We start from the raw sequence: 57,671 nt of genomic DNA, 5'->3' as shown, positions 1-57,671 counted from the left end.
ACAGAGAGCGTTTATAGAAACCTGTAAACACAACGAAAAGCTTCTACCAGAAAATTACCTGCCGCAGTGTTTATCCTGCTCTTCGGATGATTTATTGATAAAGGAATTTGAATACGCCCGCCCTTGCTCAAAAAGCATATTCAACGATCATTTTACCTTTATTTCCCTATATTGCCAGCAATAGAAATGTCCCACATCTATTACCTGTTTACCACATCAATTTAATTTCTTTTTATGACAAGCCGCGTTTACGTATTCAGCTTCCTTTGCCTGTTCATCTGTTCTTGCAATAATGAGAACAGGGAAGAAAAGACAGAAGCAGAAACGCCTGAAGCTCTTCAGGATAATAAGACCTCTTATGAATTTATTAAAAGAGGTGGCAACCGGAATTTGCTGGAAGGCCTCTATGCTGAACTGGTTGAAAAGGACGAAAGATTGAAAGCGTTTGAAACCGGGCTAAAGACACTTAACACCAGCCGGTATGATTCTGCCGAACAAACAAGATCCTTCATCAGCAAGAATGAAGATTATTACCGTATTGCAGCTGAATACGGCGAAAAAATAAATGACACTGTATTCAAAAAGGAAATAAAACAGTTGATTGACGAAAGCCGTGCAGGCTATCATGCATCAATTTCAGCGCACACCAGATTACTGGCGTCTATTGATACAAACAGCAGCCATCTTAGCGATCTTCACCTTGCATTGAAAATAGTTAAAACCCTGCCGGCGATCAATCGTTTTCAGCAAACCAGCCTTCCTTCAGTTAAACCACTTCAGGGATACGAGACTGAACAAAAGAAGATCATTTCACTTGCCAGGCCAATGCTAAAAAAATAAAGGTCATCATTCAGATTGTCAAGTGAATTCCCGGAGGTCTGTTACACTGAGCGTCATCAGGAAATCTGTACGTCAAATGCCCTACCGAACTATTAACAGATATGAATGTTATAGTACCAGCCAGGAGCACACAAAAGTGCTGCTGATTCAATAAAAAAAAGGAAAACAATGGAGATCGGAATAGACAGTTTTGCTTCCGCAATGTATGGCAGCCAGTCACTAAGCAGTGTGGATGCTATGGATCAATTACTGGAACGTATGGTGCGTGCAGACCAGGTTGGCCTGGATGTATTTGGCATAGGCGAACATCATAAGAAACAGTTCCTTGATTCCGCAACGGCGGTAATCCTTGCGGCAGCAGCTGCGCGAACGACCCGCATCCGCCTCACCAGTGCGGTCAGTGTGCTAAGCACGGCTGACCCGGTACGTGTATACCAGGATTTCGCTACGCTCGACCTTGTGTCTAAAGGGAGGGCGGAGATCGTTGTGGGACGGGGCTCATCCGTGGAAGCTTACCCATTATTTGGTTTTGATCTAGACGACTACGATGCGCTGTTCAAAGAAAAGCTGGACCTGCTGTTAAAGATCCGCGATAATGAAGTGGTATCCTGGTCGGGACGGTTTCGCCCGGCGATCAACAATCTGCCGGTCTATCCAAGGGCTGTTCAGGCAAAACTTCCCGTGTGGCTTGGCGTCGGCGGCACACCTGAATCATTTATAAGAGCAGGGCAATTAGGCCTTCCGCTGATGGTTGCGATCATTGGAGGAAATACTTCACGATTCCGTCCCCTGGTCGATCTGTACCGCGAAGCAGGTGCCAAAGCAGGTTTCAGCGAAGACCAGCTCAAAGTTGGGCTCCACTCCCCCGGCTATGTATCTCTTACCAACGAACAGGCGGAAGAAGAATACTATCCCGGCTATGCAGAGCTTTGGACCAAACTGGGACGCGAACGCGGATGGCCGGCTGTTACGAGAGCACAGTTTGATCATCTGATCGGACCCGGCGGTGTACTGGTCGTTGGCGGTCCCGAACGAGTTGCAGAGAAATTGCTCCGCCATAGCGAAGCCCTCGGAGGCGTCGATCGCTTTACCTTTCAAATGGACAACGCAGGCCTTACCCATTCACAACTTCTGGCGTCCATCGAACTCATCGGAACGAAAGTGATGCCGTTGTTAAAAAAGTAATGGCGCATTCATAGGAGATTGCTAACAGAAGCCCCGGTTCATCGCCCGCCCCCAACGCCTACCGGCAATGTCGCACAAACATGATACGCCTGAAGGCAATGCTCTTTCAACCTTCTTCCGGAAAAAGAGCATTGCCCTCCGGCAGGCGATGGACGGGTCCCCGGGTAATAAACTCAAAAAAAGCCCTGCAGGCTTCCGGCAAACATTGTAACTTCCGGCGCTAAACCACTCCTCACTGTGCTCGCAAAACGCCTGACAACGCTCTTTAAAGCATTACTGCTGTTACTTCTCCCTGGCACAACGGTGTTTTCGCAGCAAAGGGCATATACAAGTCACCGGCACTTCGGGGTAGAAGATGGCCTTCCACAGGGATATATCAGCGGTATCACCCAGGATAAAGATGGCTTTCTTTGGTTTGGTACACTCGATGGCATCTGCCGCTATGATGGGCGCGGGTTCCGCATCTTCCGCTACAAACCCAATGACAGCACTAGCTTTTCCGCGAATACCATTCACGGCTTTGGGCCTAAACGCAATAATACAGTCACCTTACTTTATGAAGGTCATCACGAAGATGACTTTGACCTGGCCACGTTCAGGATCACCCGGAAGAATATCCGAAACAAGCTGCGCAGTGTACCCGGCGGCATCTGGCAACTGTATGGTACAAACTCGGAAGCGCCTAACTGGTCTTTTATAATGAACGGTTATAAAGGAGTGGGATGGCTTACGACCGTTGATGAAAAGATACATTATGCCAACAGGTCGAATGGATTATTATATCATGACAGTGTTACTTCCATGGTAGAATCTCCCGGTGGCAAACTGTTTCTTATCAGTAGCAAAGGGGTGCAGGTTAGTGATACGGCTAAAACGAAATTTGAGTTCTTTCAATTTGAGACGCATATCAGGAACCTGAAGGTGAATGAAGATGCGAATCTATATCACATGAACTATGCGACGGTTTACCTCACAGACACCACGCTGGCCGTCTTCATTGAAGATAAGCTGACCATGCTTGATCTCTCACAGCGTCGCTCAACCGTTTATACCCTTCCGGCTATTAAATTGCAGGAATTGAAAAACGTGCCAAAGCTTCCGCAGATCGATCTTCATGGAATGCTGTATTTTGCTCACGGGGAAAAAGTATACAGGCTGAATAAAGAAGGGCAGTTGACCGTCCTATGGGAGAATACCATCTATCCAGGATTGCGCATCAGCGCACTCTTCATCGACCGTTCGGAAGTTTTATGGGTAGGCGTGAATGCACAGGGCCTGTACAAGATCGATCTGCAGGCAAGACCTTTTAAATCGTATTACTATCAACAATTTTACCTGCTGGACCTGCTTGATTTCGCCGGTGCTGGTCGCGTTCGCCCGGCAAGCTGGTATAACGAGTCGTCTTATCAATTGCGTCAGGCGTATGATAGCAAGGGCAACCTCTACATTACTGCCAATTTTTTAGCCGGTCACGACGCGGAAATGCTCCGCATGGATAAGCAGGGTTTTCATTTGTTCTCAAAAGAGAAAAAGAACAGAAGCGATCAGGCCATGGTGATCATGCCCGGCGATGAAGTGTGGATCTATGATCAATGGGCTCCCTCCTGGAATATCTTTACGCAGAACGGCGGCGGCAAGCCCACAAACCTTCCACTTGTTACAGATATTGAAACAGGTGAAGTGGCAGACGCCCGCTATATCGGAGGCTATATATGGATGTCTACTTACACCGAAGGTTTGTTTCAGTTTCAGCGGGAGAAAAAGATCAATCGCTTTTTTGGTATTCAACCAAACGGCCTTATGCCGAAAAATCTGACGGAGATCTGCCCTGATCCAACAGATAAGAATAAATTCTGGATCGGATCAAGAGGCGGCGGAATGATCCGCTGGGATATCAACAGGGGTTTCGAGCGTGCGTTCACCATCGAAGACGGCTTACCAAACAACACCATCTACTGCATTATGGCAGATCGGTCCGGTAAGCTCTGGTGCAGCACCAATAAAGGCATTTTCCGCTTCGACCCCGTTACAAAAGAAGTACGTTCATTCGAAATGAACGATGGCCTGCCCGGCAACGAATTTAACCGGGCACACAAATTTCAGTTTCCCGATGGACGCATGATCTTTGGAGCGCTTGATGGCTTTGTGGTATTTGATCCGTCCGATTTTGAAAAAGAAGCCAGTAAAGGCAATGTACCCGTTCAGCTGACTGCGCTGCAGGTCAACAGCCAGCAACAGGATGTCAACATCCCGGGCAGCCTCATAAAGGAACCGTTGCCACAGTTATCCTCGATCGATCTGCCCTACAACAAAAACTATCTGCGTTTTGAATTCTCCGCGATGTTATTTAACCAGCCGCAGAAAACACGATACCGCTATCAGCTGCTTGGCGCTGACGCGGGCTGGATCGAGAATGGAACAAGTAACACCGCCTCCTATGCGGCGTTGAGACCTGGAAGGTACACCTTACGGCTCAATGCAACCGACGACAATGGCATCTGGAGCGATAACATTAAAGAGATCTCGATACATATTCATCCGCCATTCTGGTTCACCTGGTGGGCTTATCTATTGTATGCGCTGATCGCGCTGTTTATTCTGCGCACTTATTTTGTATTCAGGGAACGAAGGATCAAGGCCGAACAGAACCTTGCATTTGAAAAACGCGAAGCCCACCGTTTAAAAGAAGTGGATGAATTGAAAGACCGGTTCTTCAGCAATATCACCCACGAATTCAGAACACCACTTACATTGATCATTTCTCCACTGGAGAAATTATCAATGGACAGCACCCTCTCTCCCGCCGCACTCAATTCTGTAAAGATCGCGCAGCGCAACTCCCAGCAACTACTTCGCCTGATCAATGAATTCCTCGACTTCTCTAAACTGAACGAAGGACAATTGCAGCTGAGGTTATCGACCGGTGAACTCGACCTGTTCACTGCTGATCGTGTTCAATCATTTGAAGCAGCGGCTGCGGAAAAAAATATCGACCTGTCTTTCACTAACAATGGTGTATCGGGGTTCTATTTGTTTGATAAAGACAAATGGGAAAAGATCCTGGTCAATCTTGTTGGCAATGCATTGAAATTTACTCCGGCGGACGGAAAAGTGGCGGTCAGGCTGACCACAATAGAAGGAAACAAGATCCGGCTGGAAGTAGAAGATAACGGTCCGGGCATACCTCCTGACCAACAACAAAAGATCTTCGATCGCTTTTACCAGGTGGATAACTCATCGATCCGGGTGTCCGGAGGTACAGGGATCGGTCTTTCATTAGTGAAGGAACTGACAGGACTGATGGATGGAGAGATAGGATTGCATAGCAAAGCCGGCCATTCAACCGTCTTCAGCATAAGTGTTCCGCTTGTCAGACAGCAGGGAGTTCTGATGCACGCAGCCGCTGAGCAGCCTGTTGCTGTAATAACGACGAACGGCGAAGAAGAAGCTCCGTTACTACTCGTGACTGAAGACAATGATGAACTTCGGTCTTTCATTGTAGAAAGTATGCAGCCCTACTATCGTGTGATCCAAACAAACAATGGGAATTCTGCCGCTGAATTAGCGCTGCAGGAGCTGCCGGACATTATCATCAGCGATGTGATGATGCCCGGGCAGGACGGCTTTGATCTTTGCCGCGTTTGCAAAACAGATAACCGGACCGCGCATATCGGCTTCATCCTGCTCACTGCCAAAGCCGCCCACGACGCCCGCTTGAAAGGATTGGGAATGGGTGCCGATGATTATATCACAAAACCTTTTCACCTCGAAGAGCTTAGACTCCGCGTCACAAACCTGTTGCAGCTACAGCAAAAACAACGGATCTACCTGCAGGCAACCCTGATCAATGCATCTCCGGAAAAGGAATTGCCGGTTATTACTGATCCGTTCTTATCACAGCTTTACCAGGAGATGGATACAAAACTGGATGACCCTGAGCTTGGAGTGGACTATCTCTGCAAGGCAATGGGAATGAGCAGGAGCACGCTTAACAGGAAATTGAAGTCCCTGCTGGATCTTTCGACCAATCAATTGATCCGTCGATACAGATTGCAGAAAGCAGCAGCGTTCTTATCCGGTGGAATGGATATCGCATCTGTTGCCTATAAGGTCGGGTTCAGTACACCCTCTTATTTTAGCCAGAGTTTTAAAGAGCAGTATGGCATGACGCCGTCGGATTATGTCACGAATGGAGCAACCACAACAGGGTAGCGTCTAAACGCAAAACATGTTGCTGAGATGAACGCATGATAACGCTGTTTACATCCGGTGAACAGGCAGCTACTCTCCTGTCACGCGCATTTCTGCTGACCGTTCTCCACACAATTCACTACTCATTGCCCTCTCCTGCCACAGCTTGCCCGGAAAATGTCAAATATCCCGCAGAGATCAAATGGTACATACTTTGCTGGTATAAACACGGTGGTTTCAATACGATAACTTATTTAGTGTAGAAGTATTGAATACGATAGCGGAGAGGGGCTTTTGCCCTTTTCCTTTTTTATGCACTATACGTCTATGTAGTCCAGCTTCTGAACAACTGATGTTTTCCAAAAAAGCCGGTGAACATAAGCCCGATATCAGGGCGGTCATATACCCTGCTATTTCTTCCTGAATCGATAAAAACATAACACCTCCGATGATCGATTGCGTAGTCCTGAATCACATATACATTTCATGAAGGATCTGCTTCAAAAGGCCACTGCAAGACGGTTGACAATTCAAGGGGATATCTCTGATGATACAGGTAATTTCTTCTGAACCGAACACTTTATGTATCGAAACCGAACAATACAGAACCATGCACCTTTTTAAACAAATGAAATTCAATAAGATACACACAGGCATTTGCTTTGTTTACTTTAGGCACCAAAAATTCCCCGTTCGATGCTTAAGACTTATTTCAAAACCGCCTGGCGGCAGCTACGCAAGCATAAAGCTCATTCCTTCATAAATATTGCAGGCCTGTCCATAGGCATGGCCGTGGCTGTTTTGATCGGCCTCTGGATGAACGATGAACTGTCATTTAATAAAAGTTTCGAAAAATCAGACCGTCTGGCGCAGGTGATCCAAAATGTCAGCAATAACGGTGAAGTGCAAACATGGTGGAGTGTCCCCTTTCCGCTGGCTGATGAACTGAGAAAAAATTATGGAGAAGATTTCGTAAATCTCGCCCGCGTCGCAAACTGGGGCGAGCATATCATATCTGTCGGAACAGGAGAAAATAAACTGAAAGCGATCGGCGGATTCTTTGAACAGGCAATGCCTGAGATGTTTACCGCAGATATGATAAACGGCACACGCAGCGCATTACAGGATCCATCTTCCGTACTGATCTCAGCATCCGCAGCCAAAGCCTGGTTCGGAGAGGCAGATCCAACCGGCAAAACGATCAACATCGGCGACATGGAACCCGTCAAAGTAGCCGGGGTTTACAAAGATTTCCCTCTGAACTCTACACTTGCCAATCTGCAGTTCATGGCCTCATGGGACTTCTGGTTTCATGCCAACAATGGCCTGAAAGACATCCCTGATCCCTGGCGCCCGAATTTTATTTCCCTGTACGCCGAGATAAAACCGACGGTGGACTTCGCCGCCGTATCAACCCGAATCAAAGATTCGAAGCTTAAGAATGTTAACCCACAGTTACAGCAAAAAAAGCCGGCCGTTTTCCTGCAGCCATTAAACAGGATACATCTTTACGGAGAGTATAAAAATGGCATAAATACCGGCGGTGCGATAACTTATGTACGGCTATTCGGCATGACAGGTGCGTTTGTATTGTTGCTTGCATGCATCAATTTCATGAACCTGTCTACAGCCCGTTCCGAAAAACGAGCACGTGAAGTTGGGATCCGCAAAACAGTGGGCTCGCTTCGCAGTCAGTTGATCATGCAATTTTTTGGAGAATCACTGCTTACGGTGTTATTCGCATTTGTGATCTCACTGGTGGTGGTCGGCATAAGCCTTCCCTTTTTCAATGAAGTAGCAGATAAACAAATGCAACTTCCCTGGAAAAGTATTTTCTTCTGGGGCAGCATGGCTGGCTTTATTGTCTTTACGGCGCTTGTAGCGGGCAGTTATCCAGCTCTCTACTTATCTTCTTTTCAACCGGTGAAAGTGCTGAAAGGCACATTCAAGGCAGGCCGCTTTGCCGCACTTCCGAGACGGATACTGGTGGTATTGCAGTTCACCGTTTCTGTGATACTGATCATTGGCACTGTGTTCGTTTATCGCCAGGTACAATTTGCAAAAGACCGGCCCGTTGGTTATTCGCGTTCAAACCTGCTCACTGTACCGATCAGTGGTCCAGCCCATGAACACTGGCAGGCTGTTGAATCAGCGCTGATGCAATCGGGAACCGTTGAGGCAGTCGCTGAATCTGAAAGCCCGACAACCGGGATCTGGAATACAACAAGTGGTGTGAGCTGGCCGGGAAAAGATCCGGGACTCTCCACAGATTTCGGGGTGATCTCCGCTTCTTTTGCATACGGAAAAACAGTGCAATGGGAGATCGTCGGGGGACGAAACTTCTCAAAAGAACTGGCTACAGATTCTGCTTCGGTGATTTTGAATGAAGCAGCAGTAAAATACATGGGACTCAAAAATCCTTTGGATCAAAGTATCACGTGGTGGGATAGACCGATGCGCGTGATCGGGGTGGTGAAGAACATGCTGACAGATTCTCCTTATGAAGAAGCAAGGCCCGTGATCTACACGATCCTGGAGGAAAGCGGCAACCTCGCGATCATCCGCTTGAATCCTTCTGTCAGCGCATCTGCGGCAATAGATAAGATTGCACCGGTATTCAAACGGTTTAACCCGGACCAGCCATTCGAATACAAATTTGTTGATGAAGAATATGCGCGCAAGTTTGGCAATGAAGAGCGCGTCGGAACCTTATCCGGCATCTTTACGATCCTGGTGGTGATCATATCCTGCCTCGGACTCTTCGGACTCGCTTCTTTTGTAGCCGAACAGCGGACAAAGGAGATCGGTGTACGCAAGATTCTTGGAGCTTCTGTATTCAATCTCTGGAGTATGCTGTCCGGAGAGTTCGTTCGCTTAGTGATCATTTCATTCTGTATCGCTGCTCCGCTGGCCTGGTACTTTATGCAGAGCTGGCTGCAGAAGTTTACTTATCATACAAGTCTTTCCCTGTGGGTTTTCGCTGCTGCGGGATTAGCTGCATTGTTCATTACACTGATCACTGTAAGCTTTCAGTCGATCAAAGCAGCATTGGGAAGACCCGTTAAAAGTTTGCGTAGTGAGTAATGTACTATCACAATAAACGTATCATCCCGGTTCATGTTATCATCTTCACCAAACCGTTTCGCCATAACGAAACGGTTTGGTGAATTAAGTAAAGTCCGGGCATCGGTTAATACCGGCTCCGGGCTAAAGCATTTGTGCCAGCTGGATATTGTTACCACAGGTATCGTCGAGCACTGCGATCATTACCGGTCCCATTACAGTTGGCTCGATGCTGAATTCAACGCCGGCCGACCTTAATCGCTCAAACTCTTTCATTACATCATCTGTTGCGAAGGATGTATAAGGAATACCTGCATCCTTCAATGCTTTCTGGTACACTTTGGCGGGCTCAAAAGCCATAGGCTCCAGAACCAGTTCGACGCCATTCCGTTCGTCGGAGGAAACAACTGTCAGCCACTTGTGCTCCCCAAGCGGAACCTCGGTCTTCTTGATAAAACCTAATTTCTCTGTATAGAACTTCAGCGCTTTTTCCTGGTCATCCACCAGTAAACTCATTACATGGATCTTTATCATATCCCAAAAATTTTGTTGAGGCAAAATAATGCTCCCGCCTCTCCGCGGCTTATTCCGGATTGCTTTTATGCCATTGCTGATACCTGCCCGGAGACAGCCCCGTACCTCTTTTGAACGCGCTGGAAAATGTGGGAACACTATCGTATCCAACCTCATAACATACGGTGGTGACGTCCAGCCCTTTTTTAAGCAATGCCTTTGCTTTATTGATCCTGACGTCTTTCAGATATTGCCGTGGAGTAACTCCATAGATCATCTGGAAAACTCTCACAAAATGAAATCGCGACATACATGCCGCCATGGCGATCTGGTCCAGTTCGATCTTGTCAGCATAGTGTTTCTCCATAAAATGCCGGGACTGCCTTACCTGGATGTACTGGTATTCAGCCAGTCCGCTTTCGCGGCTGATCTTCGCGATCTGTTCCTGGTAATATGTTTTATCCGTACCCATCAATACAAATATAACAGAATCAGTCACACCTGCTCTCAACACATCCTCCGTGAAATCGGCTACAGGATCCACCTTTTTGAGTAATCCCGTTTGAAAACAACTTAAGACATTTGCAAGGGAACACGCGCATCGCCACCGCGTGTCAACTCTTTCCTGACCGCCCAGGCATTATATAAAAACAACACAAATGAAAATCAAAGCGCTTATCACCGAATGGATAGCCGCCGCCAATGCTTTTGACACAAAAAAATATCTCGGCTTCTATTCTTCCGACGCAATCCTTGAAGACCCCTCCGTTGGACGTTCATTCAATGGCCACAAAGGAATCCGGGAATATTTTGAAAGCTATTTTATCGGGTATAACACTCACACAAGGATCATAAAGCTTGATCTTACGGGTGACACCACCGCCCATCTTCAAGTCGCTTTTACCGGCAGTTTTCCGGAAGGACATATTCATGGGACATTTGACTTTCAATTTAAAAATGACAAGATCAGTTACGTAAAAGCAGCGCTGATACATTGATGTTTTTAAACTTAAGTTACGCTTTCGCATAAATTGATCCGGTGATCCGCCTTGCAGTAACTCACGTTAAAAAGTATACCCGACACTCACGTTCCCGGGAACCCCGATGTATTCGAGATGCCGATATCCTGTACGCTTTGACCGGGTCTGCCTTTGAATAAGGTTGTCATCTTGCAAGCCTGCGAACGCGGGCAACCATCAGCCTGAGAGCCGGGATCCTGCAGTCGTATAATTCTAACAGGCGTAGAAAGAAAGTAACAACTTGTTTGTTGACGCATTGGAATGCCGTGTTCATGTAAAAGCTTTCGGCTTTGACGCTATCGGGTTTGATAGAATTGGCCGGAAAATTGTAAAACCTACCATCAGCCTCATCATCCAACTGTTCTTAACCGATTCTAATCTCGAAACATTTATGACACCATCACCGACACCCACCAACAATTCCATTGCCAGGGAAGTCTCCTATCGCCTGTTCAATCTGCTCGCCATCGTTAGCATTCTTTACTTATTGCGGACGGTGATCGTCCCGCTGCTTTTTTCACTGATCCTTAGCATCTCCCTTTTCCCGATCGCAAGACGTATGGAAAAATGGAAGATGGGCAAAGCGCTGGCTGCCGCTATCGCCGTGATCCTCGGTTCGGTGATCGGGGGGCTGATCATCTGGCTGTTCTTCCGGCAAATGGTTTCCATCAGTGCAGATAACGGCGAGGCAATAACCGCGCGTGTGGTAGAAGGTATTGACGATATCATTCAATGGATCACTGCTCAATTCGGCGTGCAGCAAGGGGAACTGCTTGCGAAAGTACAGGCCGAAGCAGGGAAATTAGCTTCCGGCGCAGCGGCATACAGCGCCGGTCTGCTCGGATCACTGGGAGGTATTCTGGCAAACGCGGTACTCATCCCGATCTTCATTTTTTTCCAACTTTATTACCGCGATTTTTTTATCGAATTCTTCTTCAAAGCTTTCCGGCATGTATCGCACGAGAAAGTGCATGACACGTTACAGAAGATCTATCGCGTGGTACAGGATTACCTGCTGGGGCTGGTTACCGTAATGGGCATCGTAGCTGTGCTTAACACGATCGGATTACTGGTAATGGGAATCGAATATGCCTGGTTCTTCGGCATTCTCGCTTCACTCCTGCTGCTGATCCCGTATATCGGGATTGCGATCGGCTCTATACTTCCGGCCTTGTTCGCACTGGCTACCAAAGACAGTGCATGGTATGCACTCGGCATCATCGGCTGGTTCCAGGTGGTACAATTCCTGGAAGGAAATTTTATCACCCCTTATATTGTCGGAGGAAAAGTAAGTGTCAATCCACTACTTGCAATAATCGGATTGCTTCTGGGCGGACTGCTGTTCGGGCTTGCGGGCCTCATCCTTGCGATCCCCATGGTGGCAATCGTCAAAGTAGTCCTCGATGCCGGTGAAAAGACCGAGCCCTATGGTTTCCTGATCGGCGAACCTGAAAGCTATCACCTCAAAAAAACCAGCCGCCGTCTGCTCCTGATGAAATGGAAAAGGTCAGGGAACTGAGGGAGGTGTGTGTGCGTTCATTCCACGGAATAAGCTTAGCTGGGCGTAGCCCCCCTCTAAATCTCCCGTTCAGGCTACCGTGAACCCATAAGTATTTGAATGGCGTAGGGGAACGCGACGTACGCAACGAAAACAGCCATAGCAGACTTTGTATTCGCCGCGCACGTCGCGTATCGCCGCGCACGCCGCGTTCCCCTACGCCATCAAGCTATCAAGAAATTATTCGGTCATATAAAAGGAAAAATGTGAGTACACGGTAGCCCTTCAGGGGAGATTTAGAGGGGGCCCTATGCAAGACTACTAGCCATCCTGTTCTACCTCAACCAAGACCTCATAACCTGCGGGAACAAATGCCCTACCTGCCCCCAAATGGCATCTGCAAATTGTGCCGCTTTCCCTTAAAAAATAAGCCGGTAAAACTCCGCATCCCTGATAAGTCCTTTATCTTGCCTCCGTCGCAAACCCTTCGTCATGACCGAATTCCTTTACCTGTTGATCGTTCTCGGCTCACTACAGGGAGTCATTACTGCCCTGCTTCTCAGTATCCGCGGCAGATCCACCTATGCAGATCGTTTGCTTGCATTGATCATCCTTGTTACTGCCCTTCCCGGTTTCCACCTTTACCTCCACTATAAAGCTTTTTTTGAACTCTCCGGCAGCACGGCGATCATTCATGCCGTTATACCCTGGATCCTCGTTACAGCCCTCGGCCCGCTGATCCTCTTTTATGTGAAAGCCGTACTCGATCCGCATTTCCGCGTCCGCCGGAAAGAGGCTCTCTGGTTCCTGCCGGTGATCATAGACCTGTTTCCCAAAATGCTGGAACTGGGAACCTTTACCTCATTATTATCGGCAACAACCGCAGAGCTAGCGGAGTTTTCAGACCTGTATAACAAATATGCAGACATTCCCCGCTGGATCGTACTGGCTATAAGTATCAGCGTTGCAAGAAAACAACTTCGTGATCACAGGTCATCAGAAAACATCCTCAGTCAAAAACAAACAGGGTCGTTCAACTGGCTTTCGCAGTTCATCAATGTGTTCCGGATCTTTCTGTTGCTCTGGCTGGTCTTCCTTGTGCCGTATGTGCTGCCCTTCTCCGAACGGCTTCTGCAGACGGTCGGATGGTTCCCCGTCTATCTGCCGATGGCTGCAATGATCTACTGGCTGGGCATTCGCGGCTACCTCTCCACCCGCCCAGTCGCACTGGAAGAGGATGGAAAAAATAAACGCAAGACAGCCATGGAGGAAACAGAAATGACGCGGATCGTCAATGAACTCACCATACTCCTTCGTGATCAGAAGCTTTTCCTGGATCCCGCACTTGACCTGGCCGCCCTGTCCGCCGTCAGCAATATCCCTGCGCGCTCCATTTCTTCTTCGCTGAACCAGCACCTGGGTAAGACATTCAACCAGTTCCTGAATGAATTCCGCGTGGAAGAATTCAAACAACGATCGGCCAGCCTGCATGACCTGAGTATTGCCGGCCTCGCCTCCGAATGCGGATTTCCCTCGCTACCCACTTTTCAGCGGGTGTTTAAACAGGTCACCGGGCAAACGCCGTCCGAATACCTGCGCGGAGTAGCGACCTGAACAGGCGGAATACTCCTCAAAACATGATTTGAACATCGTTGCACTTGTTGTAACTACCCTGAAAAACGAGTTTTGCTAAAAAAATGAATATGCGGTTGATCACGATCATGCTTCTGTTAAGCGGATTTAATTGTTTCGCACAGGTTTCCAAAACTGATTCGCTGTTACCGGTGGACGGTATGCAGGAAGATTACCGGTATCTGCGCGGAAAACTGGAAACAACCCATCCTGGACTATATAAACGCCGGTCAAAAGAGGCCATGCAGCAATTGATGGACAGCCTGCAATCGACGATCAACACCCCCCTCCCGTTCCGCGACTTTTACAAAAAGATCGCTTTCCTGATCAGCGAAACGAGATGCGAGCATAGCTATGCCAATCCCGGCCAGCTGAGCTCGCTCATAAAACAATGGAAATTTCTTCCCTTCCAGCTTTTCTTCCCGTCCGGGAAACCCTTTGTCGTGATCAATGGCACATCCGACACCTCCATTGAACCGGGCGACGAGATCGTTTCGATCAATGACCGTGATATTGACAGCGTCAGGCGCGCCATCCATTCCTATATTCCGGCAGATGGATTTATCAGCAGTTCGCGCGACAACTTCCTTTCGTCCATGAACTTCAATATTGCGTATAACCAGTTCATCGAAGAGCCGGGATCCTATGCACTGACGGTCCGCAAAACAGATGGAACGATCATCACCAGGAAATTTGATACCGGGCTGGATTTCGCTTCCATTAACAGGAATGCCGTAGCCAATCCGGTCAATAAGATCGTACTGGAAGCGAGTAAACGGGGCGACAAACTCCGCAAGGAGCAGTTCCAGTTGCGTTTTGAAGAGAAAGCGCCCGTCGCCGTAATGACCGTCAGGAGTTTTGCTGTTGAAAAAAAGATGTTCCGGAAAAAGATCGATGGATTTTTCGCCGACATAAAGAAGCGCCAGCCAACAGACCTGATCATCGATCTTAGCCATAATGGTGGCGGAGAGGAAGAACTCGCCGCTTACCTGATGTCTTATCTCATTGATCAACCGACCCGTTTTGTCAATGAAGAATACCTGATCGATATCAGCGATTCAACGCTGGCAATGGCCAATATTCCTGATGAAGTACGCCGCAATAAATACGCATACGTAGATTCAATGAGAGAAGGCAAAAGCCTCGCGAAGATCTCTGAATTAGCCATGGAGCTGAAAACGATGGAACCGCAGACCAACGGATACAAAGGACGTGTATGGATCTATGCAAATGGAGGTACATCTTCCGCAGCTTCTACATTTTGCGCGGTAGCGCAATCAAATAAACGGGCAACGATCGTCGGCGATGAAACAGCGGGTTCATTCAGTGGAGGTGGCGCCGTCATCGGTATAGATCTCACCCTGCCAAATTCGAAGATCAAAACCCATACATCGATCCTCTATGTCGATTTCGCCACAAAAGGAAAAGACCCCGTCCGCGGCGTGATACCGGATGTAGTTTTTCAGCCAACCTTTAAGGAATTGATAGGTCAGAACAGGGAATGGATCGAACTGATACTGTCTTTACGTGAGCGCCCTGCCGGCGAACAAACAAACCGGTAATTCGATTAGAACGATCAGCTGTTTCTTCCTGCTGTTAGAAAAACGTGTAAGACCTTAAAAGCGGATTTCCACCAGTATTCCTATCTTTCCGTTTATTCAGCAAACACGCTTTACAGATGATGCCCGGACCGGACATCATCTGTGAGAGCAGACCGAAAAAGGCAGCGTATTGAAACTAATCAGCATGACAGTTCAGCGAAAACGAACAGTCAATTTTATATTACCGGTCAGGACCTGGTTTAAGAATTTCTACTTCCGGGAAGCCGTGATCTTTATTTCCATGTTCAGCTTAACAATGCTGCATGAGTGGATCACGATCGACAGCGCCATGAACCTGTTCAAAGGCATTGTTTTCTTTCTTTTGATATATGTCCAGGCCCAGATCCACCGTTATTATATCTTCCCTTTATTCTTCAAGAAAAACCTGTTCAAGTACTTTGCCTTACTGACCTGCTCCACGGTGGTCATCGGCGGATTGCTGCTGGCTGCAGATTATTTCTGGATCCAGCCCTGGCTGTACCAGGATGAGGATCTGGTATTATCCTTCGCCTATTATTGTGTTATCGGGATTATCAGTACATTCACTATCATGGCTTTCTCGCTGATGGCTGAATATTCTGTTGAAACGCAGAAACGCAACGAGGATCAGTTGCTGATGAATGAAATGAGCATCAAATTCCTTTCCGCACAGCTGAACCCGCATTTCTTTTTCAACATGCTGAATAACCTTTACGGCGTCAGTCTTACCGAGCCGGCACGCACACCAGAGCTAATCATCAAACTTTCCAACCTGATGCGCTACCAGATCGAGAATGCGAATAAAACGACCGTTAACCTCGCCGCCGAGATCCAGTTCATCGAGAACTATATCGACCTGGAAAAAGAACGTATCGGCAAAAGATGCGAAGTAACATTCAGCTATCTGGTCAGGAACCGCACGCTCGACCAGTATGAGATCGCGCCCCTGCTGCTGATCACGCTGGTGGAAAACGCATTCAAGCACAGCCTGACCAACGATAACTGGTTCGTTTCTACATCCATCACACTTGATCAGAACGAATTGACCATGATCGTGGAGAACTCCCTGCCCGACAATGAAAAAATACACTCTTCTACAGGCACAGGTTTAATGAACCTGCGTCAGCGGCTGGACTATCTTTATCACGGGAATTCAAGCCTTGTACAAAAGATCAACGACCAAAGCTTTCATACAACCCTGGCATTATCACTGAAAAAACAAACGAATGGACAAAATTAAGTGCATAGTTGTGGATGATGAAGAAGGTGCACATCTTGTCATTACACATTTTTTGAAAGACATCCGGACATTGTCGCTTGAAGGCTCTTTCTATAATGCGATAGATGCCCTGGACTACCTGTATAAGAACAAGGTTGACCTCGTGTTCCTTGATATCAATATGCCCGGCTTATCCGGCCTCGAAATGCTGGAAACATTAACGAACAGGCCATTCATCATCCTTACCACAGCTTACAAACAATACGCACTTGACGGCTACAAATATGAGGTGGTGGACTATCTCGTCAAACCCTTCGAATTCAAAAAATTCCTACAGGCGATCGATAAGGTGATGAACCGGAAAGGCATCCAGGCGAAAATGCCGGCGGTTGAAGAAACAGATCACCTGATCCTGAAAGTAGATGGAACGCTCACCAAGATCCCTTTCAGTAAGATCATATATATACAAAGCTTTGGCAACTACGTAAAAATATTCATAGAAGACGGCATGCTGATCAGCCAGATGACCACCTCCGAGATCGAAGAAAGACTCAGTACCAGTCTCTTTCTCCGCATCCATAAATCGTATATCGTTTCGCTTAAACAGATCCAAAAGGTTTCGGGAACACAGGTCGTATTGAAAAACAATACCGAACTGCCGATCGGCAATACGTTCAAACGAGAACTCCTCGCGCAGTTCAAGTAGAATGCCTGCTGATTTTCATTTGGCTTCCGTGGGGCCCCTCTAAATCTCCCCCCTTCAGGCTACCGTGTACCTATAAGTGTTTGAATGGCGTAAAGGAACGCGACGGACGCGGCGATACGCAACGTACGCAGCGAAAACAGCCATAGCAGACTTTGTATTCGCCGCGTACGTCGCGTTCCCTTACGCCATCAAGCTATCAAGAAATTATTCGGTCATATAAAAGGAAAAATGTGAGTACACGGTAGCCCCGAAGGAGGAGATTTAGAGGGGGCCTTACGCAACACTGCTAACCACCCTCCTCTGCCTTGACCAATGTCTCAAAACCGGGGATCAGCGTGAACCTGCTCCCTGCAACGCAGATCAGTCAGTAGCAAATACTGCCATGACAAAACCACTACACATGTTGACCAACCTCATTGGTCATTTAAATCAAAAATTTGCTCATTTATCTTTCAGTAATAATCCGGTTTAATATACTTTGCTATTAGAATTTGATTAGGACTACCATAAGTTTCTCGAAACCAACACGTTAATACATTGAAGGTGCCACCCATCACCTCCCTTATTGTTGCCACCTACAACTGGCCGGAAGCCTTGCGTTGCTGCCTCAAAAGCATAGCGAGACAAAAGGTTCTGCCGCAAGAGGTGGTCATCGCCGATGACGGATCCGGTCTTGACACCCGGATGATCATCGATCAGCTCCGGTTTGACTTCCCGGTCCCCATCATTCATGTCTGGCATGAAGACCTCGGATTCAGAAAAGCCGAGATCCTCAACAAAGCCGTCAAAGCCTGCTCAGGCGATTACATCATCCAGATCGATGGCGACGTTATCCTCCACCGGCATTTTGTGTCCGATCACCACCAGGCTGCGGAGGATGGCATGTTCATCCGCGGATCACGCGCCCGGTTGACGTCTCCCAGAACGGCTAAAGTCCTGTACGGTCCGGAGAAACAGCTACACTTCTTATCACATGGCCTGCTCAATAAACTGAATGCGATACATCTTCCACAACTAAGCTTTATCGCCCACAAAACGAAAATGTGCTCCCGCAGCGTACGCGGCAGCAACCTGGCTTTCTGGAAAAAGGATTTCGTACTGGCAAACGGGTATAATAATGACCTACAGGGCTGGGGACATGAGGACGAAGAACTTGCCGCACGATTCATCAATAACAGTATCATCAAAAAGATCGTAAAACTGAGTGCTATTCAGTTCCACCTTCACCACGTGGAGCTGAAAAAAGATAAAGAACCCATTCATACGAACGTGCTGAAAGAGGTAATCGTAAACAAAACCAAAACATGTCCAAATGGCTTTGGACAACTTGCCACATGAACCGCCCACCCAAAGTATCACTGATTGTAGCCACCTACAATTGGCCCGAAGCCCTGAAGCTTTGCCTTGCAAGCATTGCGGATCAATCTGTATTGCCAGACGAGGTCATCATCGCTGATGACGGCTCTACCGAAGAAACGGATCAGCTGATCGAACGCATGCGCCCTCTCCTTCCCATCCCGGTTGTGCATGTGTGGCAGGAAGACAAAGGCTTCCGTCTTACCAAGATCCGCAACAAGGCTATTGCAAAAGCATCTTACGAATATATCATCCAGGTTGACGGAGACCTGATCCTGCAAAAGCATTTCGTCCGCGATCACCTGGAAGTGAGCAGGCCCGGCCATTTTGTTGCCGGAAGCAGGACAATGATCAATGAGACGTTATCAAAGCGTTTACTCCAATCCGGCAAACATCTCCTGAATCCTTACAGGTCGGGCATTGGAAACCGTTTGAACGCCATACGCAATAAAATATTCAGAAGCCGGCTTACAACCAGGTATAAACCCGGAAACCTTGAAAAGCTGCGTGGCTGCAATATGGCATTCTGGAAAAAGGACCTCATCGCAACCAACGGTTATAATGAAGCATTTGAAGGCTGGGGAAAAGAGGACAATGAAATAGCCTATCGTTTATCGAATGCGAATATCACAAAGCTCGCGCTGAAATTCGGCGGCGTTGTGTACCACCTGCATCACCGGGAAAACTGCAGAGGCTTATGTCAAAAGAACCAGGCCCTGCTTCAGCAAACGATCGAATCCCGTATCACACGATGCACGCTCGGTCTTGATCAGTACCTGGTTAAAAAACCTGCCGTATCAAGTCCGCTGGTTTCTGTCGTAGTGGTAACACTGAACGCCGGACGTTCACTTCAGCGTTGCATAGACAGCATTCATACCCAGAGCTACCCCGCGCTCCAGTTGATCGTCATAGATGGCGGCAGCGCTGACAACACAACAGCCATCCTCGAAGAGAATTCACACAGGATCAGCTACTGGACAAGTGAACGGGACGGAGGTGTTTACGATGCCATGAATAAAGCCATTGAAAAAGCCGAAGGCGAATGGATCTATTTTATTGGTGCCGATGATGAAATGACTCCCGACTTTTCAAAACTCGCGAGCCAGTTGACGGATAAGAACACGATCTATTACGGCAGTGTCTGGAAAGAAGATAAAAAGTATCTCGGCAAAATGTCTGCCTATGCACACGCAAAAACCGGGATCAATCACCAGGCAATGATCTACCCGTCATCTGTTTTCCGCAAGTACCGGTATGACACGGACTATTGCATTTCCGCCGATCATGTATTGAATATGTGGTGCTGGAAAGATCCTTCCATACATTTTCAGTTCGTAGACCATGTGATCGCTAACTTCAGTGCAAACGGGTTGTCTTCAAAATACAAGGATCAGCTATTTGAAAAAAGAAAGGCAGCTTTGATCCTTCGCAACTACGGGCCTGTTATCTGGTCGAGGTTTATATTCAAGCAATACAAAGCGTCAAAGAAACTGAAACGCGCGAACCAGGCAGCTGATCGCCAGTTCATACCGGCGAACTTTTTCAAGTGATCTGGTGTACCGCGGAAACTGATGGTGATACTAAGCAAAAAAAAGTCGCTGATGCACGGTGCTCCAGACCTTTCCCTCAGCAGACAGACCGGGCTGGAATAGGTTCGTGGCGCGTATTCAGTGCCGGAGCCGGCGCATGTTCGTTTTTGCGGGTGGCTTGCTCCCGGCAGCTTCAATTCTGTAACGAAGAGCCATTACGGTTAAAATAGCGAGGCGTAAGGGCAATATCGGCTTTGTAATGATCCGGCGGATCAGTATAAGATGAGGACTGTCTTGCGTCATGTCAGTATAGCGTCACTATAGCTGCGTAAGGTATGTAGTGTAACGGCGGTAGAGATAGTGCAGAGATGCCCCAGGATAGCAGTATAAGACGGGTAGTATCCCGATATGACCACCGTACGATGTTGGTAGGTCGGCAGTAGGTACTTAGTAGGTGGGTGGCAGGTACTTGACTCGTTATTACAGCCGTTTATCCATGCATTCGGCTGACGAAAGTATGGGTGAGTCAGCAAGAAGGATTGAAGATAGCATAGCAGGATATAGTTTATCAGGCCGGGATTCCAAAGATTGATCGGTATACTGGTTGTGCCAGCCCCGTATGCTGTCCAGCCTTACAACCCTGTGTCAGTGTTGAACATGTTTCACGACCAGGCTGCCAGCCAGACAATGCAATGATACCACAAAACAAAGTATCGTTAATATAATATAAACAACTGCCAGGAGATTATTTTTTATGCTGGTATTTCTGGTATCATTGCCGAATCGTTCTTCAATGATCTTATACCTATCCTTTCTAAAAACCCTGTAGCTGTTAATGGCAATGATCAACAATCCTATTGCAAACAAATAGGCTTTCGGCAGATCGACTACGATAATTTTTCCTGTAATGATCATCAGGAAAATAACAGCTATAATAAAATTAAACATGGTAAAAATAGACAACAGCAGAACAGCATTGTATCTAGGGATAGACTCATCTCCTAAGGCTTTAACGAACCTGTAGAATCGGTAATATAAATTGTCAATAAAATAGAACATTGTTTTGCATATGATTTTAAAGAGTGGATTCAGGCGTCAATGCCCGCTTTTTATCTAGACATTTCTTTCAGGATGTGCTTTAGATATTCAAACTCGTATCCGGTTTTAAGCTTACCCGGAATGGATGAATTATCGCTTGTTTTATACAACGCTCAGATTAAGATTATCATGACCAACAGTGGGGGATTCAAAAACATCGCAGCATCTAAAAAAGTAAAAGCTAATCATATTTTTCCAACTCTTCAGACAAGTCTCTCATAAATTCTTCATGCGTGACAACAAAGCCCGATGTTTGATTTACTGAAAAAACATTAATCAAATATTCACTACTACTAATCAAAGGAATTATCTCCTCATTAAATACATCTAATTCTATCGATACTGGTTTATAATCTACCCAATCGCCATATGCATTTTTAGAAGCAAAATCCTCTGCGCTCCATAAGGGAAAAAGTTTGTGGCCGTCTAACTCCGCTAGTAGCCATTCTTCATCTCTCCTTAAAGCATACATCTCTCCGAAGTTGGCTACTCGTTTTATAAAGTACTCGTATCTAGCAAAAGGCGTAAGTTTAGAAACATGTTCCATTTCCTGGGGTGATATATACATAGGTATTTATTTAACTGGACGTTCTTTATTTTTTCTTCCTTTATTATCATACTTATGCCGAAGAATATGCAGAGACTTGTCATGCAAAAAGGAATATTTATACGAGTATCCTTTGGCAGCCTCTCGTCGTCGTTCATGTGCTAATAGCTTTCCTGGAGGCGTTCTAATTAGCGATTGTTTTTCCGTTCAATATTTCGTAGTTCCTGTCTGAGACATCCTCTATCGGCACTACTAGCTTTAGGATCGTCAGCGATTTCCGAAGTTTTTGCTGTCTTCCGTTTCGGCCACTGAGCTTGCATTAACTCGCCCATTTTGTGAAGCTAAGTTCTCAGCGGCATTCGCAGTTGTCGTTACGCCATGAGTTGCGACTGCGATTCCGGCCGCAGCAACTGGTGCTGCCACTGCCGCAGCTGTCCCGCTAAAACCAATCCACCACCTCCCGCACCTCTCTTTCAACTGACAGCGGACAGCTTTAATAATTCAAACTGCCCCTATAGACCACGAAAAACGGGTTATTAAGACCTTTTATCGCTGCTCAAATTCAAATCCAAAACCAGCTCCTTCAACAATCTTTTTAACTTCCGCTAGAAAGTTCAATCCTTTCTTGTCCGGTTCATGCATTGCACATACCTTAATAATAGCATGTCTATTTAAAGCATCAGGATAGCTTTCATTTATTTCTCCGCTTTCAATAAAACTGAGATAACTGTTTATTTTCTCTTGCAAAAGAAACAGATGTTCATCACTAGATTCCCACTCAAGATGATCAGATATGGATAAAATAACCTGTCCGCTTTCTTTATCCACGCCTATAAAATCAATTATTTTTGTTTGTTCCACTGACATAGTCTTAATCCTTTTTTTCAGGAGGCCGTACAATATTAACTTTTGTAGGAGGTAATTGTGTTCCACCTGGAACTCTTATACCGTCCATGAATGCTTCCTTGTCAAAGGTAAACAAACAACAGTCTTGACCTTCATCTCCCAATGGATCACTGTATCTAATGGGATTGTCATAATTAGAAGCATAGGGCGACCATATCTCCATATCCTCGGTCTTCGGATCTATCTGCCACCATCTTCCTGTCTGTGGATCCAGGTTTCTGTAAAATGCTTCATAAATATCCAGATCAAAATCTTCCCCTAACTCAATGCCGTTGTATTTGTACTTATTCTCAGGCCCTCCGAACGATAATGCTTTGCTCGATATCCCCGCCATCGTCAACCCAAACGGATAATAATCTCCAACCCATTTTTTATTGCCCTAACCATTTTTGGGGAACTGATTTTGGTGTTGTCTCAAAGAACTGCTACAGCTTTAAAAATAATCGGTTTCATTTTCATTTGAAAGAACTATCCTTCTATTCTCCCACTATTGTTCTCAAAATTTGTTGTGGGTATTCGTCCATAATCAGCCATAATTGTGCAGCTTATGAACATCGGAGATAAGATAACCACCCTCAGAAAGGCAAAAACATGAGCCAGACAGACCTCGGCAAGGCCGCCGGTGTCTCCCGTGAGATCATCGGAAGATATGAACGCGGAGAAGTATCCCCTTCCGTGGAAGTGGCCAAGGAGATCGCAGATGCGCTGGAAGTGTCACTCGATTACTTGGCCGGTGAAGCCGCAAGAACAGTCGATAAACAGACCATTAAGTTGATGCAGGATATTGCAGCACTATAAAAAGGTAAAGCCCGGCAGTGCCAGGCTTTACCTTTTACAATTGAAAATCATGGCGTCGTGTTCTCGAAGTATCGCAAGTACTACGCATGATATTATTTAAATTGCCAAGAATAACTTAATTTCTTGAACTAGCTCTACCAAAAGTACACCCCGCCCTTTTTTACTCACAATAAACTGGTCAGGCCTACTACCCGTTGATATTTCAAGATCAAAATCATATTTAGGAACAGAACTATCAAGATGAGCGATAGTTGATATGTACACCAATCGATCTCCTTTGGTTAAACCAATAGCACAGAGATCGCCCTCCCAATAGTCGATTATAGTCATAAGATTGAAATCGATAAGCGATCTTAACTGCTCTATTAATTTTAGTATTGTAGTATCTTTTTCCATCATTTTGCAAATCTTCCATCGACTACCAGCTTTCTCACTGTTGTGTTTTTTGTTTTAAGGGCCCCTTCTACAGTCATTTGTAAAAACTAACCATGCATATCCGCACGAACGGACGGCAGTCAAAATTTAGATATAAAAATATCAACCTTCATTTCTAATTTATTAAGCCCTACCTGACTGGAAGGCTGTTGATATCTAGATTTAACCGTTTAGCAGGCATTTCCGCCTTGGAAGCAGCGCCCAGGGTTCTCATAATAGGTGATGTGGTAGCCAAAGGTGGGTCGCCTGCACCTCCTGTAAGAACCTCTGCTTCAGAAAGGACTTGAAGCTCGCCAACGGTTACATCGGACATCCTACCCTACCTGCATTACTACCAATAATTCCAGACCCCACACCATCATTTCCAGCTGCCACTCCACTGATACAGGCACCGAACTTAGCACCTGCATATCCAAACGCACCTCCAACAAGGGTAGATATTCCAAGCTGTTAAAACTAAATCCGTTCTGTGCACCATCGGCAATATCAACCCCTGCGTAGTCAAAGATGTACGCATGGCCCTTGCCTGTTGCAGCATTCATTATTGATCGGAAAGCTATGAAGAACCGGGATTATAGCGGCCATATGGCGACTGTGGATAAAGGGTGAATGGTATCACTTTAACATCAGGCTAACTTCAGGACAACATCAGGAGAACTTCAGGAAAATTTCAGGGAAATTTCAGCAAAACATCAGCCCAGTTTCACGAGACAATCTGCCAGATTTGCTGATGCCACGCATTAAAGAATCCATATAATAAATTTAAGTAAATGACTTATTCAATTTACAAAATTCTAATTTAATGGCAAAGTCGAAATCCATTCACCCCATCAGTGGAAAACTTCGTGAACACGTATATGTAGACAGCAAAGATGGATATATAGTTCGCAGTGGACCGAAAAAAGGGGCCGCAAAAAAAAGATGCAGCCTGTGTTTGATGGCAAAGCCAACCGCGCTGACTACATCAATGGTCTTGCCGGACAACAGGTATGTTTTGCTGAAGCAACTGGAGCGAATGGAAGTGAATGAACGGTATCCACTTCATAAACTCGGTGGCGCGAGACTTAAGTTAACTCCGAAAGCCAACAAAATAGAAATCACTGTGGAAGTGGATTATCATCCGCCTTCATCGGTGGCAAAACGTACAGTTAATTGTTATGAATACCAGATATTGTTCGTTCACCTGAATAAAGATGCGCCTAAAGAAGTAGTACTGGAAGATAAGACCAGCGCGGAGCAGTTGTGCCTGCTCGCACAGCTCAATGACAAAGACCGCTCTACCGTGCTTTCCATCTTCGACACCATGCTCACCAAACAAAAGTTCCAGGAGTTCTTTCAACAGAATATCCCCGCGCAGTAGCACATAAAAAAGTCCGGCAAACGCCGGACTCGATAAATTTTATGAATCCAAAGCATAGAAAGGAGATCATGAAGAAGAACGACAACTTACTTTCGCCATTGTAGGTGCCCCTTCTTAAATTCGTCATAAATGGAGTCTGGCGCGAAAAGAATTTTATTTCTCATGCCAAGCAAATGAAGTGTATCTAAAAACTTATCCTGACTGAACACCACTGTTTCTTTTGGAAGTTTCGGATCAATAACAATCCAGGCGCTACCAGCACGCACTTGCTTTATTGTTGTCCCTGTCGAATACAAAAGTATCTTGCCGTCAATCAAATTTATTCCCTGAACATTATGAACAGCGTAAGCTCCTAAATCCGTTGTCAAAAGCTCAAGTCTCCATTCGTTATCCCCTGTTTTTTTAAGCTCGTATGGATCAATAAAGGGAATTCGGGGCAAATCCAACCCTCCGGTATCTGTATAAAACGGATCATTGGTCACATTCTTTGATCTTTTAAAATTACAAGAGATCAACAGCACAATTAACAAAAGAAACAATATTCTCATCATCTAATTATTTACAGTAGTACTCCAATTTTCTATTGCTTGCATATTATCAGAACCTCTAAATACATCATGGTAAAGAGGCCTGACTACACTTGTCACTTGATTGTAAGCTTCGGTATGGCCTGGCCCAGGCCGAAGATCTAGTTTGTCATTTAAATAGTGATAAAAAACAATGGCACCATCTTCTTTATAATACTTCCTGATTATTTTATCGTCTGTAACAGCCTAATAAGATCAAGGTTTTTACATCCCCATTTGCTAATGCTTTATTCCACTCCGGGTTTTTGGACTTTATTTTTTTGAACTCCCCTGGAGTACTAGCTTGAAGTTCATTTCCATTGTCAGCAACGTAAGCTATCGCCTCCGAATGTCCATGTGATGCGACCTCGAAAACTCCGTTGTTTTAGTTTTTTGCAAGAGTCCTTTTTTCGCTAGCTCTTATAGCTGGCTTTTCGTAGCCAGAGTTAAGAAGCGAAATACCGATAGTATCACCTAAAGGATCAGAATACTTAATGGGATTATTAAAAACAAAAGCACACAAGCTTATTGAGTCGCTTGGCTTAGGGTCAAGCCGCCAGAATCTCACGCTCTGCGGGTCGAGATTTCTATAAATGGCATCATACATGTAAAGGCTAAAATCATTATTCTGTTCGATGCCATTAAACTTGTATTTATTCTCAGGCCCTCCGAACGATAATGCCTTGCTTGATATCCCCGCCATCACCAACCCAAACGGATAATAATGACTCTCCTCCAACAAACTCCCCCGCACATGCGTCGCCCCTGATCAAGTCCGGGGAAGCTCTGTAAATTATCAAAGAACACATCACTGTTCATCTCATTATTCATCCCGGGTCATTGCCCGGGGCTGGCTACAATATACAAATATCCGTTCTTATCTACCGGCATACCGGTTTTGTTAAATTCCTTCACCACTCCACTGCTTTCCACCGGCTCCGCCCCACTCGAACTCCACACAAACTTAAACTGCTCATCAAACAAGACCCAGTTCTCCCTCAATTGGGGTCATTATAGGAAATGGCCCAGTGCGGTCGATGTGTCCGTGAATCTTCTGCCCGGGGAAGGGTTCAACGCCGCCCATGATAAAGAGATGATTAAACGACTCGATGAACTCGAAAGCCTCCCCACAGATGAAAAACAACGCATCTTCCATTGTATGTATCTTGTCATCGGGTATTATAAAACAAAAAAAGTACGTTAAATAGAAAAGCCGCCGAGTTGCTCAGCGGCTTTTCTATTCTCTTTACTCCTGCTTCAGTCTTTTACTTAACAACGGTGCTTCTGTGTTTTCTTAAACCAACTAATACACTACATCACCAAGTTCAACTAGTTTCCTTCAAAAAGTCGTTGAAATTATCAAAGAATAAAGGAATTTGATCCTTATAGTCTATCGAATAGAATGCAATAATAGAAGCCCACGAGTGCGTGTTATTAGAATATTTTCGTTCGATCCATTTTTGAAAATCCTCCATGATTGACAAGTCATTTACTGAAGTAGTATCTCGAAAAATCCAACCATCGAGATACGCTTGTAAACAATATATATCACTCCTTCCAATGTATAAGGCAGGCTTAGTTTCTATCAGGCGAATCAAATCTAAAATCGAGCTCATTGTATTGTTATTTTTATTATTTTCAAATCACGCGCTGCATGAAAGTCCTTAATCCATTCTTTATAGTCCATCCCATGAGAATTTAAATTATCAAATACTTTACCCTCTACAAGTACGCCTCGATGTATCCCATTTTCTGAAATATTACCCCAAATTTATCGCTCTAAATAAAAACCCCTTCTCGCGCTACCAGTTTTAATTGATTAAACGAAAAGCTGATAATTTGACACACTACCATTTCAATGGGCCAATTTCATTTTTAGAAAAAAAGCGTGTGGGAAAATCATTTGCCGGCTCATAACCACAAAAGAAATCCTTTGCATTTAAATCCTTATCTAATAAGCTGATCCATTCTAGCATTTCCATAATATCCTTTCCCCTAATTGTGCAGTTTATGAACATCGGAGACAAGATAACCGCCCTCAGAAAGGCAAAAAACATGAGCCAGACAGACCTCGGCAAAGCTGCCGGTGTCTCCCGGGAGATCATCGGAAGATATGAACGCGGGGAAGTGTCTCCTTCCGTGGAAGTGGCCAAGAACATCGCGGATGCGCTGGAAGTGTCATTGGATTACCTGGCTGGTGAAGCCGCCAGAACGGTCGATAAACAGACCATGAAGCTGATACAGGATATCGAAGAACTCGACCCCTCTATCAGGGAAAAACTTTTCTTCCTCGCCAATGCCGTCATCAGGGACAGCAAAACTAAAAAAGCTTATACGCTGTAAAAACAAAAAGCCCGGCTCGCGCCGGGCTTTTTGTTTTTATTCACTCATCATGAATATACCAAGCTTAATTTCACTCCATCAAATCTTCTTTATACAAGCGCCTAATCGAAGATCCATCTTCAGAAGTATAGTATCTAAAACAATATTCAAAGACCTCAAGGTTTATTGCACCCATTTTCTCCTTGATATAGCTTTCATGCTTTAAATAGATTTCTTCTGTTAAAAAATACCCTTCGCTCATATAAGGATCTTGCAGAACATCGATTTCGAAAATCTCCACTAATTTGGATGTAGGAACATGCGATATATTCTTAAACGCATAAATTCGAGAGTCACTACTCATCCTTAAGGCCATTTCTAAATAAAAAAAATAATACTTTTTTTCCATCTTAAATTACAAAGGTGATAAAACTGGTCGTAAAACCGGAGCAGAAGCCCCCTCTGTTGCTACTATTAAAATCCATGCAACTACCGTTCGCTTTAAGCCCTCATTATAGGCCTTTTGCCCTTCAGGACCTAATTGAGTTGATGGGATTCCACTACCAAAAGGCTCTGGAGATACCCGGCTCATTGCGTCAAGAAATTTCTCGAAGAAAGATTTAGATCCTGTAGACGCCGAAGTTTCTGCCTGCCCTTGCGACTGCATATTAGCAGTTTCACCCTTCATCACTTCTTCAGGGGATACTATTTGTAATTCCGTGTCAGGTGCTTTTGCCTTTAAGGCATCCATCGCAACAGATTTGTATGTTGGTTTACGCTTCGAAATCGCATCTTTTAGCTTTTTTCCAGTTTTTGGATCGTAGGCACCTTGATGTTCTCCTCGCTTATTATATACCTCGATTTCCCCATGCTGAAAATCCCACTCTCCATGCCAACCTTTTCCCAAGTCCCAAGATGGTCTAGCTCCTTTTCTGGATTTCAACCGTTCTGAATCTTTGAAGCCCGGCAAAGTTTCTTTATACTCTTCCGGAACACTCTGATGATTCTTAACAGTATCGTTCGGCGCCATTCCATCTGGATCTCTAAACCGAAGAGGATTATTAAAGGCATATACATAAGGAGACCATCTCCGCATCTTCTCTGCAAGTGGGTCAATCGTGTGCCATCTTCCTATCTGCGGATCATAATTCCTTGCACCGAAGTCATAGGTTTCCAAGCCCGCTCCATCACTGAACTCTTTATTGTTAAGCTCCTTTCCACCGAACTTGTATTTATTTTCAGGCCCTCCGAAGCTGAGTGCCTTCGACGATATCCCCGCCATCGTCAACCCGAACGGATAATAATGACTCTCCTCCAACAATCTCCCCCGCACATGCGTCACCTGTAAATTATCAAAGAACACATCACTGTTCGTCTCATTACTCACGTAAATATACAAATATCCGTTCTTATCTACCGGCATACCGGTTTTATTAAATTCCTTCACCACCCCACTGCTTTCTACGGGCTCCGCCCCACTCGAACTCCCCACAAACTTAAACTGCTCATCAAACAACACCCAATTCAAATAGGCCTTCGGCTTCCCTGATACACCCGGCTGTGAAGCCAGGAACGCTCCCACCTGCGGGTCCAGCAAGGTACTCGTCAGATCCGCTGGGTTCAACTTGCCGCCACTCATTCCCGGTGCACTGCCGATCAGGGCGGATACGATGGATGTCAGTGGACTGGTATTCGTTACGCCCGCGCTTCCGCTCCACCAGGCACTTGCCTTCAGGTTGAACTGGTCTCCCGCCATTACCTTCAGCAACATGGCCGGACCTACTTTATTGCCATCCCCACGGACCTTCGATACTTTATCATTCGGGTTCGTATATGTATCGGTATACCCTGATGGCCTGTCTACCCGCGTAGCGGAAAGGTTTGCGTAGAACTGATCTTCGGCTGTAGCCTGAGCGAGCTCCATTGTTGCGGCGGGATAAGCATCCTGCTTTTGCTCTTCGGTTAACACCATTCGAACATTACCCAGGTGATCTTTGATCATGTAATCATACTCGAAGCGATTGAATACAGAATCATTAGCCGGGCCATACACGGCTCGCACGCGTCCTTCAGGCTGACCACCAAATTGCAGACGATTTGTATAACCAAGTGCTGTATTCAATGTTGCATTACTGTAGCTTTTTGCCTCCAGGACAAGTCCATTAATATAGCGGGTATAAGTATATATATCAGTCAGATAACTACTACCACTGTGGGTGATGGTAAGGTTGTTCTCCGTCACCTTTTTTGCCAGCTTTGCACCTTCAGCCGTGTATAAGTAATCAATTGTTCCTTTGACCGTTGTACCCGTTGAATCCGTATGAAAAATGATCTGACGCGGAAGATTCAGGTGATTATACCGGATGCCTCCTCCATTGGGATCATTTCCCATGCCAACCGGGCCAAGTATTTTTTTGTTTTTATCTGAGACGGCATTACCGTTACGGTCATAGCCATAATCATCGCCGGTACGATTCCCGTCCGTAAAATCTCCCAGTTTGTGATCAGTTGACCCAATGGTAGTGGACTCAGTGACAGACTTCAGATTATTACCGTAGTAATTATAAGAAAGAGAATCAATCTGCTTGCTGCCTGTCAACGTCAGTCCCCACTGGTTCAACCTGCGTATATTTCCATTCTCATCGTATGCACTGGAAGGCGTGACGCCATCCCCCATCCGCAAGCTGAAGTTTACAGCTGCATTACTCCAACTGCTTCCCGATGTACGTTGGTTAAAATCCGCACGCATGATCCTATTGGCCGCATCATACTGATAGTCGTATTTTCGGATCTCTTTATCTCCCGCACTTTTCCAGGTAATGCCCCCGATATTGCCGTTGAAAGCGGGGTTTACATAAGACCCAATCGCAGTTTCTCCCGTCGCTTTGATCTGCGTGTTATCATAACCAATATCATAACCAAAGTAAGCATCAGACGGCTTTCCTTTGGCCATATCCCGGTTCATACCAAGCTGCCAACCACGGATGTTATAGTCATACTTTAACGTCTCCAGTGGCTGTCTTGGAAAAATATAAGCACCCGATGATTGCTTCTTGCTGCCGATCGTTTTAGCAGCGAGATTACCTAACGCATCATAGCTTTGTTCGGAAACGGTGATATAATTTACGCCTGACAGACTTGCACCGGGAAGAATGCCATATGCAGTCTTTATTTCCGTTTTTACCACGCGATGCAAAGAGTCATAGCTTAAACGGGTAACCTGTGTAATATGTTTTGGGTTACTGCCTGCTACCTGCATATAACTCACCGAGATCAGTGGCATTCCGGTCCAGTTAAACTGCGTGGTAAGCACATCCTGACCTCCGGTTATATTAGACGATTTAACCTGGATAACCCGCCCCTTTTCGTCATATAGATTCACGGTATATAAATAATCAGGGGTGTTCAGTACCTTGGTTTTCGTCCACGCAACCATTCCGCGGATCTGCAGACTGGCCACTAGTTGTTGTGCATAAAGGGGCGGCTGATTATAGGTAGAAATAAATTCTCCAGACCAGCTATTGTTAAGGGATGAGGTAAAACCGGCAGGCAGATTATCATAATCGTCATAGTGTATCAATGATAGCTGTTCATACGTGCCGCTGATGGAAGGATAATTTGTGGAACTGGCGGCAGATGTGCGATGCGAAGCGGGCGTTCCGTTATTATTCCAGATTCCTGTTTCGATGGGGCGGTTTAAGTCATCATATTTTGTAACCAACCATTTGCTTTGGTAACCCAGATTACCGTCTCTTGTCATCACCAGTCGATCGCGCGCATCGTAGACGTAATATGTATCATAAGCGCCAGGCAATTTTTTCCGGATCAGCCTGTTCTTCTCGTCATACTCATACCGAAAACACACTTGATCCAGGTTATTCAATGGGATGTCTCCAGTAGTGTGAGTATTGTTAACTGATGAGGGTTGCTGAACCAGGCGGAGATTCCCTAAATTATCATACATGTAATAAGTACAAAGCCAACCATTATATCCTACTCCGCTACCGTCATCAGCAGTACCAGTCACCTGCACCTTCTTCAGGATCACCTGCCCCGTTTTATTTTTAAATTCGATCGTCTGTTTGCCATGCTCGTCTGCGGTAATCAGCTTTGTCAATTGCCCGGCGGGATAATAACCCGGCGAAGTCACCGTCCCAAACTCTCCAATAGTTGCATTATTGGTTACATTCCAGATCCTGACAAGATCATTCGTTGTATTACTTAGTTGTCTAACTTTAACCGAACGGCGGTTTGCTTCGCTTGCCTGCCCCGCTGTTCCTACCCAGCTGTCACCAGGCGCGAATGTCTCCACAACCCTGTTTAGTGGCGAGGATTCAAAATTTGTTTTAGAATAATAATATGTTTGCGCCTGCCCGATCACGGGAGATAGAACAAAGGTATTGCCGTAGGCAAGCTGCTGCTGCTCAAACGGGTTGAGTTTGAACTTCCCGTCATCCACCGAAGTGTTACCACCCGCACCAGTTGCCGGTGATGGCAGGAAGCTATAGGATTCCCGCCCGAACTCATCATACACATGCATGCTGATCATGTCCGTTGCTGGATAGCCCGTTGGATGAGAGCTGTTTTTTGCAACAGTTTGTATCGGCCTGCCCAGCCCATCCATATACTGCGTCGTCATACGGAAATCTCTCGCCGCCATCGCGGTCGTAATCGCAGCGGCATTGGTATCCGGCTTCATCGCATCCCAGGTGCGGACGTAGTTCACCGGCATACCGGCACTGTAATTAGCGGGCAGATAAGGCGTCTGCGCTATCGCATCAACACTTCCCAGGATTGCCGTTGCGAAAAACAATCTAACCAGACAAACGAAACGACGATTCATATACTATTCAGTTGAATGAGATCAAAGGATTAATAACTTATCACTGGCCATTCACCAGGTTCTTTTTCTTCATCTTGTAGATAGGGAACTTTTCTTCTCCAAGTATGGGTTGATACAAGCCGTCCCGGGTGTTCTCTATATGCTGTAGTTGCCTGCCCACTTGATCGCGGTCTGAAGAGGCAGAACGCGCCGCCTGCTTTTGTGTGGCAAGCCGCAGGTTGATCTCATAGATCTGCTGGCGCTGCGTTTCATTCAAGGAAAGCGTGTCTTTCATCCGTTGTGCAATGCGGCCTGCGTGCTGCTCAGCAACTGATTGCGCCTGCGCATAAAGACCCAGACAAATGATCACAAGCATGATTGATATCTTTTTCATAATATTTTTTTTAGTAATTAGCGTATTAACTCAGGTCACACATCCAGTCGGAATATTCCACATAATCCTGCGACCAGGTAAAATCACTGAATTCATAGTGATAGGTACATTCCCACATCTGCATATATTCATTCCAGACAGAGCCCGTCACTACTTTATAGCCAACCTCACAAACACCACCGATACATTTCCTGTCTTCACCCCAGCAGTTGCCTGTATTACATCCCGCAGCAGTGCAGGTGGCATTTGCATTGGCAACACTCTGACCATTCGCGTTGATATCGTTCTGCGCAAGCTGATCAGCGTGCAGCTGGCTGGTTGTTGAAGTGAATGTGCCTGCAGATACTATATACATCCACCAACCGGCATCATAGCCCGGAGGGCAATCCGAACGGAAGAATAATTGTTCCCTGTACTGGTTCGACCATGTACACGTTGCGTTTGCATTTGCATAAGCCTGACCGCCCGCATTCACGGCATTGGTCGCTTGCTGATTTGCATCCGACTGGCTCACCGTTGAGCTGTATGTATTGGCTGCTACAGTATAGGTAACAGTACCACCAGTTCCGCCTACTCCGCAATTATTACGTGTGAAATTATTACTCTGAGCATTGTTATACCAGGTACAGGTGGCATTTGCATTGGCATAAGCCTGGCCGCCGGCATTCACCGCATTAACAGCTTGCTGATTCGCGTCAGCCTCACTTGTATTCGAGCTATAAGTATTGGCAGCAATGGTATACGTCACCGTCCCCCCTGTTCCTCCGGGAGCGCAGTTATTACGGGTGAAGCTATTGCTTTGCGCCTGGTTATACCAGCTACAGGATGCATTGGCATTTGCATAATTCTGGCCGTTTGCATTCACCTGGTTGATCGCCTGCTGATCCGCGTCAGCCTGGCTGATCGTGGAACTGTATGTATTGGGAGCTACCGAATAAGTGATCGTACCTCCGGTTCCGCCAGCACCGCAATTGTTCCGTGTAAAGCCATTGCTCCGCGCTGTATTATACCATGTACAGGTTGCATTCGCATTAGCATAAGCCTGCCCTCCGGCGTTTCTCGCGCTGACAGCTTTCTGATCTGCATCAAGCTGACTGATGGTGGATGTATAAGCACCGGCGGGAATGGTATACGTTACCGATCCCGGAGTTCCTCCAGAGCCACAGTTATTGCGCGTGAACGAAGCGCTGGTCACTGCACTCTGGTAGATGAATATGCCACAATCTTCTTGTTGCCCCGCCAGGTTATAACAGATCTTCTTAACAACATTTTTATCCTGGTCACGTACAACAGTCAACCTGCCCAACGCATCATACTCATAGAAAACGCTGCGGTTATTGACATCCGTCTGACTTGTCATACCTATTTCCGGATCATAGGTATAGGTCTGCATCAAGGCCGTGGAAGGATGAAGGCGGATATCATCAAACCATACTTTTTGGGTGGTAAAATTATTTTTATTATCTATCCATAAAAACATTGTTACTACGTCCGCAGGTACCGTTATTTTCTTTTCAAGATAGACCCACTTGCCAGTTACAGAAGTTTCCACTGCATCCATATAAGTGTAAAAAGCCACTTCCCCAACTCGCTTCATCCCCAAGTATATTTTAGTTACAGGTGCATCACTGAATACCCATCCCGAATACATAAAAACTGTCGGGCCGGTAAGTGAAATGTTAATATTGTTAGTAGAAACCGCGCTGAGCGCCGAAGTCCCCGTTTGACCATCGATCCTCCCAGAACCTTTTCCTGTGTGTGACTTTGTATTATCAAAAATTATAGGTCCATCCCAGCCACCAGCACCTTCAAAAACATCGCAAAAAATATCGCTGTGTTTGGCATTTTTTATTTCTGCAATTGGGTATCGCCCGCCATAACCCCAGATATAAGAATGAGGAATATTGTTCACTTCATTCATCTCAAGAATTTTATGATCCGCCGCATATCTCGTAAAACTTACCCGTGGATCATACAAAGCACTTTTTTTGAAACCGCCCGCATCAATATAAGACATCGATGTATCGGCATTCGAACTGCTCGCCTTCAAACGAAATGTTGTATCCGGCACTGGCATGGTTGTTTTGAATTTATCGAGACTTCCATCAAGCACGGAATAAACACTTCCATCATAAGCGATCACTTTCTGCTCAACCGGCACAGCGAGTATATAAAGATCTTTCAACTGCTGTATTGCTTTCGCCGCTGGCTCAACACCCGCATAAGCGTTATAGTCTCCGGCATATTTGGTTTTCCTGATCAACTCCTGCCCTTTACTGTCGATCGTTCTCACATTGGAGACCTGTAAGGTAGCCGCACTATAACCATAATTTACAAAACGTTGAATGGATCCGCTTCCCTGCGAGTTATACACTTTGGTAATCGAAGAATCCAGCAACATAATACCAGCAGCAACATTGTATTGCTGGGATTCATACTGGATACCTGGGTTATATACATTCTTTGTTCCAATCTTGATCGCATTCCGTAATGTGCTTTCTATCTCTATATAGGTATTCCTTTGTTCTTCCACTGGCTCAAACACACTCCCCGCTTTCCTCATTTTCTTTTCTAACAAAGGCAGACCTCGACGCCATTCATAATTCACCGACGGCGCAAAAGGAAATGCGGTATAATTATGATCTCCATAAGAAGCAGGCGAAGTAAAACTTGACTCCGTCATCCCGCCTTCTCCATTCTCTCCCAGGTATTCACGCACCAGGCTGTATCCAACATTAGACCCTTTGGTGGCAAGCAGCGGATAATTCGATGCGGAACTGATCGTATAGAATTCACAGGTATTCACAACCCCGATGGAGATACTGCTCACCTGGAAAAAATTTGACTCAAACTTTGGCAAAGAGAGTACCGTGCCGCTGCTGCTGGAATCCGGCAGGAGATACTCGAATCTTCTGTGATTGATAATATGTCCCGGATAATCTTCATCATGAATTGACTTGATCCGGTGACCGCCCACAACAAACTGGTATTTTGAATTCACCTGCACAACCTCCGACCAACGTATCTGCAATGAAAAATTATCAAGGATCGATTGTTCGACCACACCATTCAGATCCGCTGTAACGGTATATGCTCCCGCAGGTAATGCGATCGTCGAGCTAACCGGAATTGCATAAGAACCGTTAGGACCCGTAATATTAACAACAGGGCAAAACTCTGTTTGCACACCACCACCACAATTCTCCGGGGTGACCGTTACCTGAACCATCGTCGCAGCAGGAAGCGTAAAACTGCCTGTATAAAAACGCTGATTGGGCTGCGACCCGATCATTAAATATTTATACTCGGTGGAATTCGTAAAGCTTTCACCCGATGACACTTTGTTATTTTCATATTCAAAGAACGTTTTACCTCCCGTTGGATATTGAATGGATGTCAGCATTCCCGACTGTGAAGCCTGCGCATTTGTATTTCTGTCAGCGCCCTGCACGGGCATCGTAACACTCGTCAAGGGGTTTGTGTAGAGAATTGTCGGATAAAGGAAGGCCGGGTTATTTGCTCCATTGGAATAGCCCCAGAAATCCTGGTTGAATGAATTGCGTTTTGGCAGCTCGGTCGTATTATAGGCGAAACGGTGTGTTTGCCCTGCTACATTTGCGGGCGTTTCCGTTCTGACGCTATCAAGAAATAACCGGTAGTAATCACTGTAACTGGTATTATACGTTCCGGGAGCTCCGGGCGATACCCGGTAGTTATGGAACAAACGGATTTCCCTTACAACACTTCCGTCACCACGTTTTACCTCAATATTGCTAAGCGCATGATCATTGGGAAGATCCTGTCTTGCATTTGACTGAGCATTGAACACCAGTTCTCCTCCTTTAAACGTTATTTTCTTGAGTCGTTGACCGGTCAGCGTTGTAGAGGTTGACACATTTGTTACAGGCGAAGTGGTGCAATTGCCTTGCAAGTAAACAAATTTTGTCTGTGATGCAATATTATTGAATGAGTAATTAGTTTGTTCGTATTCAAAAACGATGCTGTCTACAGCATTTGCCGCCACAATCTTGGTAAGAAAGACAGAAGATATGGCCGAGTTAAAGTATCCATCAACATTCGCATCATCTGTTGCCAACGGCGTTGTTTGAGAGGTTTCTGCGGCGGTAAAATAATATCGCGTTCCATCCAGGTCAACAATGATCCATGAACCATCACTGCCTGATATGGATAAGCGGGATACAGGCATGGTATGAACAGCTCCAAGTGTATCATAAAAAGCTGTACCACTTCCTCCCGGGAAATTATACATGAACAGGTCCGGCTCGGAATCCACATTACCTTTGGTTACGTCCTCCATATAGGCCGTCCTTTCGGTTGGGGACATTTCGTTGGCAATAAAGCGTCGGATATCCGCATGTCTTGACAAAAAGCCGTTGATTGATTCATCCGGCCGGCCTCTGGTCTGGCGCGTGATCGCACCACCCGCATTCAGCGACCAGCCCATTCCAACCCAGGATGCAAGCTCTTCAACTTTAACACCACCTGCATGATACGATAATGAGACCGGCACCCGCAATTTACCCGATACCACTTCATAAAGCGGCACGTCGATCGATGGCAACCCAGTATACTTTCCTACAGGCAACACGCCAAACTTACCAAGCGCTGCCGCATTGGGAGATGCGGGTATTACCGATTGCAATTGGGTAGGCGAAAGAATAAAGTCACTTTGTCCGTGGCTGAATTTCACACAAGCGATCCACGCAATAAATATCAAGCCGATCTTCCTGATCATAACAGTTACTTCGTTAAGATTTATCGTATTTTTTTTAAAATGTATACCCGATGCGAAAAAGCACTGCCGCCGGTTTGGACGTTTTTCCGTAACTCAGAAAATCCCACAGCAACTGCACCTTTGTCTTCTTCAACAACTTCGATCGCATATCCACGACTTTGCTCAACCCGATCAACCCACTCTCCTGCCATCCACTTCTATCCTTCAACTCTGCAATGCGTTTAAATCCTTCGCGGTAATGCTGCTCATATCCACCCGTCAACCAGAACGAACCTTTCAATCGTACATCTACAAAGCTTCGCAGGCTCACCCCTTCATGTGTAATGCGGATATGATTAATGCTTTTCCCCCAACCGATTTTATAGCCACCCCCAACTCCGATGATGCTGTTATCATTCAGCTTATAGCCCGCCGTTAGAGCGAGATCACTGGTGACCGGGAAGAAGCCATTGGATCGCTGCGATTGTATCGTAGCGCCATACTCGATGCGTTGCAGAAATGTTTTTGTCTTTTGCTTATTCGGCTTAAAACCTTCCGGCATATCCAGCTCGTCAGAGCTGCCGCCACCCAGTTTGTGCAGTTTATCTTTAAGTGCGTTCAATTGTGATTGCGCTTCCTGCATGTTCTGACTAAACTGCGCCTGTGCATTCGGACCGCCTGCACTGATCTGTTGCTGCACAAGATTATTCACCTGGCTGCGCGTTTGCAAACCCGCGAGGCTGGCGGCCGCCTGCGGATCATTCGGATCTCCCGGCAAACGGAATAAGGATGCAAGCATACTGTTCTTCCGCATGAACTCTTTGAACACGGATGTTTTGCTTAATAATTCCAGCGCTTTCTTTTCCGCCTTTTTATGGTCTTTCAGTACCTGCTTGTATTCATTCACCTGCGCACTGTAGTAATATGCCTGTTTATTGAAAGCTTTAAGCTCTTTCGCAAGTCCGGTGTTTTCTAATTGCTGACGCAGATACTGTTTACGTTGTTTGAGGAATTGTTTGATCTCTTCGGCTTTACCAAATTGCGATTCAAGACCATTTACTTTGGAAAGGCTTTGTTGTAGTTTTTGAGAAACATCACCTGTAGCGTTCAGCAATTGCGGCTGCTGTTGCAGGAACTTCAATGAGGAACTCAAGGTATCCAGGGAAGCGATATAGGGTGGCTTTAATGATCCAACGCTTAGTTTATTTTGCAACTGCTGATAGGCAACATCTTTATCAGCGAAGATCCTGCTTGCTGCGGCGGAGTCTTTCTTCGCCAGCTTGCGCTGAAGCTTTGCTTCCTGTTTAAATAAAGATGAAAGAAGTTTAGCAGATGCCCGGTCAAGTTTCTCTTCCAGCTGCCCGGCTTTTTTACCAGCCTGCTCAATATAATCCAGGCTGACCAGCGAGGATGTATCGTGCTGTGCATTGGCGTATACACACAGCAGTATACTCAATAAGATGAGGATGCAGCGGTTCGGCATGGTGGTGGTTGGTGGTGCTTGTAACGAAAATAAAGAGAAGACTTTTTTGGATTACTGCATGAGAAAAATGCAAGTATTTTTACAATTAAGAGGTAGCACTTAGTACGAATGCGTTAATACACTTGTTATGATTCGGGTGATAACACCTTTTTTACTGATAACGACATTTCATTCATACGTGATTGCCAAAGTCAACGCGTTTGATAGCGATCATTGGAGCGATCTGTGACATGCTCCGGCAGAAGGACGGATCGGCTGGATGACACACTTAATGGAAAGCCAGGTCCGGATCCTCACTTCCTTCTCATCACAAACCCTTTCCCTCTGTCAAAAACAATCTTCGCCGGCAACTTCAACGCTGCAGACAAGATCTTCCTCCTCAACTTACGCGTCAACACATACGTCAGCGCCATTATCAGCCTGCATAAAAGCAGGTACATCGTCATTTTCCGTTCCTTTCTTTCCCTGGCCAGTAAAGCATCTACCTGTTCTAGATACTCTTTACGGAATTTATCACTCAGCTGCCCGCTCTTCCTCATACGGAAGCCCGCCAGCAAAAAGGAAGAACTGTAAAGTTGATCGTATCGAAAAAAACGAAGCCAGAGTTCAAAGTCGGCAGCAAGCGGATATTCCTGCGAGATATAAGCTCCCGCTTCCTCCCATAGTTCACGTTTCCAGAATACAGATTCCTGTTGAATGAACGCCCCATTATAAAGTTGCATCCTCCACGAAGACCATCGCTCGTCAAAAATATCACGTTCATAGGTGAAGCAATTGCCTTCTTCATCAAAGTATGAATTGCTGCCCATGATCCATCTTGCCTGGGGGAATTGCGCGAACATGGACGCGACTGCGGAAAACGACTGTCGATGATAGAGGTCATCGGAATTGATCCAGGCCATTATATCACCGGTTGATTTGCCAAATCCTTTTTGCAATGCATCATAAAGACCATTGTCTTTTTCAGATACCCAGTAAGCCAGCTGTTGCTCATACTTCCGGATGATCTCGAGGGATCCATCTGTGCTTCCCCCATCGATCACGATATACTCAAGATTTGGATATCCCTGGGAAAGTACTGACAAAATCGTTTGCTCCAGGAATGCTGCCTGGTTATAGTTGGGCGTAACGATCGATATTTTAGGAAATGAAGCTAACATGTATGAATGCTGATGCAGTTTATCCGTGACCGGTCCAATAAAACTATTTGCGCCGCTTAAAACAAAATCCCCGTGAATAAGCGATAGGCTTATGATCGATCTCCATCACCGCTTCTCCCGGCACATAACTTTCAAAAGAAGCCTGCAACCGGTAATCAGCATTGAAATGTGCTACAAATCCACGCTGATCGAAAAACCATGCAGGATAAGATGCTTCATATACAGATGGCCAAACCCGCTGAACAGTGATCCTGTCAGGCCCTTCATTGACAAAAGCTGTACGGTCCACCAGTATGGTATCAAAACCGTGCGCAACCAGTTCATCGAGGAACTGATGCGGGTTGGGCAGATACTGCACAACACTTGACAGGACAACAAAGTCGATCTGCTTCTCTTTCAAACAATCTGCAATCGTGTAATAGAACTGAAGTGTTTCATCCTGGAAAAACTTCTTTCCGCAATCAATATAATGATGCTGTTCGATGATATTCCAGGAGGCACAAACATCCGGGCCAAGAAATTCCCTGACCTGGAAATAAGTACTCCCCAAAGATCCGCCGAAGTCAAGCACATTCACCGCACGCTTTCTTTGCTGTACCTCATTTAACAGAAATGCCAGCAAAGGATAAGGATATTCGCTTTCGGAAAAGATCACTGAATCCCGCTCATACACGGCCTCTCCATTCTTCACCAGCAGTAAAGCCTGTTTCGTTTTTTCCAGGATATTCCCCTGTTCATAGCCATCCGATAAGCTGGTAGCTTCGTCCCAGGATCTGTAATGGCCAAACCAGCCATAGCCGGGCTTGTTTGCTTTCTTTTTAAAAAAACTCATTGATATAAAGTATAAGAGCCTGATGAATATGTGTTCTATCTCGGGCGATATGCATCATAAATATAATCTTCCGGATCAAAATATTCGGATGCCAGTACCATCAGCATAGCATCTTCGCTGAAGTCATACATCTGGTGCCAGTCCTCCGGATGAAGGATCAGGCATTTCGCCGGATTGTCCAGCAGAAATTCCTGTTTCGTCTTATTGTCGTCATTATAAATACGGCAACTTCCCTTGAGGCAAATAGCAGCCTGTATTGTTTGTTTATGCCGGTGACCTCCCCTTACAGAATCATCAACACCATAAATGTAGAATATCCTTTTAATAGGGAATGGGATCACTTTCTCTATCACCGTCAGGTTGCCACGGGCATCGGTGAAGGTGTTCAACTTAATGAATTCTGCCACTGTTGATTTTTTTAACTTCTTTATTTAGGCCAGGGGACTGGCGATGGTCGAACCATTACTTAAGTTTCGAACGCTTATAATAATTCTTATAAAAGCCCATTAATGCAAAGCTCAGCTTGCGGCCGGTCTTTCCTGCAAACCAGGAGAGCTCATCCGGAGCTTCATGGAATCGCACCTTCCGGGGTTGCGCAATGATCTCGTCTTCCGCGGCAATAAGCGCCCGGAGGTATGGACGATATATAAGCCATACTGCTTTCCTGTTCACTTCATACTGATGCGCTGTGATCCGCACGATATTCTTCCTGCAATATTTAAGATCATGAAAATGATAGAACACTAACGGATAAGCTGCGTTCTTATAACTCACAGAAACATCATTCCCGCTCTTTCCATATTCATATTCCATATTATTCCAGGGGGCAACGCCGCCTCCATAATGCTGCAGGACATGAACGCCCTGGAAACGCGTCGTCCAGTCATCAAGATATTTCTGATCGCCAAACTTTCCATCCTCAAATCTTCTGAAACACCACTTGATACATTCCTTCCTCCACCAGTCAAGTGCTGCCAGCCCCTCCCTGTTGTTCCTGAAAGTAATGAACTGCACACAATAGATCCCGCTTAATGCAGACTGATCATGTTCGGCGCTGTAACGATGTTCGGTGATCAGTACCGACTTATCACCCATTTCATCAAGCAGGACTTTGGGCTCCGAAAAGAACAAAAGATCCGCATCAATATAGGTGCAGTGATCGAGTGAATACGTATGCAGGCAATACCAGATCGTGGCCGAAGTGCAGGTCCAGCAATATTCACCTGCTGTTCTTCCCGGCTTTACCGCCAGCAATTCTTCGTTCTCAAATTCGCGCAACGGAATGATCGTGGCATGCTCGAGCCGCATCTCCTGCAATAAATGATAGCAGTCATCATCGAATGCAAAAATGTACAGGTGAAAATCTTTCGCATGTTTCTCCAGTGACCTGTACATCGCAAGTCCTCTTGACAGATAGATCGAGTTAAATAAGGTGCAATAATGCTGCATGAATGATATTGAAAACTTCTGAGCTTATGATAAATGGTTGTTACAGGATGTGCATTTTATGGATAAGGTACAGGCGGCATTGATCATCTGTCGTTCCTCAGAATCTGTTCAGCATTTCCACCACCCGATGGATCTCTTCCGCGGAATGGCAGGCTGAGACCGGCAGGCTTAACACCGTGTCATGGATCTCGGTTGTCAGGCTGTAATCATCTTTTTCTATCACCCCCTGCATTGCCTTCTGCCGGTGCGGAGGTATCGGGTAATGAACCTCTGTGCGGATCTCATGATCCAGCAGGTACTGACGGAGCTTATCCCGCTCAGGATGCCTTATCGGATAGATATGATGAACATCTTCGTAATCGTCCTGCTTTACGGGCATGATGAACTGATCGTTCAGTCCCTGATCATAGATCTGCGCAAGTTCCCGCTTATGCTGATTGATCCGGTCAAGATGTTTCAGTTTGATCGCCAGAAAGGCCGCCTGGATCTCATCCAGCCTTGAATTAAAGCCAACCATATTGTTATGGTATTTTTTTTCTGACCCGTAGTTCCTCAGTTGTTTCAGTAAAGAGAGCCGTTCATTACCCTGGAAGGTGATGGCACCTGCGTCTCCCAATGCGCCGAGGTTCTTGGTAGGATAAAAACTGAATGCGCCAAAATCACCAAAGTTCCCCGCTTTCTTCCCTTTATAACTTGCGCCATGCGCCTGTGCACAATCTTCCACCACATACAGCTGGTGCCTTCCGGCGATCTCAAGGATCGCCTCCATATTGCAAAGCTTGCCGTACAAATGTACCGCGAGGATGGCCTTTGTCCGGGAACTGATCTTCGCTTCGATCTTTGAAGCATCGATATTGTAAGTTTGAATATCAGGCTCAACCAGTACAGGTTTGAGGCCATTATGCAACACCGCTAAAATGGATGCGATATAAGTATTCGCCGGTACGATCACTTCATCCCCTGGCTTGAGATCAAGCGACCGCAATGCCAGCACCAGCGCATCCAGCCCGGAAGCGACGCCAACGCAATGTTCCGTACCGCAGTAAGCCGCAAATGCCGTTTCGAAACTCTCTACCTGTGACCCAAGAATATACCAGCCGCTTTTCAGCAGTCCAGCAAATGCCCCGGTAAACTCCTCTTGAAAGGGCGCATTGACCCTGCGCAGGTCCTCGTATTCTATAAACATATAAGTGTCAGGACGATAATAAATTCAACCGTTAGAAAAAACACCGCCAGCCCGTAAAGGAGAGCGGCTGGCGTAAAATATTACAGATTAAGTTCTTAATGAAATAGATTCGGAACTAAATATGATCAACCGGATTAATTGGTGATCAACACGCTTGGTCATTATTACGCTCAGCCAGGATACACAATATCCGGATCTCCCGGAAGGCATCCTTTAAACCTTCGCGGTCTTACTGCTTTAGCTTTACTACCAGCAACATTGTAAGGATGCGAAGAAAGTCGATGATTTGAAAATGTCCCGTTGACCGCCGGGATTCGTCTGCCTTCCGGGCTTTTCAGCAGGCAGCTTCATCAGGGATGGGCTCAGTGACCAGTTCGTTGCCGTTCAGATCCAGGTAGCGGCAAAGCATATTGCGCGTATCGATCTGCCAGCTTGCCACTCCTGCTGCCGCAACTTCTCTGCAAAAGGTAAGGAAATTGCTGCCGCCTTGCTGGTGCCTGCGGATCGCGTCTGCCACGACTGCGGCATTCTTTTCTGCCTGGACAGTGATCGGTTCGCTGTACCATCCGACTGCATTCACCGTGTGACCGTTTGTTCCAAAGTAGATCGTTGCTCCGGTGCGGACATCATATTCATAAGTGAGAAGCCCGAGGCTTTTGATCTCCTGGATGTATTTTGGAAAATCCGCGCCGGTTTTCACCTTGGCGTGAGCTGCTTTTAGTTGTTCGAGTGAAAAGGTCATGTTTGATTGTTTTTTTATAATTGCAAAGTTGGAAATGATCTGAATTTGATCATTGTAAAAAATCGTTTTTATTGTGAGGGTGGAGGTTTTCGATTTTGGTTTTGCCGGACGGGCAAGGCGTTTTCTTTCGACCTCCCCTCGAAAAACACCGCCCTTGCCCGCTGGCAAACCGATAATGGAAAATCTCCCAGACTTTCATACTTTGCGCTAAACAAAATGCAACGCAACATCCTCATCGTTGGCTCCAACGGCTATGTTTCTGCTATCGCCGGAGACTCTGGCGACGAACTCTGGCGGACAAAACTCCGCGACGGTATCATGGGAGGCTCCTACGGCTCCATCGTAAGCGTACTGATAGATGGTGATAAGATCTTTGCGGGATGTTCCGGCCGGCTCTACTGCCTTGATTCACTCACCGGAAAAATACTTTGGAACAACGACCTGAAAGGAATGGGATATAATGTCATCTCACTCGCACGACCCGGCATAAGCACGCAGTTCCTCACCAGGACAGAAACCTCAAACGCAGGATAAACCAAAAGGGTTTGTATTTGGCAAATGAAAAGAGACAAGCCCCGGATCGGTCCAGGGCCCAGGCTCCCGATTTCCATAACCTTTAACTATCAGTCAAAAGGTTTGACCATTAATTACCGCCATCAACATTATCCTTTTAAGTTTTAGATAAAAGATCTTTCCTTTAAAGTAAAGATCGAAACCCATCAAAGGTCACGCACTTTCTAAACATTCTCTTCATGCGCTGCGGGCGCTCGCCTGATTTTTTTTTCGGCGCTTGTAAGTAATTACTCCAAATCCTGTGTCCCCCACCTGTAAGACTATCGATTGCTTATGACCAGAAAAGAATTTGTTCAAACCTCGGGCTTGATAAGTGCCGGCATGTTACTGCCTTCCTGGCTGAAAGCCGGCGCCAGCGGGTTTCCAACCGTACGGACTGCGTTGGCGGACAGGAAATTCACCAGCACGGCCGTCGAAAACCTCATCAATCAGTTCCAATCCACTGTTTCCAATAAAGAACTCGGCTGGCTCTTCGGGAACTGCTTCCCAAATACCCTCGATACAACGGTCGACTTTGAAATGCTCAACGGCAAGCCTGATACGTACGTGATCACGGGTGATATTGATGCGATGTGGCTGCGCGATAGCACGGCACAGGTATGGCCTTACCTGTCGCTGATCAGGGACGATCAGCAATTGAAGACCCTGATCGCCGGGGTGATCAACCGCCAGAAAGCAAACATACTCTACGACCCCTACGCCAATGCCTTCTATAAAGACAGGGCAAAACAGGGCGAATGGAAAGATGATCATACTGAGATGAAACCCGGCATTCATGAGCGCAAATGGGAGATCGACAGCCTTTGCTATCCGATCCGGCTTTCCTATCAGTACTGGAAGATCACGGGCGATACCACACCTTTTGATGCGGAATGGAAAGAAGCCGTTCTCCTGGTACTTAAAACATTCAGGGAGCAACAGCGCAAAACGGGCAAAGGTCCTTATAAATTTGAACGCCGCACCGCCTGGGCGACCGACGGCGTTCCACTGGGTGGATACGGGTATCCCGCCAAACCCGTCGGACTCATCTTCTCCATGTTCCGGCCAAGCGATGACGCAACGATCTTCCCTTTCCTGATCCCTGCGAATTTCTTTGCCGTCACCAGCCTGAAGCAGGCGGCCGAAATGCTGAATAAGATCCACCACGATGCCCGGTCCGCCAGCGCCTGCAATGCACTGGCCACAGAAGTGGAACAGGCATTGCAGAAATATGCGACTGTCACACACCCGGCTTACGGCAGGGTTTATGCTTACGAAGTAAACGGCTTCGGCAGTTTCAATCTTATGGATGACGCAAATGTGCCAAGCCTGCTCGCAATGCCCTACCTTGGAGCTATGAAGAATACAGACCCGGTCTATCTTAACACCCGAAAACTCCTGCTAAGTGAAAACAATCCATTCTTTTTTAAGGGCAAAGCTGGTGAAGGGATCGGCGGACCGCACGTGGGTGTTGATATGATCTGGCCGATCAGTATCATTGTTCGCGGACTTACTTCCAATAACGAAACAGAGATCAGGACCTGCCTGAAAACATTGCAGACAACTCATGGCGATACAGGATTTATGCATGAAGCATTTCATAAGGACGATGATAAACAATTCACCCGGAAATGGTTCGCATGGGCAAATACCATCTTCGGAGAATTCGTGCTGAAAACATACCGGGAAAAGAAACATCTGCTACAATAATCAATACTGCAAAAATCAACTCATGAGGCCCGACGATCTATACTTAAAAAGCCTGCAGCAGCAGATTGAAGGCGGAAGCCAACAGGCATTTTCCGGCCTGTTCAGGTTGCTGTACCCGCGGCTTCTCAGTTTCGCCCTCCAATACGTGCACGTAAAAGAGATCGCGGAAGAGATCACCAATGATGTATTCATTAAACTATGGAACAGGAAAGAGCACCTCGATGAAGTCAATAATATTTCCACATACCTGTTCGTATCCGTAAAGAACCTTTCACTCAACTATCTCAAAAGATATTCGCATCTGCATGTTGCGGTGGAGGACAACGAAGGCGATGCAAGTCTCATCAACCTGGATGATCCCGAACAGCAACTTGAATGGAAAGAGATGAGCTTTCAGCTCACCCAGGCAATTGACAGCCTGCCCGACCAATGCCGCACTGTTTTCAAACTGATCAAAGAAGACGGCTTCCGCTATAAAGAAGTAGCCGAAATCCTCGGGATCTCACCACGCACTGTGGAGACCCAACTCTTCAGGGCAATGAAAAAACTCCAGGCACTGATAAGCCCAGCCAACACTGCAGCAAAAAGAAACCGTAAACTGCCCCCGGCAGTGTCAACACTCATTCCGCTGCTTTTCCTTTTTTATTGAGCAACCCTGTAGGGAATAATTCAATTTTCATTGTCCTCTTTATATACACGCCAAATTAAAAAGATGCGCGACAACAGATTTTTACTTTTAGTGACAAGAAAGCTTTCCGGCGAAGCATCGCAGTGTGAACTGCAGGAATTGGCGGACCTTCTGAAAACCGACACCTCTTTAAGAGAAGAGTTCGAGATCATGAGCCGGTACTGGCAACAGGAAAACCAGGAACAGACGGCCAATACAGAAGCAGCCTTGCAAAGGACATTAAGTCAGCTTGGTATAGAACCTGAAGTACAGACTGAAGCAACTGAGCCCGCTGTTAAAAGAATACCTGCCTGGAAAATCTTCACCCGTGCGGCAGCCGCAGTGATCCTGCTGGGCGCATTGAGCGTTGGAATATACGCCCTGGTAAACAATGGCTCCTCAGGTGACAATAAAAACCTTGTACAAAAAACAAATGCCAAAGGCGTGAAAAGCACCATCGCGCTTGCTGATGGAAGTAAGGTTTGGCTGAATGCTGACAGCAAATTACAATACCCTTCCAGCTTCACCGGCAATACCAGGGAGGTTTATCTCAACGGAGAAGCTTTCTTCGACATAGAAAAGAATCCCTCAAAGCCTTTCATCATTCACCTTGCCAATGGAACGATCCGTGTATTAGGCACATCCTTCAACATTAAAGCATACGATAACGAACCGGTTGTTGAGACCTCCGTAGCAACAGGCAAAGTGGCATTCATACCCCGCCTGAAAAACAATGACCCGGCAGACACGATCTTTCTTACGCCAAATAACAAAGTCATCTATCAGCTGAAAACTGAGAAGACGACCACAGCGGCCACCAGCAGCGAAGAAGATCGCGCCTGGACAGAAGGTAAGCTTATCTTTCGCTCAATGCTCTTTGAAGAAATAGGAATTGAACTGGAAAGAAACTTCGGAAAGAAAGTAGTATTTGAGGATAGTGACATCAAAACCTACCGCCTCACCGGATCATTTCAGAACAACACCCTTTCAGAAATACTGTATTACTTATCAAAAACAAAATCTTTCTCCTACTCGGTAACAGACGAGCAGATTGTTATATCCAGGTAATTCATTTAAAAGACCAAAACGATTGCCAGCTAATGAAAAAGATTGCACATACGCAATTCTGTAAAGACAGTCTTTGCAGGAATGCACCCCGTAATATTGTCGTCAGCATGCTTATGCTAACGGCCTGTGTATCCCTCAACGCACAGGTAAGCTTTGCCGGAAACCGGCAGTTTGTCAACAACTATCTTCCGCAAAAAAAGGAACAACGCATTTCGCTGAAGGTAAAGAATGAAAAACTTTCGTCCGTCCTTTCAATGATCGAAAAACAGACAGACTATGTTTTCATTTATTCCGATGACGATGTAAACCCTCATCAGCGGATCACACTCGATGCCAAAGGAGAAACACTGGCGTCCATTGTTGAATCTATCTCAAAGCTGGCCAATATCAACGCTGAGTTCATTAACGACAAGATCATTCTTCGCGGTAAAAATACCAGCAAAGACAAAAAGGATGGGGTGATCACCTTTTCCATGACCGGAGAACTGAATGGGCAGACAACCGAGAGAAACACCGGCACAGAACTTTCCATCACCGGTAAGGTCACTGATGAAACAGGCGAAGGTATTTCAAACGTAAGCCTTACCGTGAAAGGAACCACTATCGGTACAGCTACCAACGCCAACGGCAATTACAGCATCTCTATTCCTGATAACCTATCAAACCCGGTACTGGTTTTTTCCATCATTGGGTATGAAACCCAGGAATCTCCGGTAAGCGGCAGACAGTCCGTCAATATTGTCCTCCGCAAAACAGAAAAACTGCTGGAAGATGTGGTAGTGGTTGGCTACGGCACACAAAGAAGAAGCTCTGTCACAGGGTCTGTAGATGCGATCTCTAAAAAAGCAATCGAAGGAAAGCCCGTGGCGAACCTCTCACAGGCTTTGCAGGGCACTTCTCCCAACCTCATCATCCAACAACGCAATTTCGAACCGGGTCAGGGAGTAAACATCAACATCCGCGGCCTGGGTACACTGGGAGACAATACGCCGCTTGTTGTAATTGATGGCATTCCGGGTGGTGATATCAACCTGCTCAACCCAAATGATATAGAATCGGTTTCCATTCTGAAAGACGCGGGTTCTGCCGCGATCTATGGCTCCCGCTCTGCCAACGGCGTATTGCTGATCACTACAAAAAAAGGAAAGAAGAATGAAAAGGCGACCGTGAACTACAACGGCATCTATGGTATACAATCACCACGAATCACTTATGAACCTGTTCATGCCTGGGAGAACGCTTACTATAAAAACGAATCACTCGCGAATTCGGGACTCCAACCAGGGTTTACACCTGCGCAGATCCAGGAATTTGCCGACAGGGGCGATGGCGACTGGCGGCTTGACAACATATTACGGACGGCTCCCCAGCAAACACATAACGTCAGCATCAGCGGCGGTTCAGACCATTCAACCTATCTCCTGAGCCTTGGCTATCTTAACCAGGAGAACAGTTTTATTGGAGACGGCCTTGGCTATAAACGGTATAATATCAGGCTAAATCAAACCACAGAGATCGGCAAATTCAAACTTAACGCGATCTTAAGCTATGCAAAAGTGCAGGGTAAAGATCACTCATCCAATGCAGGCACACTGATCGTTGATGCGGGACGCGTGCCATTGTATTATTCATTCACAGATAGCGCTGGCAATTATCTGACTAATCCTGTGTCCTCAGAATTCAATCCCAAAGGAGTACTGGAAAAAGGCGGATACCGTCGTTCCGACAATGATGAGGTATTTGGGAACCTGAATGGCGAGTACGCATTTTCCAGGTCATTCAAAGTACGTGGAGTCTTCGGTGGCACACTTCGTGCGAATCACGGATTTGGCAGAAGACTGCAGGTCAACTTCCTTCCGGGTGGCGTATACGGCAATGACAGGGAAGTATATGACGAGAATTATAAATCGCTTTTTACCAACCTGCAACTGCTAGCGGAATACACCAGGTCATTCAAAGAACATTCCATAAATGTACTGGTTGGCGGAGCCAACGAATCATTCAAATCAGAGCAGAATAGGCTGGTGAAAACGCTGACCGATCCAAACCTCGGTACACCCACTACCGGAACGATCATCAACGAAGGCAGCTCTATCAATTCCAACCAGGGAACTAACGAAACCAGCATCAATTCTCTTTTTGGAAGAGCGGGATATTCATTCAATTCGAAATACTTCGCGGAATTCAATTTCAGGTATGACGGCTCTTCAAAATTTGCAAAGGATAACCGCTGGGGATTCTTTCCCTCTGTTGCCGTTGCATGGAGAGTAACAGAGGAACGCTTCATGGATGGCCTGAAGACGTGGGTGAATGACCTGAAGATCCGTTCCTCTTACGGCGTGCTCGGCAATCAGAACGTGAATGCTTACCAATACCAGACAACCTTCTTCAATTTCTCCAATGCATATGGGTTCAATGGTAGCCCTGTCGGTGGAGCAGGTTTCTTACTAGGTAACCCTGACCTGACCTGGGAAAAAGCCCATACACTGAATATCGGCGCAGATGGCTCTTTCTTTAACCGCAAGCTGGATATTTCGTTTGACTACTTTGACAAAACGACAAAAGACATTCTCTATACACGTAAAGATGTTCCGGCGATCTTCGGTTCAGGGTTCCCTGACTATAACGTAGCGGAAGTAAAGAACAGGGGATGGGAAGTAAAAGCTACTTACAATATCCGCGGAAAGCATTTAACACAAAGCATCAGCATCAACGTTGCTGATAATCTCAACGAATTATTGTCGCTCACCTCCGGCGCCAATGAACAGGTGGAAAGAAGGGAAGAGTTTGAACTTGTGAGAAGAGTCGGGCGTCCCATTACTGTATACCAGGGATATCGGCGTGATGGATATTTCCAGACACTGGATGATATCAACAACGGGCCAAAGTTTGCAGGCAGTACCATTACAGCGGGAGATATCAGGTTTGTAGACCGGAACAAGGACGGGATCATAGACGACAGCGATAAGTTCATCCTTGGGAATCCTTTCCCCCGCTATACATTCGGCTTTACCTATACGGCATCTATTAAAGGATTCGACCTGATGTTATTCATCCAGGGTGTTGGTAAAAGGGATGCAATGCTCCGTGGTGAACTGGTGGAACCATTCCACTTCGGATATGGCGGCACGATGTACAAGCATCAAACTGATTTCTGGACACCCACCAATCCTGATGCGAAGTATCCGCGCCTCGCCGAAGCGGGTTCTCCTTCGAATACCAATAATTACCGTACGGGATCTGACCTCTATCTTTTCAACGCCGCCTACGCAAGGTTGAAAAACGTTCAGATCGGTTACACCATTCCCGCAGCGATCACACGTAAAGCACATATTCAAAGAGCAAGGTTTTATCTCACAGGGCAGAACCTGCTGACATTGACAAAACTCAGCTTCTTCGACCCGGAGATCACCGAGTTTGACAACAACACCGGATTCAATACCGGCGCGAACAGTGCAAGGGCTTATCCCCTTCCCGTGTTCTATGGTTTTGGCTTAGACATTACTTTTTAACAGGACCTACTAACGATATGTTTATGAAAAATAAATTCATCCTGATTTTTGTTCTTGCGGCAGCAATCTCCTCCTGCAAGAAGCTGGATCTTGCTCCTGTGGACCGGTTTACAGAACTCAATTTCTGGCAGTCATCAGAAAATGTAAGCAATGCGCTGAACAATATCTACATGAGTATTTATTCCAGCCAGCCGGTTTTCTATAATGAATCATTATCAGATAATGCGTTCACCAGGCTTGGTATCAATGCAGGGCAGCCCGATGCGATCGCAAGCGGGAATTTCACCAGCTCTTTACCAAGATTTCAGAATGAGTGGGGCGGCTATTATGCAGGCATCAAGTCATGCAATATCTTTCTGAAGAACGTAGATCAGAATCAAACACTGACTGACGCCTTAAAAAGCCGGATGAAAGCAGAAGTTACATTCATCCGTGCATGGCATCATTTCAACCTGACAAAGTGGTGGGGAGATATTCCTTTGCTTAAAGAAGATATTACCCCGGACCAGGCAAAAACGATCGGTCGCTCTCCAAAAGCAGAAGTGATCACCTTTATACTGGAACAACTTGACGCCGCCGCAGCCGCTTTGCCCAATAAGGAAGGTTACAGCGACAGTGACAATGGCAGGATCACGAAAGGCGCCGCACTGGCTTTAAAAGCACGCGTCTTACTTTACGAAGGCAACCGGATGCCAGAGGTGATCGCAGTCTGCGAACAACTGATCAATAACCAGGCAGCAAATGGCACCTACAGCCTCGTACCTTCTTACACAGATCTGTTCAGCAATAACACGGTCAACAGAAAGAATAATGAAACCTTACTGGCTCTTCAATACGTGCCGAGTCTCCGCACATGGGGAGACTATATCGACTTTGCGCCGATCTCCGCCGGAGCAAGAAGCAACAACCTCTCTCCCACCCAGGAGCTGGTTGACAGTTACATTATGCTGAACGGAAGAGCTATCAGGCAAACCGGTTCGGGTTATAACGAAAACGATCCATACGTTAACCGGGATCCACGACTGACGGCTTCCATTGTTTATGACAACTACAACTGGCAGAATCCTGACGGAAGTACACAACGCATCTATATTAAACCCGGAACAGGTCCCGCAGGCCAGACAGCAAATGAATACAGTCCCGCTGGTCAGGGAACCGCAACCGGTTACTACTGGAGAAAATACTGGGATCCTAAATCAACAGCGCCAGGTTTCAGCTCCGGCCTGAACCTTTACCTGATCCGTTATGCAGATGTGTTGCTGATGTATGCTGAAGCAAAACAAGCAGCCGGTCAGATGACGGAAGAAGTTTGGAATAAAACAGTACGCGCACTGCGCGAAAGAGCAGGGTTCACAGACGCAGGGGCACTTAATTTCCCTGGCGCAACAGGCATGACGGATCTGATCCGCAATGAAAGAAGATCAGAATTTGCAATGGAAGGCCTGCGTATCGATGATATCCGCCGGTGGAAAATTGCGGAGACAGTCCTGAACGGCTGGATCCACGGTGCAAGATTCGGAGAAGCATCGATTGACAACGGATACCTGCGTGTTCAACTCCGCCAGTTCGATGCACAAAAGCATTACCTCTGGCCCGTACCTCCAAATGAACGCGCACTGAATACAAACCTCTCACAGAATAATGGTTATTAAACAAACTAAAACGATTGCTATGAAACATACGTTGATGAGCAGGATCGCTCTCCTTTCATTCATCCTCGTCTTCTTCACCAAATGCGAAAAAGACGAAAGAGAACTGAACATGGATCTGACCGAAGTAAAAAACCTCTTCACTCCCGTTGATGGCGAAGCTATAACCCTGAAGCCGGCACTCGGGCAGTCCGTTACTTTCGAATGGGAACAGGCTAAAGCCGCTGATGGCTCACTTGTTCTTTACGAAGTATCCTTCGACCAGGAAAGCGGCGACTTCTCCAAGCCTTTCTACACAATAGTGTCTGACAACAGGGGTGTAAATAATAAACTTACCCTTACGCATGGCGATCTGAATAAGATCGCAGAGCTTGGTGGCTCCGTATTCTTCCAGAAAAAGAAATTCAAGTGGACTGTGCTTGCTTCGAAGGGAACGAATGTGAAGAAGGCAGCCATGTCGAGAGTGATTGAACTGGAAAGACCCGGAGGCTTTGACGTATTACCCGGATCATTATACTTAACAGGTTCCGCAACAGAGAACGGAGATGCGCTGGCAAACGCAATGAAAATGAGACAGGTCTCCCCAGGCGTCTTTGAGATCTACAGCAAACTGAAAGCAGGCACCTACAAATTCGTGGACGGCACTTCCGGCACGCCAAAATCATATTACATCTTTGATGATAACGGAGTCAATGCGATCGGCATGGGAAGTGAAAGCACATTCGCAGGCGCAGAAAAGATCATGCGCATCAGGCTCGACTTTAATAATATCAACGCATCGTATGCTGAAGTAAAAGAAGTAAAACTCTGGTACAGCGCCGGCAATACGTTCTGGACAACACTTCCCTATACATCGAATGGTGTATGGAGAAGAAATGGATTTACGGTTGCTTACACGCAAATGCCCTGGGGTTTTGACGAACGTTATAAATACCTGATGGTGATTGACGAAGGTACAGGAAACAAAGACCAGTGGCTGAACTCGAACTTTGGAGACCCCGCCGGTCAGGATGGACAGTATCCAAGCTCCGAAGCGTACCGCACCATCAACTTCACGGCTAACAATAACAGCCAGTGGGATTGGGGATGGAAATTCGATCGCAACTATCTGCCTCAGGGTACCGTTGCGAACTTCTGGGTATCCCTTCGCGGCAGCGATGCAGCTTACACACAGAATTATCAGAAGTGATCATCTTACAGACAGGCAATCGTTAAGCAGGCAGGAACGCTGGTGCCCATGACCAGCGTTCATTTGTTCAAACAATTTCTGGAATCAAAAAATACCGGGTTATGAAACCAGCCGATATCTTCAAAATCAGCATACCTCTTTTCTTTTCCGCATCCCTCTTTACATCCTGCCTGAAAGAAAAAGATGATGACGGGCCTGTTCCGCCACCATCCGGCAGCGGTCCGGCGGTAAATTATGACTGGATCAAAGTAGCAGACTCTGCACAACTGTCGATGAACTATTTCTGGTCGGCATCAGATAAAGTCTACCTGAACAGCAATACATCTTCTGCCTGGGGCAACTACTGGCCAAATGCGCACGCGCTCGATGTACTGGTTGATGCTTATCTCAGAACGCCCTCACCTGCTTTAAAAGCAAGGATGGACGACCTCATGACCGGCGTTCGTGTAAAAAATGGTAACACCTGGCTGAACTACTATTATGACGATATGGAATGGATGGCCCTCGCATGCCTCCGGGCATTCCAGGCAACAAATGACAACGCTTACAGGGATATTACCAATACACTGTGGACAGATATCAAAAAAGGCTGGAGCGCTGACCTCGGTGGCGGCATCTGGTGGAGAAAAGACAATCCATCTAAGAACGCACCATCCAATCTGCCTGCTGCGATACTCGCTGCACGACTGTACAAACAATTCAATAACGCAGATGATCTTGATTGGGCAAAGAAGATCTATGCGTGGCAGAAGACGGTCCTGTATGAAGCCGCGAGCGGTTGGGTATATGATAACATCGATAAGACCGGCAATAAAAACCTCTCCTGGAAATTCACTTATAACCAGGGAACATTTCTTGGCGCTGCACTGGAACTCTACAAGATCACAGCAGACGCAACATTTAAGAATGACGCCATCAAAGCCACAGATTACGCGGTAAGCTCCGGGCAGTTGACCAGCAACTCAGTACTCAAAGATGAGGGCGGTGGTGACGGCGGACTTTTCAAAGGCGTATTTGTCCGCTATCTTACAAAACTGATCATTGACGGAGACCTCCCTGCCGACAAAAAACAAACCTACATTTCCTTCCTCTTAAAGAATGGCCAAAGTCTCTGGAGTAAGGCGACCAACAAATCACTCATACTATTCAACACTGCCTGGGATAAAATGCCGGGTAACAGCACCGACCTTACTACACAACTCAGCGGTGCCATGCTGATGGAGTCACTGGCAACGTTAAAAAAACTGAACCTCATAGACTGATCGATCCAGCGCCTTTCTTAACGTTTACTCCTGACCAGCATATTTTTACGGATCAGGCAGCATGACGCTAAGAAAGGCTTTAATGTTTATGTCCCGCTACTCCCCCTCACTACATGTTCCTTATTCAAAATAGTTCCCATGCGTAAGTATATTGCAGCTTGCTTCATCCTGATCACCATAGTTTCACTTGAAGAAAGTAAAGCCCAGTCACTAACAAAGTATGTGAACACATTCATCGGAACAGCGCCGTTAACAGATTCAGCTATTCTTGGTTACAAATTACCGGAAGGATGGCGCTCATGGGCAGGCCTTGTGTATCCCGGAAGCTCGCTTCCCAATGCCATGGTACAGCTCAGCCCGATCACCGAATACGGTTCCGGCGCAGGATATGAATATGAAGACTCGCTGATCTACGGCTTTGCACACACAAATAAAGGACACTGGAACCTTTGCAATATTCCCGTACTACCTTTATCAAATGCAATACGGAGCAACAACCAGTTCTCCTCCCGTTTCTCTCACACAAAAGAAAAAGCTTCACCAGCATTCTACCAGGTATTCCTTGATGATTATAAGGTCAGCGTAAGCCTCACTTCCACCCTTCGCTGCGGGTATCATCAATACATATACCAAAACAATAAGAACAGGCAGATCCTGTTCGATCTTGCCCGTTCAAACAACAGGGTCTCCTCCTGGGAAATACAACTGGTTGACAAGAATATCCTGCAGGGGCATCAGCAAACGAGTGAAGGAAAAATGTACTTCTATGCCTTATTGAATACAGCGGTGGACAGTTTACAAAAGCAAGACGGGAACGGCAAAGAGGGCTTTGCCATCGTACATCTGAAAAACGGAACAGACAAACCGGTGGAAATGAAGCTCGCACTCTCCTTTGT

Annotated in this window: 50 protein-coding genes and 1 pseudogene (1 of these 51 running past the window's edge); 26 read left to right on the top strand and 25 right to left on the bottom strand. The window is 46.2% G+C overall.

From position 1 onward, the window contains the following. Positions 1-234 precede the first annotated feature (234 nt). The 6 genes from LZZ85_RS04185 (at position 235) to LZZ85_RS04160 (ending at position 9,300) form a co-directional block, all read left to right on the top strand. A complete protein-coding gene (locus tag LZZ85_RS04185; RefSeq protein WP_237868690.1) occupies positions 235-840 on the top strand; it encodes a hypothetical protein in 606 nt (201 codons plus the stop codon). A 168-nt stretch (positions 841-1,008) separates the two neighbouring features. Next, on the top strand, positions 1,009-2,025 hold the full coding sequence (locus tag LZZ85_RS04180) for an Atu2307/SP_0267 family LLM class monooxygenase (protein ID WP_237868689.1): 1,017 nt from the start codon (positions 1,009-1,011) through the stop codon (positions 2,023-2,025). Between the two features lie 67 nt (positions 2,026-2,092). Then, positions 2,093-2,236: a hypothetical protein gene (locus LZZ85_RS04175; protein WP_237868688.1), complete on the top strand. Its 144-nt coding sequence runs from the start codon at positions 2,093-2,095 to the stop codon at positions 2,234-2,236. 26 nt (positions 2,237-2,262) lie between these two features. Next, the gene (locus LZZ85_RS28620; RefSeq protein ID WP_237868687.1) at positions 2,263-6,237 is read left to right on the top strand and encodes an ATP-binding protein; all 3,975 of its coding nucleotides are present in this window, start codon (positions 2,263-2,265) and stop codon (positions 6,235-6,237) included. A gap of 35 nt (positions 6,238-6,272) precedes the next feature. After that, a complete protein-coding gene (locus LZZ85_RS04165) occupies positions 6,273-6,479 on the top strand; it encodes a hypothetical protein (protein WP_237868686.1) in 207 nt (68 codons plus the stop codon). Between the two features lie 433 nt (positions 6,480-6,912). Further along, entirely contained in the window at positions 6,913-9,300 is a 2,388-nt protein-coding gene (locus LZZ85_RS04160; protein WP_237868685.1) for an ABC transporter permease, read from the top strand. 123 nt (positions 9,301-9,423) lie between these two features. Here LZZ85_RS04160 and LZZ85_RS04155 read toward each other — a convergent pair whose 3' ends face one another. Continuing rightward, on the bottom strand, positions 9,424-9,813 hold the full coding sequence (locus LZZ85_RS04155; RefSeq protein ID WP_237868684.1) for a VOC family protein: 390 nt from the start codon (positions 9,811-9,813) through the stop codon (positions 9,424-9,426). Positions 9,814-9,862: 49 nt separating this feature from the next. Next, the gene (locus LZZ85_RS28615; RefSeq protein WP_237868683.1) at positions 9,863-10,336 is read right to left on the bottom strand and encodes a helix-turn-helix domain-containing protein; all 474 of its coding nucleotides are present in this window, start codon (positions 10,334-10,336) and stop codon (positions 9,863-9,865) included. 115 nt (positions 10,337-10,451) lie between these two features. On the opposite strand from LZZ85_RS28615, the gene LZZ85_RS04145 reads away from it, so the two are divergent. From LZZ85_RS04145 to LZZ85_RS04110, 8 genes are all read left to right on the top strand, one after another. Further along, positions 10,452-10,790 carry a YybH family protein gene (locus tag LZZ85_RS04145; protein ID WP_237868682.1) on the top strand — a complete coding sequence of 113 codons (339 nt, stop codon included), beginning with the start codon at positions 10,452-10,454 and terminating at the stop codon, positions 10,788-10,790. A gap of 412 nt (positions 10,791-11,202) precedes the next feature. Continuing rightward, positions 11,203-12,330: an AI-2E family transporter gene (locus LZZ85_RS04140; protein WP_237868681.1), complete on the top strand. Its 1,128-nt coding sequence runs from the start codon at positions 11,203-11,205 to the stop codon at positions 12,328-12,330. A 471-nt stretch (positions 12,331-12,801) separates the two neighbouring features. Then, positions 12,802-13,923, top strand: a complete 1,122-nt coding sequence (locus LZZ85_RS04135) for a helix-turn-helix transcriptional regulator (protein WP_237868680.1) — start codon at positions 12,802-12,804, stop codon at positions 13,921-13,923. An 89-nt stretch (positions 13,924-14,012) separates the two neighbouring features. Further along, a complete protein-coding gene (locus tag LZZ85_RS04130) occupies positions 14,013-15,503 on the top strand; it encodes a S41 family peptidase (RefSeq protein ID WP_237868679.1) in 1,491 nt (496 codons plus the stop codon). 184 nt (positions 15,504-15,687) lie between these two features. Next, on the top strand, positions 15,688-16,761 hold the full coding sequence (locus LZZ85_RS04125; protein WP_237868678.1) for a sensor histidine kinase: 1,074 nt from the start codon (positions 15,688-15,690) through the stop codon (positions 16,759-16,761). Further along, positions 16,748-17,446 (top strand): LytR/AlgR family response regulator transcription factor, encoded by a 699-nt coding sequence (locus tag LZZ85_RS04120; RefSeq protein ID WP_237868677.1) that lies wholly within the window; start codon positions 16,748-16,750, stop codon positions 17,444-17,446. The genes LZZ85_RS04125 and LZZ85_RS04120 overlap by 14 nt, the downstream gene beginning before the upstream one ends. Before the next feature lie 543 nt (positions 17,447-17,989). Beyond that, positions 17,990-18,784, top strand: coding sequence for a glycosyltransferase family 2 protein (locus tag LZZ85_RS04115; RefSeq protein WP_237868676.1), 795 nt, complete (start codon positions 17,990-17,992; stop codon positions 18,782-18,784). After that, positions 18,781-20,352 (top strand): glycosyltransferase, encoded by a 1,572-nt coding sequence (locus tag LZZ85_RS04110; protein WP_237868675.1) that lies wholly within the window; start codon positions 18,781-18,783, stop codon positions 20,350-20,352. Before LZZ85_RS04115 ends, LZZ85_RS04110 begins: the two co-directional genes overlap by 4 nt. A gap of 624 nt (positions 20,353-20,976) precedes the next feature. On the opposite strand, the gene LZZ85_RS04105 is transcribed toward LZZ85_RS04110, so the two are convergent. From LZZ85_RS04105 to LZZ85_RS04090, 5 genes and pseudogenes are all read right to left on the bottom strand, one after another. Continuing rightward, positions 20,977-21,390, bottom strand: a complete 414-nt coding sequence (locus LZZ85_RS04105; RefSeq protein ID WP_237868674.1) for a hypothetical protein — start codon at positions 21,388-21,390, stop codon at positions 20,977-20,979. Between the two features lie 220 nt (positions 21,391-21,610). After that, the gene (locus tag LZZ85_RS04100; RefSeq protein WP_237868673.1) at positions 21,611-21,997 is read right to left on the bottom strand and encodes a DUF2750 domain-containing protein; all 387 of its coding nucleotides are present in this window, start codon (positions 21,995-21,997) and stop codon (positions 21,611-21,613) included. Positions 21,998-22,003: 6 nt separating this feature from the next. After that, a complete protein-coding gene (locus LZZ85_RS28755; RefSeq protein ID WP_432422755.1) occupies positions 22,004-22,165 on the bottom strand; it encodes a polymorphic toxin type 8 domain-containing protein in 162 nt (53 codons plus the stop codon). A 357-nt stretch (positions 22,166-22,522) separates the two neighbouring features. After that, on the bottom strand, positions 22,523-22,843 hold the full coding sequence (locus tag LZZ85_RS04095) for a DUF6572 domain-containing protein (protein WP_237868672.1): 321 nt from the start codon (positions 22,841-22,843) through the stop codon (positions 22,523-22,525). Between the two features lie 4 nt (positions 22,844-22,847). Next, positions 22,848-23,225: pseudogene (locus tag LZZ85_RS04090) on the bottom strand (RHS repeat-associated core domain-containing protein); the annotation flags it as partial. Between the two features lie 248 nt (positions 23,226-23,473). On the opposite strand from LZZ85_RS04090, the gene LZZ85_RS04085 reads away from it, so the two are divergent. Further along, a complete protein-coding gene (locus tag LZZ85_RS04085) occupies positions 23,474-23,680 on the top strand; it encodes a helix-turn-helix domain-containing protein (RefSeq protein WP_237868670.1) in 207 nt (68 codons plus the stop codon). Between the two features lie 96 nt (positions 23,681-23,776). Here LZZ85_RS04085 and LZZ85_RS04080 read toward each other — a convergent pair whose 3' ends face one another. Together LZZ85_RS04080 and LZZ85_RS04075 are read right to left on the bottom strand one after the other, a co-directional pair. Beyond that, positions 23,777-24,079 (bottom strand): hypothetical protein, encoded by a 303-nt coding sequence (locus tag LZZ85_RS04080; RefSeq protein ID WP_237868669.1) that lies wholly within the window; start codon positions 24,077-24,079, stop codon positions 23,777-23,779. Positions 24,080-24,429: 350 nt separating this feature from the next. Continuing rightward, entirely contained in the window at positions 24,430-24,657 is a 228-nt protein-coding gene (locus tag LZZ85_RS04075) for a hypothetical protein (protein WP_237868668.1), read from the bottom strand. Between the two features lie 260 nt (positions 24,658-24,917). On the opposite strand from LZZ85_RS04075, the gene LZZ85_RS04070 reads away from it, so the two are divergent. Next, a complete protein-coding gene (locus tag LZZ85_RS04070) occupies positions 24,918-25,475 on the top strand; it encodes a hypothetical protein (RefSeq protein ID WP_237868667.1) in 558 nt (185 codons plus the stop codon). Positions 25,476-25,561: 86 nt separating this feature from the next. On the opposite strand, the gene LZZ85_RS04065 is transcribed toward LZZ85_RS04070, so the two are convergent. The 5 genes from LZZ85_RS04065 to LZZ85_RS28930 all read right to left on the bottom strand — a co-directional run bounded on the left by LZZ85_RS04065 (position 25,562) and on the right by LZZ85_RS28930 (position 28,017). Further along, positions 25,562-26,026 (bottom strand): hypothetical protein, encoded by a 465-nt coding sequence (locus LZZ85_RS04065; RefSeq protein WP_237868666.1) that lies wholly within the window; start codon positions 26,024-26,026, stop codon positions 25,562-25,564. A 400-nt stretch (positions 26,027-26,426) separates the two neighbouring features. Further along, the gene (locus tag LZZ85_RS28750) at positions 26,427-26,795 is read right to left on the bottom strand and encodes an RHS repeat domain-containing protein (RefSeq protein WP_432422753.1); all 369 of its coding nucleotides are present in this window, start codon (positions 26,793-26,795) and stop codon (positions 26,427-26,429) included. 83 nt (positions 26,796-26,878) lie between these two features. Continuing rightward, positions 26,879-27,043, bottom strand: coding sequence for a hypothetical protein (locus LZZ85_RS04060; RefSeq protein ID WP_237868665.1), 165 nt, complete (start codon positions 27,041-27,043; stop codon positions 26,879-26,881). A 610-nt stretch (positions 27,044-27,653) separates the two neighbouring features. Continuing rightward, positions 27,654-27,800, bottom strand: a complete 147-nt coding sequence (locus LZZ85_RS28745) for a papain fold toxin domain-containing protein (protein WP_432422754.1) — start codon at positions 27,798-27,800, stop codon at positions 27,654-27,656. A gap of 88 nt (positions 27,801-27,888) precedes the next feature. Further along, on the bottom strand, positions 27,889-28,017 hold the full coding sequence (locus LZZ85_RS28930) for a hypothetical protein (protein ID WP_489884417.1): 129 nt from the start codon (positions 28,015-28,017) through the stop codon (positions 27,889-27,891). Between the two features lie 34 nt (positions 28,018-28,051). Here LZZ85_RS28930 and LZZ85_RS04055 point away from each other — a divergent pair, with 34 nt between their 5' ends. Next, positions 28,052-28,384: a helix-turn-helix domain-containing protein gene (locus LZZ85_RS04055; RefSeq protein WP_237868664.1), complete on the top strand. Its 333-nt coding sequence runs from the start codon at positions 28,052-28,054 to the stop codon at positions 28,382-28,384. Positions 28,385-28,454: 70 nt separating this feature from the next. On the opposite strand, the gene LZZ85_RS04050 is transcribed toward LZZ85_RS04055, so the two are convergent. The 11 genes from LZZ85_RS04050 to LZZ85_RS04000 all read right to left on the bottom strand — a co-directional run bounded on the left by LZZ85_RS04050 (position 28,455) and on the right by LZZ85_RS04000 (position 45,166). Beyond that, complete coding sequence (locus LZZ85_RS04050; RefSeq protein ID WP_237868663.1) at positions 28,455-28,772, bottom strand: hypothetical protein; 318 nt, start codon at positions 28,770-28,772, stop codon at positions 28,455-28,457. A gap of 6 nt (positions 28,773-28,778) precedes the next feature. After that, positions 28,779-33,206, bottom strand: a complete 4,428-nt coding sequence (locus LZZ85_RS04045) for a DUF6443 domain-containing protein (RefSeq protein WP_237868662.1) — start codon at positions 33,204-33,206, stop codon at positions 28,779-28,781. Positions 33,207-33,246: 40 nt separating this feature from the next. Further along, entirely contained in the window at positions 33,247-33,579 is a 333-nt protein-coding gene (locus LZZ85_RS04040; protein WP_237868661.1) for a DUF4890 domain-containing protein, read from the bottom strand. Positions 33,580-33,604: 25 nt separating this feature from the next. After that, complete coding sequence (locus LZZ85_RS04035; RefSeq protein WP_237868660.1) at positions 33,605-38,335, bottom strand: DUF5977 domain-containing protein; 4,731 nt, start codon at positions 38,333-38,335, stop codon at positions 33,605-33,607. A gap of 34 nt (positions 38,336-38,369) precedes the next feature. Then, the gene (locus LZZ85_RS04030) at positions 38,370-39,797 is read right to left on the bottom strand and encodes a coiled-coil domain-containing protein (RefSeq protein ID WP_237868659.1); all 1,428 of its coding nucleotides are present in this window, start codon (positions 39,795-39,797) and stop codon (positions 38,370-38,372) included. A gap of 293 nt (positions 39,798-40,090) precedes the next feature. Then, positions 40,091-40,957, bottom strand: a complete 867-nt coding sequence (locus tag LZZ85_RS04025) for a glycosyltransferase family 2 protein (protein WP_237868658.1) — start codon at positions 40,955-40,957, stop codon at positions 40,091-40,093. 43 nt (positions 40,958-41,000) lie between these two features. Continuing rightward, positions 41,001-41,789, bottom strand: a complete 789-nt coding sequence (locus LZZ85_RS04020) for a methyltransferase, TIGR04325 family (protein WP_237868657.1) — start codon at positions 41,787-41,789, stop codon at positions 41,001-41,003. Between the two features lie 35 nt (positions 41,790-41,824). Continuing rightward, a complete protein-coding gene (locus tag LZZ85_RS04015; RefSeq protein ID WP_237868656.1) occupies positions 41,825-42,196 on the bottom strand; it encodes a sugar 3,4-ketoisomerase in 372 nt (123 codons plus the stop codon). Between the two features lie 55 nt (positions 42,197-42,251). Next, on the bottom strand, positions 42,252-43,238 hold the full coding sequence (locus tag LZZ85_RS04010; protein ID WP_237868655.1) for a hypothetical protein: 987 nt from the start codon (positions 43,236-43,238) through the stop codon (positions 42,252-42,254). A 97-nt stretch (positions 43,239-43,335) separates the two neighbouring features. Beyond that, positions 43,336-44,424 carry a DegT/DnrJ/EryC1/StrS family aminotransferase gene (locus LZZ85_RS04005; RefSeq protein WP_237868654.1) on the bottom strand — a complete coding sequence of 363 codons (1,089 nt, stop codon included), beginning with the start codon at positions 44,422-44,424 and terminating at the stop codon, positions 43,336-43,338. 334 nt (positions 44,425-44,758) lie between these two features. After that, positions 44,759-45,166 (bottom strand): DUF1398 domain-containing protein, encoded by a 408-nt coding sequence (locus tag LZZ85_RS04000; protein WP_237868653.1) that lies wholly within the window; start codon positions 45,164-45,166, stop codon positions 44,759-44,761. A gap of 216 nt (positions 45,167-45,382) precedes the next feature. On the opposite strand from LZZ85_RS04000, the gene LZZ85_RS03995 reads away from it, so the two are divergent. The 9 genes from LZZ85_RS03995 to LZZ85_RS03955 all read left to right on the top strand — a co-directional run. After that, positions 45,383-45,700: an outer membrane protein assembly factor BamB family protein gene (locus LZZ85_RS03995; RefSeq protein WP_237868652.1), complete on the top strand. Its 318-nt coding sequence runs from the start codon at positions 45,383-45,385 to the stop codon at positions 45,698-45,700. 312 nt (positions 45,701-46,012) lie between these two features. Continuing rightward, entirely contained in the window at positions 46,013-47,428 is a 1,416-nt protein-coding gene (locus LZZ85_RS03990; RefSeq protein ID WP_237868651.1) for a glycoside hydrolase family 125 protein, read from the top strand. A gap of 22 nt (positions 47,429-47,450) precedes the next feature. Further along, positions 47,451-48,077 (top strand): RNA polymerase sigma-70 factor, encoded by a 627-nt coding sequence (locus LZZ85_RS03985; protein WP_237868650.1) that lies wholly within the window; start codon positions 47,451-47,453, stop codon positions 48,075-48,077. Positions 48,078-48,140: 63 nt separating this feature from the next. Further along, positions 48,141-49,163: a FecR family protein gene (locus tag LZZ85_RS03980; protein WP_237868649.1), complete on the top strand. Its 1,023-nt coding sequence runs from the start codon at positions 48,141-48,143 to the stop codon at positions 49,161-49,163. Positions 49,164-49,195: 32 nt separating this feature from the next. Continuing rightward, positions 49,196-52,675, top strand: coding sequence for a SusC/RagA family TonB-linked outer membrane protein (locus tag LZZ85_RS03975; RefSeq protein WP_237868648.1), 3,480 nt, complete (start codon positions 49,196-49,198; stop codon positions 52,673-52,675). A 23-nt stretch (positions 52,676-52,698) separates the two neighbouring features. Then, entirely contained in the window at positions 52,699-54,327 is a 1,629-nt protein-coding gene (locus tag LZZ85_RS03970) for a RagB/SusD family nutrient uptake outer membrane protein (RefSeq protein WP_237868647.1), read from the top strand. Between the two features lie 19 nt (positions 54,328-54,346). Next, positions 54,347-55,513 (top strand): SusE domain-containing protein, encoded by a 1,167-nt coding sequence (locus LZZ85_RS03965; RefSeq protein WP_237868646.1) that lies wholly within the window; start codon positions 54,347-54,349, stop codon positions 55,511-55,513. Between the two features lie 101 nt (positions 55,514-55,614). Further along, the gene (locus tag LZZ85_RS03960) at positions 55,615-56,775 is read left to right on the top strand and encodes a glycoside hydrolase family 76 protein (RefSeq protein ID WP_237868645.1); all 1,161 of its coding nucleotides are present in this window, start codon (positions 55,615-55,617) and stop codon (positions 56,773-56,775) included. A gap of 138 nt (positions 56,776-56,913) precedes the next feature. After that, positions 56,914-57,671, top strand: the 5' end (the start) of a protein-coding gene (locus LZZ85_RS03955) for a GH92 family glycosyl hydrolase (protein ID WP_237868644.1). It continues 1,396 nt past the right edge of the window; 758 of the gene's 2,154 nt are visible here — the first part of the coding sequence; it begins with the start codon at positions 56,914-56,916; its stop codon lies off the right edge, out of view.

The organism is Terrimonas ginsenosidimutans, assembly GCF_022012415.1.
In the GTDB taxonomy this organism is placed as follows: Bacteria; Bacteroidota; Bacteroidia; order Chitinophagales; family Chitinophagaceae; genus Terrimonas_A; species Terrimonas_A ginsenosidimutans.
The sequence above is the reverse complement of the archived record's forward strand: the minus strand, read 5'-3'. Positions and strand labels throughout refer to the sequence as shown.

What these genes read in the sequence shown, in the direction of transcription:
- LZZ85_RS04185 (WP_237868690.1), top strand. Translation starts at nt 235, where the DNA reads ATGACAAGCCGCGTTTACGTATTCAGCTTCCTTTGCCTGTTCATCTGT.
- LZZ85_RS04180 (WP_237868689.1), top strand. Translation starts at nt 1,009, where the DNA reads ATGGAGATCGGAATAGACAGTTTTGCTTCCGCAATGTATGGCAGCCAG.
- LZZ85_RS04175 (WP_237868688.1), top strand. Translation starts at nt 2,093, where the DNA reads ATGTCGCACAAACATGATACGCCTGAAGGCAATGCTCTTTCAACCTTC.
- LZZ85_RS04165 (WP_237868686.1), top strand. Translation starts at nt 6,273, where the DNA reads ATGATAACGCTGTTTACATCCGGTGAACAGGCAGCTACTCTCCTGTCA.
- LZZ85_RS04160 (WP_237868685.1), top strand. Translation starts at nt 6,913, where the DNA reads ATGCTTAAGACTTATTTCAAAACCGCCTGGCGGCAGCTACGCAAGCAT.
- LZZ85_RS04155 (WP_237868684.1), bottom strand. Translation starts at nt 9,813, where the DNA reads ATGATAAAGATCCATGTAATGAGTTTACTGGTGGATGACCAGGAAAAA.
- LZZ85_RS04145 (WP_237868682.1), top strand. Translation starts at nt 10,452, where the DNA reads ATGAAAATCAAAGCGCTTATCACCGAATGGATAGCCGCCGCCAATGCT.
- LZZ85_RS04140 (WP_237868681.1), top strand. Translation starts at nt 11,203, where the DNA reads ATGACACCATCACCGACACCCACCAACAATTCCATTGCCAGGGAAGTC.
- LZZ85_RS04135 (WP_237868680.1), top strand. Translation starts at nt 12,802, where the DNA reads ATGACCGAATTCCTTTACCTGTTGATCGTTCTCGGCTCACTACAGGGA.
- LZZ85_RS04130 (WP_237868679.1), top strand. Translation starts at nt 14,013, where the DNA reads ATGCGGTTGATCACGATCATGCTTCTGTTAAGCGGATTTAATTGTTTC.
- LZZ85_RS04125 (WP_237868678.1), top strand. Translation starts at nt 15,688, where the DNA reads ATGACAGTTCAGCGAAAACGAACAGTCAATTTTATATTACCGGTCAGG.
- LZZ85_RS04120 (WP_237868677.1), top strand. Translation starts at nt 16,748, where the DNA reads ATGGACAAAATTAAGTGCATAGTTGTGGATGATGAAGAAGGTGCACAT.
- LZZ85_RS04110 (WP_237868675.1), top strand. Translation starts at nt 18,781, where the DNA reads ATGAACCGCCCACCCAAAGTATCACTGATTGTAGCCACCTACAATTGG.
- LZZ85_RS04105 (WP_237868674.1), bottom strand. Translation starts at nt 21,390, where the DNA reads ATGTTCTATTTTATTGACAATTTATATTACCGATTCTACAGGTTCGTT.
- LZZ85_RS04100 (WP_237868673.1), bottom strand. Translation starts at nt 21,997, where the DNA reads ATGTATATATCACCCCAGGAAATGGAACATGTTTCTAAACTTACGCCT.
- LZZ85_RS04095 (WP_237868672.1), bottom strand. Translation starts at nt 22,843, where the DNA reads ATGTCAGTGGAACAAACAAAAATAATTGATTTTATAGGCGTGGATAAA.
- LZZ85_RS04085 (WP_237868670.1), top strand. Translation starts at nt 23,474, where the DNA reads ATGAGCCAGACAGACCTCGGCAAGGCCGCCGGTGTCTCCCGTGAGATC.
- LZZ85_RS04080 (WP_237868669.1), bottom strand. Translation starts at nt 24,079, where the DNA reads ATGATGGAAAAAGATACTACAATACTAAAATTAATAGAGCAGTTAAGA.
- LZZ85_RS04075 (WP_237868668.1), bottom strand. Translation starts at nt 24,657, where the DNA reads ATGAATGCTGCAACAGGCAAGGGCCATGCGTACATCTTTGACTACGCA.
- LZZ85_RS04070 (WP_237868667.1), top strand. Translation starts at nt 24,918, where the DNA reads ATGGCAAAGTCGAAATCCATTCACCCCATCAGTGGAAAACTTCGTGAA.
- LZZ85_RS04065 (WP_237868666.1), bottom strand. Translation starts at nt 26,026, where the DNA reads ATGATGAGAATATTGTTTCTTTTGTTAATTGTGCTGTTGATCTCTTGT.
- LZZ85_RS28930 (WP_489884417.1), bottom strand. Translation starts at nt 28,017, where the DNA reads ATGCTAGAATGGATCAGCTTATTAGATAAGGATTTAAATGCAAAGGAT.
- LZZ85_RS04055 (WP_237868664.1), top strand. Translation starts at nt 28,052, where the DNA reads ATGAACATCGGAGACAAGATAACCGCCCTCAGAAAGGCAAAAAACATG.
- LZZ85_RS04050 (WP_237868663.1), bottom strand. Translation starts at nt 28,772, where the DNA reads ATGGAAAAAAAGTATTATTTTTTTTATTTAGAAATGGCCTTAAGGATG.
- LZZ85_RS04045 (WP_237868662.1), bottom strand. Translation starts at nt 33,206, where the DNA reads ATGAATCGTCGTTTCGTTTGTCTGGTTAGATTGTTTTTCGCAACGGCA.
- LZZ85_RS04040 (WP_237868661.1), bottom strand. Translation starts at nt 33,579, where the DNA reads ATGAAAAAGATATCAATCATGCTTGTGATCATTTGTCTGGGTCTTTAT.
- LZZ85_RS04035 (WP_237868660.1), bottom strand. Translation starts at nt 38,335, where the DNA reads ATGATCAGGAAGATCGGCTTGATATTTATTGCGTGGATCGCTTGTGTG.
- LZZ85_RS04030 (WP_237868659.1), bottom strand. Translation starts at nt 39,797, where the DNA reads ATGCCGAACCGCTGCATCCTCATCTTATTGAGTATACTGCTGTGTGTA.
- LZZ85_RS04025 (WP_237868658.1), bottom strand. Translation starts at nt 40,957, where the DNA reads ATGTTAGCTTCATTTCCTAAAATATCGATCGTTACGCCCAACTATAAC.
- LZZ85_RS04020 (WP_237868657.1), bottom strand. Translation starts at nt 41,789, where the DNA reads ATGAGTTTTTTTAAAAAGAAAGCAAACAAGCCCGGCTATGGCTGGTTT.
- LZZ85_RS04010 (WP_237868655.1), bottom strand. Translation starts at nt 43,238, where the DNA reads ATGCAGCATTATTGCACCTTATTTAACTCGATCTATCTGTCAAGAGGA.
- LZZ85_RS04005 (WP_237868654.1), bottom strand. Translation starts at nt 44,424, where the DNA reads ATGTTTATAGAATACGAGGACCTGCGCAGGGTCAATGCGCCCTTTCAA.
- LZZ85_RS04000 (WP_237868653.1), bottom strand. Translation starts at nt 45,166, where the DNA reads ATGACCTTTTCACTCGAACAACTAAAAGCAGCTCACGCCAAGGTGAAA.
- LZZ85_RS03995 (WP_237868652.1), top strand. Translation starts at nt 45,383, where the DNA reads ATGCAACGCAACATCCTCATCGTTGGCTCCAACGGCTATGTTTCTGCT.
- LZZ85_RS03990 (WP_237868651.1), top strand. Translation starts at nt 46,013, where the DNA reads ATGACCAGAAAAGAATTTGTTCAAACCTCGGGCTTGATAAGTGCCGGC.
- LZZ85_RS03985 (WP_237868650.1), top strand. Translation starts at nt 47,451, where the DNA reads ATGAGGCCCGACGATCTATACTTAAAAAGCCTGCAGCAGCAGATTGAA.
- LZZ85_RS03980 (WP_237868649.1), top strand. Translation starts at nt 48,141, where the DNA reads ATGCGCGACAACAGATTTTTACTTTTAGTGACAAGAAAGCTTTCCGGC.
- LZZ85_RS03975 (WP_237868648.1), top strand. Translation starts at nt 49,196, where the DNA reads ATGAAAAAGATTGCACATACGCAATTCTGTAAAGACAGTCTTTGCAGG.
- LZZ85_RS03970 (WP_237868647.1), top strand. Translation starts at nt 52,699, where the DNA reads ATGAAAAATAAATTCATCCTGATTTTTGTTCTTGCGGCAGCAATCTCC.
- LZZ85_RS03965 (WP_237868646.1), top strand. Translation starts at nt 54,347, where the DNA reads ATGAAACATACGTTGATGAGCAGGATCGCTCTCCTTTCATTCATCCTC.
- LZZ85_RS03960 (WP_237868645.1), top strand. Translation starts at nt 55,615, where the DNA reads ATGAAACCAGCCGATATCTTCAAAATCAGCATACCTCTTTTCTTTTCC.